The sequence below is a fragment of the Fluviicoccus keumensis genome (genome assembly GCF_004217445.1).
Lineage (GTDB): Bacteria > Pseudomonadota > Gammaproteobacteria > Pseudomonadales > Moraxellaceae > Fluviicoccus > Fluviicoccus keumensis.
In genome coordinates, this window is record NZ_SHKX01000011.1 from 324540 (window position 1) to 369162 (window position 44623).

The window sequence follows — 44623 nt, forward strand, 5'->3', positions numbered from 1 at the left end:
GCCTTGGGCAAGTCCTGTCATCCGGCCGCACTGGATATTCTGGTGCGCAGCTTGAACCGCGACGTGCTCCGTATCAGCGGCCTGACGCTTTCCATTCTGGGCGCCAATGGGGACTTTAAAACCATGGGAATATTGGATGCTCTGCGCAAACGCCTGGAGGAGGACTCCAGACCCGAAGCCCAGCTACGACTGAAAGAGGTCAATTCCGCGATCAAGCAGATCCAGTTAAGGGCGGGGCGTCGGGTGGAGTGCGAATCCTCGCCGGAGGCGGGCGGAACCGACCAGCCCCCTCAAAATGCGAGCCCCGCCGAAGCGGGGCCGGGGTCCGTCAAAACGGACGTCGGGCGGTAACGCCCTTTGCGTGAAGCCAGTCGACTCTGTTGAAACGCTTGCGTGTTTTAACGTTGACTCCTCCAAGGCCCAAACCACACTGTTTACTATAGTCGCCGTATCCGGTCGCGCCATGCCATTCGTCGGAACGGAGCCTATTGCCAGATTCGGGATACACGGCTGGTCAGGCGGCAGAACAGCTCATAGCTGATGGTTCCGGCATGACGCGCCACTTCATCCGCTGACAAGCCTGTGCCCCAAAGCACGGCGCTGTCGCCGGGTTGTACGTTGTCGTCGCCAATGTCGACGGTAATCATGTCCATGCTGACCCGGCCCACCAGCGGGTAGCGCTTGCCGTTGATCAGAACCGGCGTGCCTGAGGGCGCATGCCGGGGATAGCCGTCGCCATAGCCGATGGCGACGACGGCGATGCGTGTGTCTTCAGCCGGAGCCCAGGTAGCGCTGTAGCCGACCGGCTCCCCGGCGCGAATGTCACGCACGGCAATCACGCGGGAAACCAGCGTCATGACCGGCTTCAAGTCAAGCGACTCTGCAGACTCCTCCACAAAAGGCGAGGAACCATACAGCATGATTCCAGGTCGCACCCATTGATGATGCGTTTCCGGCAGTCTCAACACCGCTGCGGAGTTAGCCAGACTCAGCGGTAAAGCGGGTAGGGCGGCCGCGAGTTGCTGCATGACGCGGAACTGCTGTTCGGTCTGTGGGGAGGCGGGATCATCCGCGGCGGCAAAATGGCTGCACACCACAATCCGGGCAACGGCGGGCATGGCTTCCAGTCTGTGATAGACGTCTGGTACTTCATCCGGACGAAACCCCAGACGGTGCATGCCGCTGTCCACCTTGAGCCAGGCGGTCAGGGGAAGTCCCTGCGGGTGCCGCGCCAGCATGTCAACCTGGGCATGCTGATGCACCATGACGTGCATGTTCTTGGCGCGGGCGGTCGCCAGTTCATAGTCGTTGAACACGCCTTCCATCAGTACGATGGGAGTATCGATACCGGCATCGCGCAGCGCCAGCGCCTCTTCCAGGAAAGCAACGCCCAGCGCATCGACATGCGGGGCCAGGAATGCCGCCGTCGTAGTCGCACCATGCCCGTAGGCCTCGGCTTTGACCATGGCCAGCACCCGGGATTGCGGCGCCAGCGCCCGCACGCGGGCAACATTATGCAGCAGGGCTTCACGACTCAGCAGCAACGTGGCGTCACGCATGGTTATTCGTCATCCGCACGATAGTATTCCGGAGCAAGGTCCTTGAAACGGCTCAGGTGGCCGACAAAGGCCAGTCGGGCGGTGCCGATGGGACCGTTACGTTGTTTGGCGATGATGATTTCGGCGGTGCCCTTGTCCTTGGAGTCGGTGTTGTAGACCTCGTCGCGGTAAATGAACATGATCAAGTCCGCGTCCTGTTCGATGGCGCCGGATTCCCGCAGGTCGGACATGACCGGCCGCTTGTTGGGACGCTGTTCCAGGTTCCGGCTCAACTGCGACAGGGCCACGACCGGGCATTGCAGTTCCTTGGCCAGCGCTTTCATGGAGCGTGAAATTTCGCCCACCTCGTTGACGCGGTTGTTTTCCATGCCGGGCACCCGCATCAGCTGCAGGTAGTCAACCATCACCAGGCCCATCTTGCCGCCGTGGTCGCGGGCAACGCGGCGGGCGCGGGCGCGGACTTCGTTCGGGGGCAGGGCTGCGCTGTCATCAATATACAATTTCTTGTCGCTGAGCTGGGTTACCGCCGAGGCCAGGCGAGGCCAGTCATCTTCTTCCAGCTTGCCCGAACGGACGCGGCTCTGATCAACCCCGCCGATGGATGAAAGCATACGCAGCAGCAGCTGCTCGGCGGGCATTTCCATGGAGAACACCACGGCGGGCAGGTCCGAATTGAAGATCACGCTTTCAACCAGATTCATGGCGAAAGTGGTTTTCCCCATACTGGGACGCGCTGCGACAATGATCAGATCGCTTTTCTGCATGCCGAAGGTGCGATTGTCCAGATCGCTGAAACCGGTGGTGAGGCCGGTGATGGGTTCGGTGGAGTGATAAAGCTCGTCGATCTTTTCCAGCGTCTTGGCCAGCAGTGGCTTGATCAGCTGCGGTCCGCTCTTGGCATCGCGGTTCTTCTGTTGTTCGGCGATGGCGAAAATCTTGGTTTCAGCCTGATCCAGGATGGTTGCTGCTGATTGCCCTTTCGGCTGGTAGGCGACGTTGGCGATTTCGCCGCTGGTGGCGATCAGTTGGCGAAGCACGGAAAACTCGCGCACCCGTTCCGAATAGGCTTCGATATTGGCGGTGGTGGCTGGCGCATCCTTCAGGATTTGTCCCAGATAAGACTCGCCGCCGGCCTTTTCCAATAACTGCATGTCTTCCAGCCACTTCATCACCAGGATGGCGTCGCAGGGCTGGTCGTTGTTGATCAGCGTGGCGATGGCGCGGAAGATAAGGCTGTGCCGGGGGGAGTAAAAATCCTTTTCGCTGACGATTTCCGTAACATTATCCCAAGCGCTGGGGTCGGCCATCAGACCGGACAGGATGGCCTGTTCCAGGGTCAGGCTGTGCGGCGGCACCTTCAGGCTGGTGACGACATCGGATTCAGCAGGCAACGATGGAGGCATGGCATACCGGCAGTCAATAAGGCAAAAAGAACAAGCCGCTCACCGTCACGGTGGAAAACTGTGCCGGGTGAAGTCGGTAGGGGGAGTCGGCGAGTATTATTCCCGCTTGGCGCGGTTCACACAAGCAATCGAATGTGTTGTGAAGGTGGCCATTGTCCCAGAATGAAAAAAGGCGTCGAACCGGAGGCTCGACGCCTTTTTTCGCAGCGGTTGCGCGAGATTACTCGGCGACCACCGTGACGCTGACTTCGGCGTTCACATCGCTGTGCAGGTGCAGGGCGACAGTGTATTCACCGGTGTTGCGAATGGCGCCGTTCGGCAGGCGCACTTCGCTCTTGTCAACGGTGACACCGGCAGCGGTAATCGCTTCGGCGATGTCACGGGTGCCCACGGAACCGAACAGCTTGCCTTCATCGCCGGACTTGGCGGCGATGACGACAGCAATTTCGGCCAGCTGGGCGGCGCGAGCCTGGGCGGCTGCCAGGGTTTCGGCTTCCTGACGCTCCAGTTCGGCGCGGCGGGCGTCGAAGGCGGCGATGTTGGCTTCAGTTGCCGGCACAGCCTTGCCCTTCGGGATCAGGAAGTTGCGGCCGTAGCCGGGCTTCACGCTGACGCGGGCTCCGAGGGAACCCAGGTTCTTGACCTTCTCAAGAAGAATAACGTCCATCTCTCACACCCCTTACTGATGGTTGTCGGTGTACGGGAGCAGGGCCAGGTAGCGGGCCTGCTTGATGGCAAGGGCCAGCTGGCGCTGATAACGGGCCTTGGTGCCGGTAATGCGGCTGGGCACGATCTTGCCGTTTTCAGTGACGTACTGCTTGAGGGTTTCGGTGTCTTTGTAGTCGATATAATCAACTTTTTCCGCAGTGAAGCGGCAGAACTTGCGACGACGGTAAAAACGCGCCATGACGATTCTCCTGGAGATTAGCCTTCGCTGTCAGAGGACAGGGATTCTTCGCTGCGGGCAGCCTTGCGGGCGCGCTTTTCTTCGGCGCTCTTGGCCAGCAGGGACTCTTCGGTAATGGCCTTGTCGCGACGGATGATGATGTTACGGATAACAGCATCGTTGTAGCGGAAGGCTTCGCCGAGTTCATCAACGATCTTCTGGTCGCACTCGATGTTCAGCAGAACATAGTGGGCCTTGTGGACCTTGTTGATGGGATAGGCGAGTTGGCGACGGCCCCAATCTTCCAGGCGGTGAATCTGGCCGCCGGATTCTTTCACCGTGTTGGTGTAACGCTCCACCATGGCGGAGACTTGCTCGCTTTGGTCCGGGTGGACCAGCAGCACGATTTCGTAATGACGCATGACAGCTCCTTACGGGTTAACAGCCCAGGCAAATGCAAGGGCAAGGAGTAGTGGCCGTTCCCGCGGGAATGGCCGACGATCCCCGTCGTTAGGACAGGGGTCGCGCATTCTACGCCATCAGGTCTGTAACAGCAATTGAAACCGTATTTAAATCCAGCCGCGCTCGGCAAGTGAAGTAATGTCGCCGTCGCCAACGACCAAGTGATCCAGCACCCGAACATCCACCAGCGCCAGTGCGGATTTGAGCCGTTCGGTGATCTGGCGGTCGGCGACCGAGGGTTCGGCATGGCCGGACGGATGATTGTGCGCGAAAATGACGGCGGCGGCGTGCAGGGCGATGGCGCGCTTGACGACTTCGCGGGGGTGAACTGCGCAGCTGTCCAGCGTGCCCTGAAATAACTCTTCGAATGACAGCAGGCGGTTCTGGGTATCCAGGAACAGGGCGGCAAACACTTCATGACGCTGATGCCGCAACCGGGACCGCAAAAAGCTGCGCACCATGCCGGGGCTGGTCAGCAAGTCGCCGGCGGTCAGGGTTTGCTCCAGATGGCGTCGTCCAAGTTCCAGCGAGGCGATCAGCAGGGCGTATTTGGCCGGTCCGATGCCTTCCTGCGCCATCACGCTGGCGGCATCGGACTCCAGCAGGTTGCGAAGCGAGCCGAACCGCCCGATCAGGTCGCGGCCGATATCCACGGCGGTCTTGCGGGTGGTGCCGGTGCGCAGGAAAACCGCCAGCAATTCGGCGTCAGAGAGAAAGTGCGGGCCGCGGTGCAGCAGTTTTTCCCGCGGACGTTCGTCCGCCGGCCAGTCAGTAATCGACATCATCAAATCCTTTTGGTAAATCCTGTCAGATGGTATCTTTGGCGTTTGGGTTTTTCCGGCCGCCTTGATCCAAATGCTCGCGAATCTTAGCAACAAACGTATTCTTCTGGGTATCAGCGGCGGCATTGCCGCCTATAAAAGCGCCGATCTGGTGCGCCGCCTGCGTGATGCCGGGGCGGAGGTGCGAGTGGTCATGACCGCCGCCGCGCAGCAGTTCATTACCCCTCTCACCCTGCAGGCGCTCTCGGGGCAACCGGTGCATACCGAGCTGCTTGATCCTGAAGCCGAGGCCGGGATGGGGCACATCGAACTGGCCCGATGGGCGGATCTGGTCCTGATCGCGCCCGCCAGCGCAGATGCGATTGCCCGGCTGGCGGCGGGTCAGGCAAACGATCTGCTGACCACGCTCTGGCTGGCGTGTCCGGGTCTCAAGGCTCTTGCGCCCGCCATGAACCAGCAGATGTGGGCCTCCTCGCCAACCCGGGATAATGTAGATGAGTTGAAGGGGCGCGGCGTCGCCGTCTTCGGTCCCGCCTCCGGCAGCCAGGCTTGCGGTGATGTTGGCGCGGGCCGAATGGTCGAAGCCGTGGATCTGGCCCGCGCCTGCGCGGAGCTGTTCACGACCGGCAGCCTGGCTGGCAAGCGGGTGGTGATTACCGCCGGCCCGACCCGGGAGGCGATAGACCCGGTGCGCTATGTCAGCAACCACAGCTCCGGCAAGATGGGTTATGCCCTGGCGCAGGCCTGTATCGAGGCGGGCGCGCGGGTGACCCTGATCAGCGGACCGGTGCATCTGCCCACCCCGGACCGCGTGCATCGTCTCAATGTCAACAGTGCGCTCGACATGCTGGCCGCCTCGGGCAAGGCCGTGGACGCCGGGTGCGATGTTTTCATTGCAACGGCGGCCGTAGCGGATTACCGCCCTGTCAGCGTTGCCGAGCACAAAATCAAGAAGGCCGGTGATGCCATGACCATCGAATTGGTCCGTAATCCGGATATCGTCGCGACCATGGCCGCTCGCGCCGATCGCCCGTTCGTGGTCGGTTTCGCCGCCGAAACGCAAAATGTCGAGGCGTATGCCCTGAGCAAGCTGCGCGACAAGAAGCTGGACATGATTGCCTGCAATGATGTGTCGCGGCAGGATATCGGCTTTCAGAGCGACGATAACGCCATGGTCATATTCTGGAACGGCGGCAGCCGCCGGCTGGACAAGGCGCCAAAGACCTTTATCGCCCGGGAGCTGGTATCCCTCATTTCACAACATTTTTCGCAGTAGGACGCCATGAAGCTCCAAGTCAAGATTCTGAATCCCCGTATCGGCGACGATTTCCCTCTGCCGGCCTTTGCGACTGCCGGTTCAGCCGGGCTGGATCTCCGCGCCTGCCTGGAGCAGCCGGTAACGCTGAATCCCGGCGATACGGTGCTGATCGGCACCGGCCTGGCGATTCATATCGCGGATCCCGGCTATGCCGGGCTGGTGCTTCCCCGGTCCGGGCTGGGACACAAGCACGGGATTGTGCTAGGGAATCTGGTCGGGCTGATAGACTCTGACTATCAGGGCGAATTGATGATTTCATGCTGGAACCGCGGTCAGACCACGTTTACCATCCAGCCGGGAGAGCGTATCGCCCAATATGTGCTGGTGCCGGTCATTCAGGCTGAACTAGAGGTTGTTGACTCTTTTGAGGCCAGTTCACGCGGCGCCGGCGGCTTTGGCCATTCCGGCGCGCATTGAATCCTTCAATAAAAACATGAAATAACGAGGGCATGAAATTGGCCGTAAAACTGAAGTCCATGTACAAGATTGCGGCGCCTTTCATTGGCGGGATACTGGCTATCCAGTTGATTGTTACCGCTGTCACCGTCACGGTAATGTCCAGGCAGCAGACAGAAAGCACCACTGAAAGGGCGGCGGAGTACGAGAAAGCGGCAAAAGGCGTCGTGAATGCCTTCCTTTCCAGCCAGGACCAACTGGTGTCCGGTATCGTCGCGGCTTCACCGGCTGTTCCCAATCTCAATATTCCCGGCGTTCTGGAGGTTCGCGTATTGCCTCCGGGCGGTGATATTCCCACGACGCTGACCTTTACCCAGCAGGATATGTTGCGCCGCGCCGTCGCCCAGCGCGGAAACATTTCTCCCGAGGCCAGTCACCTGCCGGACGGGTCATTAGTCTTTAATCAGGTGCGGCCGTTGAAGGATGGCGGATTCCTGCTGGTCACGACATCCATGAGTGACTTGAAGAAGGCGGTGGAGGCCGTCGCGGGGAAGGGGGGGCTGGTTCTGCGCCAGCAGATCGGCAAGGCGGGCGAGAAGGCGGATATCCTCTCCTTGAGTCCTTCAGGTACAGGAAAGACAGTATCGGTTTCCAACAGCAATTGGGAAATGCAGATATTTCCTCCGGCCGGCCAGACGGATGTCCTTGGATTGGTTCTTGCCTTGCTGGCGTCGGCACTGTTGCTGACCCCGGGGTTGGTCATCGTGATGGTGCGTATCTACGATCGCAAAATCTCTGAAGATATCAACGTCATGCATGCCCTGACCCGGAGCGAGGAACAGACCGGCGCCTTGAATCTGGACGTCATGCAGGAGCTGTGGTCGGTATTGATTGCATCCGCACCGCAAAAATCGACACTCTCCGGCAACATTCGTACCCATGATGTCGCCGGTATCGTGCAGGCTGCCGAACGGATTGATACCGGGGCGACAGTCTCCCTGAACCGTAACGAGGCCCTCCAGGCTGATTCACTGCCCTTGGACGCGCCTGACAGCAGCGAAGATGTTTTTGCTGAGGCAGAAAAGGCAAGCAACGAGCCGGAAGCGCTCGAGTTCAATCTGGCGTCGATTGAAAATGAAGTACTGGCAGCCGACTCTGGCGTGCCCAGCCGGATTTTCCGCGATTACGATATCCGCGGCAACGCTTCCACTGAAATCACTCCGGCCTTGGCTACGCTGATAGGGCAGGCCATCGCGACGGAGGCTCGTGAGCGTGGCGAACAGAAAATTGTCGTCGGCTATGACGCCCGCCTGACCAGCGAAGTGCTGTCACAGGCGCTTATTGAAGGCCTGGTCTCGGCCGGGTGCGATGTAATCAACATTGGCATGGTGCCTTCTCCCGTGCTGTATTACGCAGCCCGCAATATCGGAACCGGCAGCGGGGTGATGGTCACGGCCAGCCATAATCCGGCGATGGACAACGGATTCAAGATCGTGCTTGGCAATCATACCCTGGCGGGGCCTGAAATCAGGTCGCTTCGCGAGCGCATCGTCAAGGCGGATTTTGCCAAGGGCGCCGGTACGGTCATCAAGAGCAGCGTGACGGATCAGTATCTTCAGCAAATCTCGGATGATGTATTGCTGGCCAGAACCTTCAACATTGTGGTGGATGCCGGTAATGGCGTCGCCGGACCGATGGTTGTCAGAATGCTGGAGGATATGGGGTGTACGGTGAGCCCCCTATATTGCGAGCCCGATGGCCATTTTCCCCACCACGACCCCGATCCCTGCAACCCGCACAATCTGGAAGACTTGCTCAGTGATGTTGCGATCAGCGGCGCCGATCTTGGCCTCGCATTCGATGGAGACGGCGACCGCGTCGTGGTGGTCACGAATTCAACCCGCATCATTCCCAGTGACAAGCTCTTGATGCTTTTCGCCCGCGAGGTGCTGGCAACCCAGCCCGGTGCAGACATTATTTTTGATGTCAAATGTACCCGTGATCTTGTCTCGATGATCACCACGCATGGCGGTCGTCCCGTCATGTCGAAAACCGGACATTCCTGGCTCAAGGCTGCGGTTGCTGAAACCGGCGCCCCCCTGGCGGGTGAAATGAGCGGACATTTCATCTTCAATGACCGCTGGCAGGGATTTGATGATGGTCTGTATGCCGCCGCCCGTTTCCTCGAAATTCTGGCCGGCAGTGAAGGCACGGCTGATGATTTGTTCCAGGAGTTCCCTGAACGGGTCGCAACTCCCGAATTGAAAATTCCCCTGTCCGATGATCATCGTGATGAAGTCATGCGCGGTCTGGTTGAACAGGCCGAGTCGATTACGGATGGCACGATCAATAAGACGGACGGCTTGAGGATTGAGTTCGCCCATGGCTGGGGTCTTGTCCGCCCCTCGAATACCGGCTCATATCTGGTGGCGCGGTTTGAGGGGAACGACGAACAGGACCTTGAAGCGGTCAAGACACGTTTCCGGGATATGCTGATTCAGGCCGATCCCATGTTATTGCTACCTTTCTAGAGAGTGAACGAATGGCTTTGTCGAAAGATGCCGCCCTGAATATTGCCAGGGTTCTGACGGAAGCACTTCCGTATATCCAGCGCTTCCATGGGAAGACGGTGGTCGTCAAGTACGGTGGAAACGCCATGACCGATCCCGAGCTGGAGAATTCCTTTGCCCGGGATATCGTATTGTTGAAAACGGTGGGTTTGAACCCCGTCGTGGTTCATGGGGGCGGCCCTCAAATTGGCGACCTGTTGAACCGGATCGGCAAGGAATCCCGTTTCGTGGACGGCATGCGAGTCACTGACAAGGAAACCATGGATGTCGTGGAGATGGTGCTCGGCGGTCTGGTGAACAAATCCATCGTCAATCTGATCAACCAGAATGGCGGCCGGGCCATGGGGTTGACGGGTAAGGACGGCAACCTGATCCGTGCAACCAAGCTGTATATCGAGAAGCCCACTGCCGATGGCGGAACGGAGCAAATTGATATCGGGCAGGTTGGCGAGGTAGCCGGTGTCAAGACGGATGTCCTGGATCTGTTCATGGCCAGTGACTTCATCCCGGTCATTGCGCCGGTCGGTGTGGGCGATGATGGCTCATCCTATAACATCAATGCCGATTTGGTGGCGGGGAAGGTGGCTGAAGCGCTGAAAGCGGAAAAGCTGATTTTGCTGACCAATATTCCCGGTGTTCTGGACAAGGAAAAGCAGATATTAACGGGATTAACCACGCAGGATGTTGATGATCTGATCGCGGACGGCACAATCTATGGCGGCATGATCCCCAAGATTTCTTGTGCGCTGGATGCAGTCAAGGGCGGGGTCGTTAGCGCTCATATCATCGACGGGCGTCTGCCGCATGCTACCTTGATCGAGATTTTTACGGATGAAGGTATAGGCACCCTGATCACGAACCGCAAGAAACAGAAGAAGACATGAAGTAAAAATGGCGTACGCCCGATTCAGTTCGGGTGTCCGCCGGTGTCCGTGTCATATGTTCCATCCTTGCGGCTCTTCTCGATGGCGATCAGACGGTTGATGATCGGGGCAAAGTCATTACTGACTTTATTCTTTTCATCTTCCTGGCTGCTCATCAATTGCATCAGATCCTTGATTTGCGAGTCATACTGAACAATCAGGTCCTTTTGTTTGGCTGTGAGCGACTTGCCTGTCCGTTCGCTTTCAGCACCTTGTTCTACCAGTTCGGAACGCAATCTCTTGAGCCTGATCAGTTGAATGCGGTTGTAACCGATGCTGGTTTCCAGCGTGTCGAGGAGACGGTTACGGGCAGACTCGGCATCGCGTGAAGAGGAATAGAGCTTCATGATCCGCTCATCATCCATTTTCTGGCGCATCTGGGCTTCGCGGCGGGCTTTTTCTTTCAGGTAAATTTCATTGTTGAAGGCGGCGACGCGCCCGGTGACCTGCATGTTGCGATCCAGAATTTCGTATCCGCGCCGGACATGCTCCTCGGTGATTTGATCACTCAGGGTCGGTACGCCTTTTTCGTTGTAATAGCGATACCAGACATTCGATGCCGCTCGGGTCGAGGTAACGGGCGCAGCATAGAGTCCGGCGCTGATCGATAAAATCGACGCAGCCAGACAAAACCGTACAAAATATTGCCCTGCGTAATTCATGAGTGGGTGTCCAGGTACAATTTTCATCATTCTTGTCAGTGCTATTCTAGTCAAATGGATGATCCGATGTCAGCAACTCAACTGTTGGTTTTATTTATTGTTTCCCTGATAGCTAACCTGTTGTCAGCGTTGGCGGGCGGCGGGGCGGGATTGTTGCAGTTGCCGGCGTTACTGATTCTGGGTTTAAGCTTCAGCACTGCCTTGGCAACGCATAAGGTGGCAAGTGTGGCCCTGGGGGTCGGCGCCAGTTTGCGGCATTTGCGCGGTGGCGGCCTGGATTGGAAGTTCGCCCTTTATATTCTGGCTTGCGGCTTGCCGGGTGTCTGGCTGGGGGCCAAATTGATCCTGAGGGTGCCTGAGCAATTAGCCGAGTTGAGCCTGGGAGTGCTCACGCTGATGCTGGGGTTGTATTCGGCCATGCGGCCGGCATTGGGCCATGAGTTCCGTGAAGCGCACCGTGATGGGCGGGGAATGGCTGCCGGAGGCGTGGTATTGGCCTTCATAGGCATGCTGAATGGATCGCTGACATCCGGAACCGGATTGTTTGTGACCTTGTGGCTCATCAAATGGTTCGGCTTGGATTTTACGCGGGCTACCATATATACGCTGATACTTGTCGGGTTGTTCTGGAATGGAATGGGCGCCTTCTTTCTGGGCATGCAGGCTCCGATTGCCTGGGCCTGGCTCCCTCCGCTGATTTTGGGTTCGCTGGCAGGGGGGTACGCAGGAGCACACTGGGCGCTGTTGAAAGGCAATGGTTTTATCAAACGCTCATTCGAAATACTGACGGTGCTGGTCGGGACCCATCTTATCTACAAGTCATTGGCGTAATGCTCGGCGCGGGAAGACAGTAACGCCATCAACTCCGGCAGGCGCAATGGCGGCTCAATGCCATAACCCTGTGCGTTATTACAGCCCGCGCCTGTCAACCACTCAGCGGTTTCATGACTTTCCACTCCCTTTGCCGTCACCTCCCAATGCATGAGTTGGGCCATGGAAATCAAGGCAGACACAATGTCATTGTCTTGACCTTCATTGCCCAGCAGGCATCGATCCAGTTTCAACTCACATATCGGCAAGGTTTTAAGCCAGACCAGAGATGATGAGCCGGATCCAAAATCGTCGACCACCAATCCGATTCCTGATTCTTTCAGACGGGACAAAAAAACCGGAGCCTTGTGCCGGTATTCAAACAATATGGATTCTGATATTTCCAGTTTGAACAATGACCTCTCGATTCGCTCCTCTTCCAGGATGCGCAGGATTTCACTGATGAAACGGTCATTGTTCAGGTTCATCGCCGAGCAATTCATGGTGATGCGTAATATGTGGCCGGCGGCGCTTAGGGTGTGCATGTCCCGGCAAATTTTCCGGGTTACCCAAGTGTCGACCAAATCGACAAATCCGTTGAACTCGGCAATATTGATAAAGTGTTCAGGCGTCAGGATGCCCTTTTCAGGATGCTGCCAACGGATCAACGCCTCTAGGGCGACAATAGCGCCGCTGCCTAGGTTTCGGACCGGCTGGTATTGAAGAAAGAGTTCGGACTGGGTGATTGCCTTTTGCAAGTCATGCTGGATTTTCAGTTCGCGGTGCGACTTGTGCGACAGGTAGTCGCTGTAGAAATTCATGGTGTTCCGGCCGCTGCCCTTGGATTGATAAAGGGCAAAATCGGCATTCTTGATCAGTACATCCTGGCTTTCGCCATCGTAGGGGAACAGGCTGATGCCAATGCTGGTGGTTGTGGTTACCGCTCTGCCGCTAATGGCAATAGGCTCGTGCATCTTGTTGAGAATGCGGGCGGCTATGGATTTTGCTTCCTCAATATTGCCAATCGGAGCTACCAGGCAGAATTCGTCGCCGCCAATCCGTCCAATCAGGTCGTGACCCCGCAAGACGGTGCGCAGGCGCCGCGAAATTATCCGAAGAAGCTCGTCGCCGGCAGCATGACCCATGGAGTCATTTACAGACTTGAAGTTATCCAGATCAATGAACAGTACCGCCAGCTTGCCGGATGATTGACGCGCGTCATGCAATCGCTGGGTAAAGGCATCCAAAAAAGCGTGACGGTTGTAAAGCTGGGTGAGGGTATCGTAATGCGCCAGCTGTTCCAGATGGCCGCGGGAATCGTGCATGCGCTCTATAATGGATTGCGTGTTTTCAAGGTGAACGGCTTGCTCATGAAATTTGCGTTGGGTAATGAAGGCCAGGAACACCACAGTCAAGAGCAGCAAAAACGTTAGGGTAAGGAAAAGCGCAAGCAGTAGCCTGCCGGCGTGCTCGGCATCGGTAAGGCTCGTGAAGGGAGGCATGGAGGGCAGATAGGCGCTGGTGATCATATGCCGGCCAACCGTCAGGATAACGGCGCCAAACACAGCAGTCGCGGCCACTCTGACCAGGCCTGCGGATCCCGGCTTTTGCAGTCTGGCGGTTAAATCGAAAGCAAGCAAAAGCCCGACCAGGAAGAACAACGCCAGGGTGATTAAGAAATGCCTGGAAACAAGAATTCTGTCTTTTGGAATGCCGGTATCACTGGCAAGACCTGCCATCACGGAAAAGGAGAGCGTCAGCGCAAGCAGTGCGGCAGCCAGCAGCGATTGGAGGCCGGAGCGGGTGCCGTATGTACGGTTAATGAGTGTCATGCAGCCCAGCAGGGCAATGAAAATGAGAGTCCATGCGCCGTTGAATCCGGCCCAGCGTATGTTGAGGCCGAGTCTGGCCATCAGTAACGCGCACCAAAGTGCGGCCGCCAGCAACAGTGCGGAAGTTAGTTGCCAATGCCGCTGCTGCCCCGGAAGCTGTGTGCTAATGCGACTGGAGAGGAGGGCGTGGCCGAATAAGCCCAAGAACGCAAAGACGAAGCTTGCAATGATATGCGCTTGTGAAACCTGCCAATCAGTTGACATAAACATTCCTTTGAAAGCCCAGAAGCAACAAGTTCACGCTTTTCGAACAATCATAGCGTAAAGACGATGCCACGAAGCGGGTCTTTGTGTCAGAATCGAACGGAGGGCTAAAGGCAAGGGCATGCGTGGTTGCGTCGTGTATGGAGAACCGGGGTTGAGGCGGAAGTGGTACATGTCCAACCTTGCCAACCGCATGAAGAAAAAACGCTAAGCCGTTGTTAAATAATTTAACCCTTCATGTTTCGCTCGGAGGCGGGTTGTAGCGCCTCGTCGAAAACTATGTTAAAACAAGTATGGCCCCCATTAAAGCAATCCTTGCATCATAACGAGGGGTTACTCTTGGTACTTTCCGATTCCACCCTGGCCTTGTGGCCTCAATTTTAGGAAGGCGGCTCCGATGGAAGAAAATTTTGACGGCTTGAAAGTCATGGTTATTGATGACTCCAAGACCATTCGGCGTACAGCCGAGACGCTCCTGCAGAAAGCAGGTTGTACGGTCATCACGGCGGTAGACGGTTTTGATGCCCTCTCCAAGATTGCCGACTCCAATCCCGATATCATCTTCGTTGATATCATGATGCCCCGGCTCGACGGTTATCAGACATGCGCGCTGATCAAGAATAATTCGGCATTCAAATCCACCCCGGTCATCATGTTGTCCAGTAAGGACGGCCTTTTTGATAAAGCCAAGGGGCGCATTGTCGGCTCGGATGAGTATCTGACCAAGCCTTTCAGCAAGGAAGAGCTGTTTGACGCCATTAAGCAGCATGTCAAGACCTGAGTGGATTGACGTCGAATTTCAGGGGGCAACATGGCTCGAATTCTGATTGTGGATGACTCTCCTACCGAAACCTACAGGTTCAAGGAAATTCTTGAGCGTAATGGTCACGGTGTTCTGGAGGCATCAAATGGGGCTGATGGCGTGGCCATGGCCAAGGCTGAATTGCCTGACTTGGTGCTCATGGATGTGGTGATGCCGGGCATCAATGGATTCCAGGCTACCCGGCAAATCACAAAAGGCGCTGAAACCGCACATATCCCTGTCGTCATTGTGACTACCAAGGATCAGGAAACCGATCGCGTCTGGGGCAAGCGTCAAGGCGCGCGCGATTACCTGACAAAGCCTGTTGACGAAACGCTGCTCATGCAGGTTATTGCCAATCTCATTCCTGGCAAATAAGGTGCGGTCATGGCTGCCAAAGGCTTTATCAAGCTTCTTGAAATAGCGGAAAGATCCAAGCAGAAGGGGCTGGGGCTCCTGGGGCAGGGCGGTGATGCGTGGACCGGTGTGGGCTTCACGCTTGCCGGCCAGCATTTTCTTGCTCCGATTGGGGAAGTGGCGGAAATCCTGAAGGTTCCCCGATATACCATGATCCCGGGTGTTGCCGGTTGGATGAAAGGATTGGCAAATGTTCGTGGCCGGTTGCTTCCGATCATGGATTTGCTGGCCTTTCTTAATCGGCGCTCCACCCTGCAGGGGCAGCGCAAGAGAATCCTCGTGATTGACCACGAGGAAATATTCAGCGGGTTGATTGTGGATGAGGTGCTTGGAATGCAGCACTTTCCCGCAGCGGAATACAAATCTACGGTCAGTGGTGTTTTTCCGGAAATTGCTCCCTATGCAAGGGGAGGGTTTGAGCGGGACGGCAAGGTGTGGTATGTCCTGTTGATGAGCCGGTTGATTGAAGATCCACGCTTCCTAAAGGCATCGGCTGCATAATTTGTAACTTAATGCAGAGCTGTAGAACAAAAAACAGGGTTGGGGGAGAGTAATAGGCTATGAAACTGCAGAAAAATAACTGGCGAGCATCCCTTGATGCCAACAAGGTTAAAGGGGTGTTTAGCGCCAAAAACCTGAAGGCCCTTTTCAGTCGCAACTTTTGGGTCAACTTCTGGAATTCCGTAGCAGACTCACCTGATACCGGGCGGTGGTTGGTTTCTTTCATTTTGGCTTTCGTCTTTACCGCCATTGCCTTCGGCGTGGTGGGTTACCGAAGCGACAAGGGCCGGAATATGATTCAGCACTCCTCGGAAATGCGAGTGCTGTCGCAGGATATTGCCAAGAACGCGGGTGAAGCCGCGACAGGGAACCAACAGGCGTTCGAATCCCTCAACAAGGCATCGAAGGAATTCAATCGTCGCTGGACAGCTTTGAAGAAATTGCATGATCCCGCCAAGCCCGACTCCAAAGCGGTGCAGGCTATTTGGGAACGGATGAATAAAAATAACCAGGCGGTGCTGGCGGGTGAAAAGACCGTCAGTAATCTGCATGATCTTGTCGCCGGTATTGCCGATGCTGTGCCAGAGCTCCAGTCAGAAAACGATGTTTTTGTCGATCGTTTGGTGGCCTTGGGCGCACCGGCAGCCCAAGTGGTTGTCGCCAAGCAGCAGTCAGTATTGGCTGAGCGTATTCTTCGGTCCGTGTCGAGCGTGTTGAACGGTGATGAAAACGCCGTAATGGCCGCTGATGATTTCGGCCGTGACGCTGCCGAGTTCGGTGAAGTGCTCCAGGCGCTGCAAAACGGTTCCCCGGATCGCGGAATTTCCGCTGTTCGTGATCCGGAAGCGCGGCAGTCCCTTGATGCCATTGCCAAGCTTTTCGATACCTCGGTTCAGCAGGGCGCCAATGAAATTCTGGAGTCCTCGCCGGAGTTGTTCCAGGTTCGTGAGGCTTCATCCGCAGTTTTCCGCGATTCTCCGGAATTGCTGACAGCGCTTAACGCCATGACAATTTCGATTGATGATGAATCGAACTCGCTGGCGGCAGCCTTGATTGGCGGTGTTTCGCTTCTGACAACATTGGCTTCGCTGATCATGTTGATCCGCCTTCGCGCACGTCAGGATCGTGAGCGTGCAGAAGGTGAAAAAGCCCTGGAAAAAGACCGCGCCGAGAAGGTTGAACTGGAAAACCAGCGCAACCAGGCGGCTATTTTGCGTCTGCTTGATGAATTGGGCGACTTGGCTGATGGTGACCTCACCGTACAGGCAACAGTGTCTGAAGACTTCACCGGCGCCATCGCCGACTCGATCAACTACTCGATTGACCAGCTGCGCCAGTTGGTGTCGACGATTAACCAGACGGCCGTGCAGGTTTCTTCGGCTGCTCAGGAAACGCAGTCTACGGCTATGCACCTTGCCGAGGCCTCCGAGCATCAGGCTCAGGAAATTGCCGGCGCTTCCGCCGCTGTGAATGAAATGGCGGTTTCAATTGACCAGGTGTCTGCGAACGCCGCCGAATCGGCTGTCGTTGCTGACAGATCCGTGGCCATCGCCCACAAGGGCGCTGATGTGGTGCAACGCAGTATTGAAGGTATGGATACCATTCGTGAGCAGATTCAGGAAACCTCGAAGCGTATTAAGCGCCTGGGTGAATCCTCACAGGAAATCGGCGATATCGTGTCGCTGATTAACGACATTGCTGACCAAACGAACATTCTCGCGCTGAATGCTGCGATTCAGGCGTCCATGGCCGGTGAGGCCGGTCGTGGTTTCGCCGTGGTTGCCGACGAAGTGCAGCGTCTTGCAGAACGTTCTGCTGCCGCAACGAAGCAGATTGAACAACTGGTTAAGACGATTCAATCCGACACCAACGAAGCTGTTATTTCGATGGAACAAACGACATCGGAAGTTGTGCGCGGTGCACGACTGGCTCAAGACGCCGGTGTGGCGCTCGAAGAAATTCAAACTGTGTCGAGAAACCTTGCAGATTTGATTCAGAACATTTCGAACGCTGCGCGTCAGCAGGCAGCCTCCGCAGGCCACATTTCCAACACCATGAACGTCATTCAGGAAATTACAACACAGACCACGGCGGGTACGATTGCTACCGCCCGGTCCATTGGTAATCTCGCGGAAATGGCGGCGGAACTCCGGTTGTCGGTGGCTGGCTTCAAGCTGCCGGAAGCGGCTTAAGGCAACGCTAACAGGAGATGGCCGGCGTGACTCTGACCGAATGGGGAATCAAACCGGCCTTACCCATGTCCGATGAACAGTTCGAACTTTGGCAGGCTCTTGTTGAAGTTCGAATTGGCATTACTGTCACCCCCAGTCGCCGTTCATTTCTTGAAATCAGCCTGTCGACGCGAATGCGTGAGATCGGTCTGGATGATTACGAAACATACTATGAAAGACTGATGTCCGGTCCCGCGAGCAGTCCTGAGTGGATATTGTTGACGGATCGCTTGACGGTACAGGAAACCAGCTTTTTTAGACATCAGAGCTCCTTCAAGCTGGTTGAAGAGCATCTCAAGGAATTGATCAAAGATAACGGCAGGCATTCGATCAATATATGGAGTGCGGGCTGTTCTAGCGGGGAAGAGGCATATTCCCTGGCCATGCTTACAGATAGTCTGGTTGAGGAGCGCGGCCGCAAGGATGTCTTCTACGGAGTGACGGCGACGGATATCAGCCTTCCAACCCTGATCAAAGCTCGGCAGGGTATCTTTGCGGAGCGGCGGGGAGCGACCGTCCCGGAAGGTTTCAGGCTTAAATACATGCATCAAATGCCAAATCACAAAGATTGGCAGATGAATGATGCGATCCGTAAGCGTGTGGCTTTCAGTCAATTGAACCTGATGGATCTTGAGCGTGCGCCGTTTTCAGAAATGGACGTGATATTTTGTCAGAATGTTCTGATTTATTTCAGAAGATTCCGAAAGCGGGATGTTGTGACACAGTTGGCCAATCGATTGGCTAAAGGGGGAATTCTGGTGTTGGGGCTCGGCGAAATCGTCGACTGGAGTCACCCGCAACTGGAACGAATAGATTATCCGGATACACTCGCATTCAAGCGGGTATCCTGAGAACTTGACCGAATAATAAGCATCTGGACCCCACAGGGGGGGTGGTAACGATGAGCAATAATCATAATTTCCTCGCTTTGGATTGGGTTAAGAGTGAAATTGAAGAGACGTTGAAGCAAGCTCAACAGTCACTGGAAGCCCATGTCAATAATGAGAGTGATGCCTCCCAATTACGTTTTTGTCTCGCGTATCTTCATCAGATCTATGGAACCCTGCAAATGGTGGAGTTCCATGGCGCTGCCATGCTGGCAGAAGAAATGGAGAAGCTTTGCCTGGCCTTGGTGAACGGCAAGGTCAAGAACGGAAAGGCAGCGTACGACGCCCTGGTGAAGTCGATGCTGCAACTGCCGGCCTATCTTGAGCGTTTACAGGTCAGCAAACGTGACACGCCGTTTGTCTTGTTACCCGCTATCAATGAATTGCGTCTGGCGCATGATGAAGTCCCGCTTTCCGAGATAGCGTTATTCCAGCCTGATTTTTCCCGTGTTTTCTCGATTACCGCACAGACTGGTGCAACTCCGACGGCGGATGGCCTCAAGAAGTTGCGGCACTTGTTTCAGATCGGTTTGCTCGGTGTGGTTCGTCAGCAGAATCAGACTGAAAGTCTTGAGACGTTGCAGCAGGCTTTGGGGTTGCTTGGGCAGGTCGTCGGCCAAAAGGCTTTGCAGGCCCTGTGGCAAGTGACGCAGGCTATGGTTGAAGGGCTGGCAAACCGGTCAATTCCGTTAACCCCGGCTGTCAAATTGTTGCTGGGGGAAGTCGAGCATGAGTTGCGGAAATTTGCCTCATTTCCCCAGCACAGCCCTTCGCTCGAAATCCTGAAAAATATTCTTTATTACATTGCCAAGAGCCAGGGAACCAGTCCTCGCGTCGCGGCTATTCGTGCCTTGTATCGACTGGATGATGCATTGCCTTCCCAAGAACGGCTTGAGGCTGAGAAAGACAAACTTTCCGGTCCGGATAAGGGAGCGCTCAAGTCCGTTATTGCCGGTCTTGATACCGAATTGGTCGCAATCAAGGATGCCATTGATGACCTGATGTATACCGAAACACCTTCCGTCCATACGCTAGAGCCTTTGCTGCCCAAACTGCGTCAGATGAGCAGTACCCTGATGGTGATGGGCTGGAGCCACCTTCAGAAAATTGTTGATGAGCAACTGTTGCTGATGTCCGGTGCAATTCGCAACGATGAAGTTGCCGAAGGCACTTTGCTTCATCTGGCGGCAGGACTGCTTGAAGTTGAGTCCGGCCTGCAGCAAATGCTGGATGATTCTGCGGTTGGAGAGAACTTCAGAGGCAGTGGGACCGTGGCAGATCAATTGTCGACGGCTCAAGCCGCGGTCTTGCGGGAGTCCCGCACCGCACTCGAGAAATCCAAGGAAGTCATTGTCGAATATATTAGCTCCCAGTGGGATCCGGTTCGTCTGGCCGACCTGCCTGTATTGCTGAAAACCGTTCGTGGCGGTCTGGCGATGCTCGATCTGGTGCGCCCGTCACAGATCCTTGGCAAGCTGACGGATTTTGTTGAGCAGCACCTGCTGCGCGAAGCATACCGACCGAGTTGGTCGGAGATGGATACGATGGCTGATATCGTATCCTCGGTAGAGTACTATCTGGAGCGCATGGCCAATCATCATCAGAACAATGATTTGCTTGAAATGGCAGAAGTTGCTCTGGAGAAACTGGGTTTTGGCCTGGTCCTCGCTGCGCCCGCCGTGCAATTACCCGTTCGACCGTTCAAGGAGGAAAAGGCCGCCCGCGAGCAGGAAATCGAGTTGGCGGAACGAGAGTTGATGGATTCGGGTGATACCGAGAAAACCTTGCTCAATATCCCGGCACTGGTGTTGCCTGAGGATCCGGTTGAAGCGGCAGCGGAGTCACTCCCTGACGAGGCCGAGAACCTTGATCGTACACTGATCAGCATGCCCGTAATCACGGATGACATGCTGTCTGCTACTGTCAACGATCCGGATAAGACACTGATTGCGATGCCGGTTGTCAATGTGCCGTTGCTGGATGAAAGCACCCGAGCGATGGATACGGCTTTAACGGAAGTGCAAATTCCTGCTGTTCGTACCAGTTCGTTGATCTCTGAAGATGACTCACTGACCGATTTCGACAGTACCTTGACTTTTGATGCTGAAGCATTACTCGGGGATATGACCTTTACCCCGCGTAAATCAGTTGAAATCGTGCACGAGGTTGTCGAACAGGCTCAGGTTGCTGTTTCTGATGACTCTCAGGAACGTACACTGATTATGCCTGCTGTAGACGTCGAGCTGCTTGACGAGTCCGCGTCTTACTCCGATACAGCTATGGTCGAGACCATCACCACGACGACGGATGAGCTGGCGGCTGAGGTCGCAGCCGTTACGCCAGAGCCCGTTGAAGCGGCTGTTGTAGATGAAAAGCCAGCAGCGCCGGTTCGCCCGGTGTTTGCTGAAATGCCAGTGGATGATCATGATCAGGATGATGAAATCCGCGAAATTTTTGTCGAAGAAGCAGCCGAGGTCATGGAAACCATCCATGAATTCTTCCCCAAATGGGCGGCTAACTTTGACAACAAGAATGCCTTGACCGAATTCCGCCGTGGATTCCATACCCTTAAGGGTTCGGGGCGGATGGTTGGAGCCAAAGTCGTCGGTGAGTTGGCCTGGTCCATTGAAAACATGCTCAACCGAGTTATCGACAAGACCGCCACGCCAAACGGCGTCATGGTCATGTTGATCGAAAAGGTTCTGGATGCAATTCCGGGGCTCATTGAAAATTATACGGCGCGTGCCTTGCCCGGCATTCATACCGTCCCGCTCATGGATGTGGCTGACCGTTTTGCGAAGGGGCAATCGCCTTCAACGGCCGATGTTGATCAGGCTGTTGCTTGGTCCTTGGGCCACAGTGCTGATGTGGAGGCAACTGTCGCAGCGGCGGTAACCGAGGAGTTAGTCACGCAGGATCTGGAAGAAGAGTCTGTACTGAGCGAAGGTCCCACGGCAGAAACTGTGTCTGAAATCGCGGATACCGATTCTGAAATCGGATCACGGATGGATGACGGTCAGCCAGAAGTTGCTGCTGAAATTCCTGAGGCCGTTATCGATCTGGATGAAACTGTCCGTCTGGAGGTTACAGCGCCGGTTCAAGAGGCCGAAACTGAGCCGGTAGTTGTGGCTGAGCAGGTTCCGATGGCCGCCAAGAAACCGGCCATGCTTGTGCTCAACCACATGCCCGAGGATGATTTTAGCCAGGATGACGAAATCCGCGAGATTTTCATCGAAGAAGCGGAAGAAGTTCTCGAGACAATCAACGAGTTCTTCCCCAAGTGGGCAGCCAATTTCGAAAACAAGAATGCATTGACGGAATTCCGCCGCGGCTTTCATACGCTGAAGGGTTCCGGACGCATGGTTGGCGCCAAGGTGGTAGGGGAGCTCGCCTGGTCGATTGAAAATATGCTCAATCGGGTCATTGATCACACGACTACACCGAACGCAGACATGTCGCTGCTGATCCGGAATGTGATTGATGTCATTCCTGTGCTGGTGCAGAACTTCCAGAACAAGGAAGCGCCGGCATTGAATACGGGTTACATCATGACGGTCGCGGATGAGTTCGCGCACGCCCGTCATCTGGATGCGGAAAGCATCAAGGCGGCCTTTGCCCAAGCCAGAGGCGAAGCGGATACAACAGAACCTGAAGCGCCAACCGAGATTACAGCGGCAGCAGAACCGGCGTTACCGGCTGAGGCTGTTGCAGCTTCGGAGAATGATGATCTGTCGGATGCCTTTGAAGAGTTAGCCACCAGCCTGGAAGAGGTGGAAGCGCCCGAACCGGAGGCGGAAACAGCCGATCCGGTGTTGATGGAAATTTTCGTCAGCGAGGCAAATACCTATCTCGATGACATTCAGGATTTCCTGCAGTCCGTACCACAGGGCAATAAGGTTGCGGTAACGGATGAAGTGTTGCGCGCGCTTCATACCTTGAGAGGCAGCGCCGGCATGGCCGGTGTGGCAACCGTCTCCAGTATTGCCGCGCCGATGGAGACCCTCTTCAAGGACTTCCGTCAGCAAGGGCGTTTGCTGAACCAGACACACCGTGATTTGCTGGCGGAGGCGCATCGTCTTATTACGCTCAGCATCAAGAGCGTGGCGGAAGGCGGCAAGGGGCTGGTGTCCGGTGATACGCAACTGATCGCGATGATTGATCAGGTATCCCGCATCCCGGCAACGGCCGACGAGGATACGGGTGAAGCTGAAGTTTCCTCCAATACCGCCGGTATCGTTGCCGGTTTCATGGATCTCGGCCTTGATCATCTGCTTGATGCTCCTTGGGAGCTGACAGGCTGGCTTGCCGGTGAAGACCGGGATGAGCACATTGAGACTTTGCGCAATGAGTTGCAGCAACTTTACCCCGAGGCGGTCAAGTGTGGCGTTCATCCCTTGGCTGAATTGCTCAAGGCGTTGACAGGGCTTTATGCCTACATCGCCCGTGACGCGGCGACGGTCCTGGCTGATGAAAGCCTGCTGGAAATACTGGGTAATGCTCATGACGAAGTAATCAATATCTTCGATACCTTGGCGGCATGCCAGACAGTTGCTTCGGCAACGGATCTGGTTCGTCGCATCAACGACTGGAGCGGCGCTGCCGCCGAGCCTGCGGCCGTGACGGCTGCGCAGCCCGTTGCCGCCGTGGTAGAAATTGATAATGGCGCCGATCCTGAACTGCTATCGATTTTCCTGGAAGAGGGTGAAGAGGTACTGCAGGCAGCGGATGACGAGTTCCGCAACTGGCTTTCTGATCCGGAAAACAAGCAGGCGCTGCGTGTGCTGCAACGCCATCTTCATACGCTGAAAGGCGGCGCCCGGATGGCGGTTGTTGCAAGCCTCGGCGACCTTGCGCATGAACTGGAATTCCTCTATGAGGGATTGGTGGATGGTCGCTACAACTACAGTCCCGCGTTGGCTGATTTGTGCCAGCGCTGTCATGATCGAATCGCCAACCAGCTTTCAGATCTGCAGGCTAAGGGTCAGTGTGAATTCGCACGCGATTTGGTAGATGTGATCAACCAATACCGCCGGACACCGGTGGATACGGTAATTCTGGATTTTTTCTCTTTAGCGGCAGGTGGCTCGACTAGCAAGGCGCTTGATGCAACTCCGGCGGCGGTAGCCGTTAGTGTTCCGGCTGCCGCTGTTCCTGTCGTTCCGGTATCTGTAGCTCCTGCAAGCGATGCAGGCCAGCCGGATGACGTCACTTCCGGCTTCGATGAGGAAATGCTGGAAATTTTCCTGGAAGAAGCCCAAGAAATCGTTGATGAAACCAACCAGAAGCTGGCGGATTGGAAAGTGTCGCCCGCCGAAACCGAGCCGGTCAAAATCCTGCAGCGTGGCTTGCATACGCTGAAGGGGGGCGCCCGCATGGCGGGTGTGACGGCCTTGGGCGATCTTGCTCACGAAATGGAGAACCTCTACGAAGGTGTTTGCCTGAATCGTTACCAGGGAACGCCGGCAGTCTTCTCCGTACTTCAACGTTGCCATGACCGCATTGCCGAAGCGGTAGAAATGCTGAAGAAGGATGGCAAGTGTCCGGGTGTTTCTGACCTGGTTGCCCAACTGAAGAGTTACCTCTCCAATCCGGCGGCCTTCAGCGATGACGTTCAACAACCGGCTCGCAAAGTTGCACCGCAACCGGCCCTTGCTCCGGTTCCTTCGGCTGCGCCGTCGTTGCCTGAAAGCGTGGCGATGGTGTTCCCTGAAGAAACCGGCATGCCCTCCATGATGGGGAATTTCCGGAATCTCAAGGCCCAGCAAACGGCGCAGGAAATGATCCGCGTTTCATCCGAGTTGATGGAAAAGCTGATTAACCTGGCGGGTGAAGGGTCGATTATCCGCTCACGCGTTGAAATGGGTGTGCACGGTTTCGCCCAGACCGTGGAGGAAATGGGTGCCACGGTGCAGCGTTTGGCGGAACAGCTGCGACGCATGCAAGGCGAGCTTGAATCTCAGATTATCGCCCAGCACACCACGGAAGGCGGCAAGTATGAAGACTTCGACCCTCTGGAAATGGACCAGTATTCCTCGGTGAACCAGCTGTCCAAGTCACTGTACGAATCCGCGTCCGACTTGATGGACATCAAGGGAACCTTGATTGAGAAGGCCCGCGATACCGAAACCCTGTTGCTGCAACAGTCTCGATTGAATACTGAATTGCAGGAAGGGCTAATGAGTTCGCGGATGGTTCCGTTCTCCCGTCTGGTGCCCCGCCTGCAGCGTATTGTTCGCCAGACATCTCAGGAAGTTCATAAGCCTGCCGAGTTGGTGGTCATCAACGCGGAAGGTGAAATGGACAGAACCTTGCTGGAGCGTCTGGTTGCGCCGCTGGAGCACATGCTTCGTAACGCGGTCGACCATGGCATGGAGTCTCCGGAAGATCGTGCCAAGGCCGGCAAGGAAATGATGGGGCGCATCACCCTGACGCTTTCGCGTGAGGGTGGGGAAGTCGTTCTGTCGCTTTCGGATGATGGGCGCGGCATCAATACCGATGCTGTCAAGAAGAAGGCCATTGAACGCGGCCTCCTCAACGCCGATGCCGAAGTCAGCGAACGCGAGCTGCAACAATTCATCTTCCATGCCGGTCTGTCCACCGCGTCGCAAGTCACCCAGGTGTCCGGCCGCGGTGTTGGCATGGATGTGGTGCAAAGCGAAATCAAGCAGCTGGGCGGTGTTATCAACATCAACTCGGTTCGTGGCCAGGGCTCAACCTTCACCCTCCGCCTGCCGTTCACCGTGGCCGTTAGCCGTGCGCTGATGGTTCGTATCGGTGAGGATGTCTACGCTATCCCGCTGTCGCAGATTGAAGGTATTGTGCGCGCCAGCCCGTATGAGCTGGAAACCTACTACGGTCCTGAAGCGCCACCCTTCGAATACGCGAGCGTTTCCTACAAGCTGCATTACTTGGGTGAGTTTGTGCATGGCGTACGCACGCCATCGCTGTTTGGCCAGACACTCCCGCTGCCGATCCTTCTGGTGCGTGGCGGTGATCAGCGAGTGTCCATCCAGGTGGATCAGTTGATTGGCTCACGTGAAATTGTCGTCAAGTCGGTGGGCGCGCAGTTGGCCAGCGTGGCGGGGATCTCCGGCGCCACGATTCTGGGTGACGGCTCGGTGGTTATCATTCTGGACGTGCTGGCCATGCTGCGCGCCGCCGCGATTTCCAAGCCGCTACAGCAAAAGGCCGATGCCGATGTTGTCGAGGCGGTTGTCGAGAAGGCTACGCGTACGGTTATGGTCGTCGACGATTCCGTGACGGTGCGCAAGGTAACCTCGCGTCTGCTGGAACGTCACGGATACGAGGTCGTGCTGGCTAAGGATGGTCTGGATGCAATCACCAAGCTGGAAGATATTCGTCCTGACATCATGCTGCTGGATATCGAAATGCCACGTATGGACGGTTTCGAAGTGGCCTCTCTGGTGCGACACAATCCGAATCTGGAAGGCCTGCCAATTATCATGATCACCTCTAGAACCGGTGAAAAGCATCGCGAGCGTGCTTTCCAGATCGGTGTGAATTGCTACATGGGTAAACCGTTCCAGGAGCAACAACTACTCGATACTATTGGTGAACTATTAACGGCTTCCGTACAGAGGTAATCACCATGGACTCCGGCCGTAATCCGCGTGTGGCAATTATTTCGGATTCGAGTTTGCAGCGGTTGGCGCTGGCTCACGCGGTGAAGGGACATGGTTATGAGCTGGTAATGAATGTCCCGCCGGAGCGGCTTGACGCGAAAACGCTGGCTCAGGTTGTTCCGGACGTATGGCTTGTTGACATGCAGGAAGAAGATGATGACCTTCTTGACAAACTATTGTCCCAGGAGGCTCCGATTCTTTTTGGTGTGGAGACGGCCCCGGTTCAGGGGACCCGTGCCTACCCGCGTTGGGAGCGCCGCGTATTCATCAAATTGCATGAGGTCATTGGCCAGCCCGTTATCAGTGAGAATCTGGATACGCTGGAAAAGGGAACCGTAAAGCAGATCAAGGCGCCGGTTCGGCTAACCTTGCCTGCTGAGATTCTGCAGCGCAAACAGTCAAACAAGCTGGAGTTTGTCTGTGTCCTTGCCGCATCATTGGGTGGTCCTGCCGCCGTCAAGGAATTCCTTGATTATTTGCCGGGGGGACTGCCAGTTGCATTCTTGCTTGCCCAGCATATTGATGTGCGCATGCAGGAGTCGCTGACCCGTGTTCTGGTACGTCATAATCATATTCCTTGCCGGATGGCCGGGCATGGTGAAGCGTTGAAGCACGGGGAGCTTTTGATTGCCCCTGTTGAGTCCGAAATTGATTTCAGTGCGGACGGCCAAGTGATTTCCCGAGACATGCCTTGGGATGGTCCGTACTCACCGTCTATCGACCAGGTGCTGGCAAATATCAGTCGCCGCTTTGGAAAGCGCTCCATTGCCATTATTTTCAGTGGTATGGGGGGAGATGGCTCCATCAGCGGTCCCATGATGGTTGATGCCGGCGGTATTATCTGGGCTCAGGACTCAGAATCGTGCGCCTGCTCCAGCCAGCCGGACTCGATGCGCGCCACCGGGTGCGTGACCTTTAGCGGCAAGCCGCTGGAGCTTGCCCAAAAGTTGGTTAATTATATTAATACAGGTTTGCATACCGCCGCCTGAGGGAACTGCTATGTCACAACTGGGGACCTTGTCGCAAACGACCTTGCTTAGCGCCACCACAGGTAGCTTGCCAGGCTATTTGCTGCCTGTCTGGCAGAAAATGTTGATGGTGCCGTCCACGACGGTGCTGGATTTCGTGCCCGCGAATCACCTGACGCCAATCAAGAAGAAGAAGGACGGTTACCTCGGGACGGTGGAGTGGCAAGAGAAATCCATTCCGGTATTTTCCTTTGAAACCCTGAATAAGGGTTCCAAGGTTCCGGAGCCCCAGACCATTGCCATTTTTCACGCTATCAGTATTGGCGACAAGGTGGCGGAATATGGCATAGCCCTGCAGGCAGCCGCCGAGCAAATCAAGATCAAGATTTCTGAACTTGAAGATATCGAGAAGGCCCAGGTTGGACCCATGGAGTTCATGCAGGTGCGATTCCGTGAGGATCTGGCTTACATCCCTGATCTGGACGCACTTGAGGCGCGGATATTGTCTCTGGTTTGAGTATTGCGCAGAAATAAAAAGAGCCGGTTTTAACCGGCTCTTTTTATTTGGATTGCTTAAAGTTCGGCGTACAGATCGTACTCGTCGGCATCGACAATGGTGACAGTGGCGAAGTCGCCAATTTTCAGTGCGGCGGCGCCGTCACCTTCAATGAACACGTTCCCATCAATTTCGGGGGCATCCGCCATGGAGCGGGCAATGGCTACGCCGGCTTCCAGATCGATGTCATCGATCAGGACCTGCATCCGTTGGCCAATACGCAATTGCAGCCGGGTTGCGGATATCTCCTGCTGAACGGCCATGAAGCGCTGCCACCGTTCTTCCTTGATCTCCTCAGGAACCGGGTCGGGGAGTTCGTTGGCCTTGGCGCCTTCAACCGGCGAATACTTGAAGCAGCCAACCCGATCGAGTTGGGCCTCCTTCAACCAGTCCAGCAACATCTGGAAATCCGCTTCGGTTTCACCAGGGAAACCAACGATGAAGCTCGAGCGCAGTACCAGTGACGGGCATGCCTCACGCCACTTCTTGATGCGGGCCAGCGTATTCTCGCTATGGGCCGGGCGCTTCATGCGCTTCAACACTTCAGGGCTGGCGTGCTGGAAGGGAATATCGAGATAAGGCAGGATTTTTCCCTGAGCCATCAGGGGAATGATGTCGTCTACGTGAGGGTAGGGGTAAACGTAATGCAGGCGAACCCAAACGCCCAGCTCTCCCAGAGCCTCGCACAATTCAAACATGCGGGTCTTTAACGGCCGGCCGTTCCAGAAGTCCAGCTTGTATTTCAGATCGACGCCGTAGGCTGATGTGTCCTGAGAGATCACCAGCAGTTCACGAACACCGGCCTTCACCAGGTTTTCAGCCTCATTCATGACCGAACCGATCGGTCGTGAAACCAGATCGCCGCGCATGGAAGGAATGATGCAGAACGTGCAGCGATGGTTGCAGCCTTCGGAAATCTTCAGGTATGCATAATGACGCGGGGTCAGTTTCAGGCCTTGCGGCGGCATCAGATCGACGTAAGGGTCGTGCTGCGGCGGCAGGTATTGATGCACCGCCGTCATGACTTCTTCATAGGCATGGGGGCCGGTCACTTTCAGCACGCTCGGGTGTGCCTCACGAATCTGGGATTCCTTGACGCCCAAGCAGCCGGTGACAATGACCTTGCCGTTTTCCTTGACGGCCTCGCCAATGGCGTCCAGGGACTCTTGAACGGCGGAGTCAATGAAGCCGCAGGTGTTGACCACAACGATGTCGGCGCCATCGTAATCCGGGGAAATGGTATATCCCTCGGAGCGCAGTTGCGTCAGGATTCGTTCGGAGTCGACCAGGTTCTTGGGGCATCCCAGGGAGACAAACCCGACTTTAGGCTGTTGTTGCGACATCTGGACCTCGGAGGCGACGCGGAAAAGGCGCGGCGATTGTACTCGGTCACGGTAGAGGACGGCCAGCATTAAGCGGAATTATCCTACGGCCATGCTCGGGAATGGTATCAGATGGCCCGCCGATAGGGGTGGTGGCGCGCTCTAAAATGGTGCGTAATTTGCTGGCTAAAGCAGCTGAAGCGTATATCCTGAATCATATTGGTGCATAAACTTCACGTGTTTCGTGAATAGTCAAAACTGGTGCGCATTTTGCAGTAGCTGGTGCAGGCCATCCCCATTTTCAGGCAAAACCAGGACTCCTCCTCGTGGCATACAACGAAGTTTACAAACAAATCCTGGATCACTTGAGTACTGCGGTCGTGATGATGAACGATCGCCTTGAGGTGACCTATTTGAATCCGGCGGCTGAAATGCTGCTGGCGATCAGCCGCAACCGTGCGGTTGGTCACCACCTGCGTGAAGTATTCTTTGATGTGAGCGGTGAGGACGCGATTGCCGTCATTAACGAAACGCTGCGAACTGCCCATCCCTTTACCAAGCGGGAGGCGCATCTGCGGGTGGGTATCCACGAAGTAAGTGTGGATTACACCGTGGCCGCCTTGCTGTCGCCAGGACAGTCGCCATCCGTACTGATCGAACTGCAACAGATAGACCGCCTGCTGCGCATTTCCCGGGAAGAAGCCATTCTGGCCAATCATCAGGCAACGCGCCAACTGGTGCGCGGTGTGGCGCACGAAATAAAGAACCCCTTGGGTGGGATCCGCGGCGCGGCGCAACTTCTGGGCAAGGCCTTGCCGGACAGCAACTTGACAGAATACACCCAGATCATCATCGACGAGGCGGATCGCCTGCGCAATCTGGCGGACCGCATGCTGGGGCCGCGCAAGCTCCCGGACCTGCAGCCGGTCAATATTCACGAGTGCCTGGAGCGAATCCGCTCCCTGGTGCTGGTGGAGGCCGAGGGCGAGGTCAACATTGTCCGCGACTATGATTTGTCCTTGCCCGAATTGCATGCGGATCCGGATCAGTTGATCCAGGCGATCCTGAACATTACCGGTAATGCCTTGCAGGCATTGCGGGAGAATCCGGCCCAGAAGCTGCCGCCGATGATTACCCTGCGGACCCGGGCGCAGCGCCAGTTCACCATCGGCGCTATCCGGCACCGCATAGTCATGCGCATCGACATTATCGACAACGGTCCGGGCATTCCGTCCGGGCTGGTGGAGCGCATCTTTTATCCCATGGTCAGTGGGCGCGCGAGCGGCACCGGGCTTGGGCTGTCGATCGCTCAGGACATCATTCACCAATATCACGGCCTGATCGAATGTGATTCGCAACCGGGCCAAACCGTTTTCAGTATTTACTTGCCTTTGGAGAATGGCCATGACGGCAGATGACAAGGTCTGGATCGTTGACGACGATCGTTCCATCCGCTGGGTGCTGGAGAAAGCCCTGATGCAGGAGGGCTTCCAGGCCACGGCGTTCGAAGACGCCAACCACTTGTTATCCCGCCTGTCCCGGGAAACCCCGCATGCCATTGTGACGGATATTCGTATGCCCGGCATTGACGGCCTGACCCTGCTGGCGAAGATCCGCATGGAGCATCCGGATATTCCGGTGATCGTGATGACTGCCCATTCGGATCTGGATTCGGCGGTTTCTTCCTATCAGGGAGGGGCTTTCGAATACCTGCCGAAGCCTTTCGATGTGGATGAGGCCATCAGCCTGGTGAAGCGGGCGGTGGCGCATCATCACGAGCAGCATCAGGGTGCGCTGCCGGCCTCAACGCCGGCCAAAAGTGTCGATATCATTGGCGAGTCGCCGGCCATGCAGGAGGTCTTTCGGGCCATCGGCCGGTTATCGCAGTCGCATATTACCGTTCTGATCAACGGCGAGTCCGGCACCGGCAAGGAGTTGGTGGCCCACGCCCTGCACCGGCATTCCCCGCGCAGCAGCCGACCGTTCATTGCGCTGAACATGGCGGCCATTCCCAAGGATTTGATGGAGTCGGAACTGTTCGGACACGAGAAGGGGGCCTTCACCGGCGCCACGGCCCTGCGGCAGGGGCGTTTTGAGCAGTCCAATCACGGTACGCTGTTCCTGGACGAAATCGGGGACATGCCGCTGGATACCCAGACCCGGCTGCTGCGGGTTCTGGCCGACGGCGAATTTTATCGCGTCGGCGGCCACGTGCCGGTCAAGGTTGATGTCCGTATTATCGCGGCCACGCACCAGAATCTGGAGCGGCTGGTGGCCGAAGGCAAATTCCGCGAGGACTTGTACCATCGTCTGAACGTCATCCGGATTCATATTCCGCGCTTGCGGGACCGGCGCGAGGACATCGGCATGCTGGCCCAGCATTTCCTGGCCAGAGCCGCGCGCGAATTGAATGTCGAGACCAAGATGCTGCGTCCGGAAACCGCAGCCTTCATGCAGCAACTGCCTTGGCCCGGTAATGTACGGCAACTGGAAAATACCTGTCGGTGGCTGACAGTGATGGCGTCGGGACGAGAGATCCTGACGGCTGATCTGCCGCCCGAACTGCAACAGGTGACATCGCATGAAGTGGTGCGTCCGGTGCAGACTTGGGAACAGGCTTTGGCGGAGTGGGCGCGCAAGTCGTTGGCATCCGGCAGTCGTGAGTTGCTGAATACCGCGTTACCCGCATTTGAGCGGGTCATGATCTCGGCAGCGCTGAACCATACCGGCGGCCGGCGTCGGGATGCGGCCGATGTGCTGGGTTGGGGGCGCAACACCCTGACCCGCAAGATCAAGGAGTTGCGCATGGAAGTGGAAGGGGAGGACGAAGACGAGTAAACGGCCGGAGGCGTTACCGTTTCGCCCTCCGGTCTTTACAGACTCCAGTTCACCCCGATCGTGGCGGCTGATTCCGGTTGGCCTTTCTGGGCGCTTTTTTCATAGCGGCTATAGCCGGCGTTGACCGACAACATGTTGCTGAGTTCCAGGTCAGCGCCGAAATTCACCGCCGATTGATTGGTCTTTACGCCCGCGATGGATTGCTGGTCGCTCCACGTGACGCTCAGCCTCAACGGATCATTGACTTGTACAGCCAGTCCGGCGCTCCAGTAGGTATAGTCATCCGAGGGGGCGTTCGAAGTGGTGTAGTCAATCCAGGTATGGCCGACCCCAGCCTTGAAATCCACCTTTTGCCACCGATAGCGACCATCCAGGGTCAGGCTGAGGTCGCGGCTGCCTGATCCGAGCAGCTGTTTTTCATCACCGTTGTCGAATTTGTAATTCATGCCTGCCAGCGCCAGCACATTGTCGTCGGCTATTGGAAGACGGTAGTCGCCGCCGACAACGATATCGCCTATGCCTTCAAATCGCTCTGACTTGCTGACAGTCCGCGTTCCCAGCAGGCGTCCCAGCGGGCCATAGATATTCAATGTACCGGAAAAATTGACTTCCTTGCCGTAGTACGGGGCTTCGGCATAAAGCTGCAAGTCCCCGACGGATACACTGGGGTTAAGCAGGGCTTCGGCGGTGGTCAGGCTTCCTGAAGGATAGTGCTCACGCGTCAGGCTGCCCCCCAGATCGAAATGCCACTCGGCGCCATCAGCGGCAAAGGCGGCCGTGGACAGCATCAACGGGAGCAGCGCCAGGTGCTTCAGAATGAATTTCATGTGTAGTGTCCTTTTCAGATGATTCAGGGTCTGCTAACGGCGCAAATCAAGCAGTTGCCGACGCATGAGCCGCCGTTCACGCGGTGAGGCGTCCCGAAGGCGCTCCTTGATGTCGGCGCGCTCCGCGGGGGACAGGCTTTCCCAACGGGATTTCAAGGCTTCCCGCTCCTCGGGGGGCAGTGAACGGAACCATTGCCAGCGCCGTTTCAGGACGGCCTGCTGCTCGGGAGGAAGCTTTTTGAACTCCTCGTAGCGTTTCAGCAGTTTTTCCTTTTTGTCAGGCGGCAGGGTCTGCCAGCGCTGGAAGCGTTCGCGGACGGCAGCCTGTTGTTCGGGCGTCATGTGCTTCCACTGTTCGGCGCGTTTGGCCAAGGCGGCCTGGCGCTCCGGGGGCAGGGATTTCCATTGCTGCTGAAAGGGCTTGAGGATATCGCGGCTTTCGGGCGGCAAATTGTTCCAGTCGGTACCATCCGCTAATACCGGGGCGGCGCACAGCAGCGCCAGCAGGAAAATCACGGGCTTATTCATGAGGCTTGGGCTCCGGTTTGGCGGGCGTGGCCGGGGTATTGACGTGCGTGGCGGTATCGAGGTCGGCAGGGTCGAATACATTGCCTTGGTCGTCAGCAAACGCTTCCAGATATTCCAGCAGGGCGGGATCGGGCGGTTCGGCGGCGAGGGCATGACCCGCAGCTGCCAGAAGCAGACCCGCCAGCAAGGCTTCAGCTTTCATCCGGTTCTTCTCCAAGGGTGGCAATCAACTCCATGTCGTCCAGGAACTCCGGGTCAACCGTGGGCGGCTGGTTATGAACGACGGGGGCAGGCGCCGGACGCCAAGGTAATATTGACGGCGGCAGCATCAGCAAGGCGGAAATCCCGGCGGCCAGCGCCAATCCGCCCATAGCCCAGCGACCCCGATACCGGGTGATAACGGGCGCGTGCCGGCCCCGGAGCGCTTCATGGACCCGGCCATCCAGTTCAGCGTCCGGCGCAGCCGCCTGCTGATCCAGCGTTTCGATAACCTTGCGCACCAGCGGATCATCCCGCAGCGGTGAATTCATGGTGTGGCTCCCTGTCCGGCCAATCCGGCGCGCAAGGCGGCGACGGCGCGGGCATAATGGGTTTTGACGCTGCTTTCACTGCAGTCCATGACGGCAGCGGTTGCCGCCGTATCCAGACCTTCCCAGGCGCGAAGCAGGAAGGCCTGTTGCTGGCGTACCGGGAGCGATTCCAGCACGGTCTGCACGCAGCCGATATCCGAAGCCAGCTCCAGCAAGCGGGCCGGGTTGCTATCCACCATTTCCGGGACATTCAGCAGCGGGTTGTCCTCGGGATCATCCTCGGCGGGTCGCAGCCAGACCAGCCATTTCCCACGTCGGGCTTCACGGCGTTTCCAGTCCATGATGCGACTGTGCAGCACGGTATGAAACAACGGCGCCCACTCGCTTTCAGGGCGGTCGGCATAGCGGCTGACCAGCGCCAGCAAGCTATCCTGGACGATATCCAGCGCCGCCTCGCGGTTGCGAGTCGCCAGTTCAGCCATCCGCAGCGCGCGGTGGCTGATATCACGGGCAAAGCGCTCCAAGGCGATTCGGGACATGGCGGCATTGATCGGGGCAGGGGCTGGCGAGGAGTCACCATAAATAAAAGCCGTCGCCGGTTCAAGCCTGTCCATGTCCCGCTCCCGAACGCTTACTTGCCGCCCTGGATGACATGGGTGCTGGTATGCGTCTCGGTCTTGCCGTTGGGGTTGGTGGTCGTCGAGGTCTTGGTGACGGTGTTGCTTTCCGTGCTGACTTCCATTTCACGGGTGCGTGTCTGACCATTCGGACCGGTGAATGTTCCCTCACGGGTAAAGCCGGTGTCGGTCTTGGTCGTGACGGACTGACCGGAGATCGGCTTGCCTTCGAAGGTGGTGCCGGTCATGGTGCGGGTATGCGTGCCTGCCTCCTTGTCATTGACCACTTCGACATTGCGGGTCGCGGTTTCGCCCTTGGCGTTGGTCAGCACGGTTTCACGCTTGAAGCCCTTGTCGGTGGCTTGCTGGTCAGTCTGCCGGCGGATAATGTTCCCGTTGCGGCGTTCGTGCGTGCCTTCGATGTGCAGGTTGTGGCGTTCCGACATGTGCAGTCCCATGCCTTCACGGGCCAGAACCGGGGTAGCGGTGAAAGCGGTGGCGATCAGAGCGAAGGCCAGAGCGGACTTGGTAAAGTTCATGATGTATTCTCCACGGGTTGAATGGGGCACATTCCGTTGAATGTATCTATAACAACGTCGGCGCCCGGAATCGGTTGACACGATTTTCAAAAATATTTGGCAAGGGCCCCGGACCGGGGATTTCACAACATGCATGTAGTGCTTTTCGAGCCGGAAATTCCCGGCAATACCGGCAATATCATTCGTCTGTGCGCCAATACCGGCGCGGAGTTGCATCTGATTGAACCGTTGGGGTTTGTGCTGGAAGACAGCAAGTTGCGTCGCGCAGGGCTGGATTACCATGAGTGGGCGCGGGTGCGGGTGCATGCGGACTGGGAAGCCTTTCTGACGGCCGTAACGCCGGATCGGGTGTTCGCTTTCACCACCAAAACGACGGGCAGCGCCTTTGATGCCCGGTATGAGCCGGGTGATGCTTTGTTGTTCGGGCCCGAAAGTCGGGGGCTGCCGGTGAGTTTGCTGGAAACCTTGCCGGAGAGTCAGCGCGTGCGTTTGCCGATGCGGGCCGGGCGCAGTCTGAACCTGTCGAATGCGGTAGCGGTGGCAGTGTATGAAGCCTGGCGGCAGCAGGGGTTTGCGGGGGTCGGGGAGGTGGTGGGGTGAAGCGGTGTCCCGGCAGGTGGCCGGGACACGATGCAGCGCTTACTGCAACGGCGCGGGCGCGGCGGCCTGCTGCTGTTGCTGGCGCTGGTTTTCGGCGTAGAGGGCGTCGAAATTGACCGGAGCCAGCAGCATTTGCGGGAAGCTGCCGCGGTTCACCACATCCGAGATGGCTTCGCGGACATAGGGGAACAGGATGTTGGGGCAGTAGGCGCCCAGCAGTTGCGACAGTTGCGGCTCGGCCACACCCTGCACCATGAAGATGCCGGCCTGCTTCACTTCGGCCACAAAGGCGGTGGAGCCGGCATTGGTGGCGGTGACGGTAACGGTCATGGTGACTTCGAAATGCGTATCGCCGATGCGCTGGGTTTCGGTGGCCAGATTGACATTGATTTCCGGCTTCCACTCGCCCAGGAACACCTTGGAGCTGGGGACTTCAAATGACAGGTCCTTGACGAAAATGCGTTCGAGGGCGAATTGGCCGCCCTGGTTTTCTTGTTCACTCATGATGGGTTTCCTTGTTTGGAGTTATGGGGTCATTGGGCAAGTAGTGGATCGAGCGCGCCTTGCCGCTCAAGCGCGTACAGATCATCGCAACCGCCAATGTGGCGATCATTGATGAAAATCTGGGGTACGGTGCGCTGACGGGTGATTTCCACCAGTTTCATGCGCTGCTCATGATCGTTGCTGACGTCGATTTCCTGGAATGCCACCCCTTTCTTTTGCAGCAGCATCTTGGCGCGCACGCAGTAGGGACAGATTTTCGTGGTGTAGATGACAACGTGGGCCATGAGCTTCTCCGGACGCTCCGCGCCGATATGGCCGGAGCATTATCAGGGAGTTGGGGATGCCTCAGCGCTTTACAAGCGGCAGTGACAAACTTTTCCAGTTCGACAGGCCGCCTTCCAGCTTGTAGACGTTGTTCAGGCCCTTGGCCTTGAGCTGGCGGGCGGCGGTCCCGGCCACCTGGCCCATGTTGCAGACGATGATCAGCGCCTTGTCGGCGGGCAGCTCACCCAGTTGTTCCATCAGGCGGGCGTAGGGAATGTTGCGGCTGCCGGTAATGTGCCCCAGGCGGAACTCGGCGGGGTCGCGCACATCGACCACAATGGCCTGGTGGTTGTTGACCATCAGCGACAGGCCCTGCGGGCTGACCGAGCGGCCGCCGCGCATCACTTCCACCACAATGTAAGCGACCAGCAGACTGAAGAACGCGCCGGCAAGCACGGCGTTGTGCATCAGGAACTCAAAGAAACGGGACATGAAAACCACCACCGGAAAGGACGCCGGGAGTATACCTCGCAGGCGGAAACGGCTCTACTGGCTTTTGCTCTCGGCAATCAGGCGGTGCATGCTTTCCAGCCGTCGCGGCAGGATCTTCCCGGCCTCGGCGGCGGCGCGCAGGGCGCATCCCGGTTCGCTCTGATGCTGGCAGTTGCGGAAACGGCAATCGCCGTAGAACTCGCGCATCTCGGTAAAACCGCGGCGGATACTGTCTTCATCCAGATGCCACAGGCCGAACTCGCGGATACCCGGGGAATCGATCAGCATGCCGCCTTCCGGCAAATGAAACAGCCGCGAGGTGGTGGTGGTGTGCTGGCCCAGCCCGGAGTTGTCGGAAATGATGTTGACCCGCTGGGCGGCTTCGGGCAGCAGCACGTTGACCAGCGAGCTTTTGCCAACGCCGGACTGTCCGACCAGCGCCACGGTGCGGCCGCTGATTTCGGGCCGCAGTGTGCTGAGATCGCCCAAGGCGCTGACTTCAATATGCGGATAACCCAGGGCGTGATATTCCGCCAGCCGCTCACGCAGGGCATCGGCTTCGGGCCCCTGCATCAGGTCGGACTTGTTCAGCACGATCAGCACCGGAATATCCGAGTGTTCGCAGGCGACGATATAGCGGTCGATCAGCCACGGTGAAACCGTTGGCAGGGGGGCAATCACCAGCAGGATGCGATCGATGTTCGCCGCCACCGGCTTGATGCGCTGGTAGGGATCGGGGCGGGTCAGCAGTGAGCGGCGGGGCAGCAGGGCGGTGACTACTCCGGCCTGGCTGGTGGTGTCGGCCTGCCAGATGACGCGGTCGCCGGTCACCAGCGCCTCCATGTTGCTGCGGATGTGGCAGCGCCACACTTCACCGGCATGCGGCCCTTCCAGCCCTTCGACCTCGGTACGGCTGCCATAGCGGGCGATCACCAGCCCGGTGCCGGGCGGATCGAGATGGGCGTCGTCGTCAGGACCGGCCTGGCTGGCCTTGCTGATGCGTTTTTCCTGCAGTTGCCGGATTCGCTGGGTCTGCTGCTGGCTTAGGTGGCGTTTGCTCATGTATAGTGCAGGATATTCAGGAACTTAACGTGGATGTGCGCAATGGCCATTGATAAAGAAACCAATTTGATCTGGATTGACCTGGAAATGACCGGTCTGAACCCGGATACCGATCGTATCATTGAAATGGCCACCATTGTTACCGATGTCAATCTGAATGTGCTGGCGGAAGGTCCCGTCATCGCCGTGCACCAGAAGGATATCGTGCTGAACGCGATGGACGAATGGAATACGCGTCAGCATGGCCAGTCCGGCCTGACCGAGCGCGTGCGCCGCAGCAAGATCAACGAAGCCGAAGCTGAGGCGATGACCTTGGAATTCCTGCAACGCTTCGTCGATCCGCGCAAGTCGCCGATGTGCGGCAACACCATCTGCCAGGACCGTCGCTTCCTGTACCGCACCATGCCGAAGCTGGAGGCCTTCTTCCACTATCGCAACCTGGATGTCAGCACCCTGAAGGAGCTGGCCCGTCGCTGGCGCCCCGAAATCATGGAAGGGCTGACCAAGCGCAGTTCGCACCAGGCGCTGGAAGACATCCGCGACTCCATTACCGAACTGCGTTACTACCGCGAATACTTCATCCGCCTGAGCTGATCCGGGGAGCAGGGCCATGACCGCCACCGAGCAGCCTGTCGCCGCTAGTTCCCTGAACAGGCGTATTTTGCTGGGCACGGTGGCGGGGTTGGTCCTGGGCTGGCTGCTGATGCTGGCCGGTCCCGACTCGGCGATCACGCAGAAAAGCCTTTATGCCTGCGGGCTGGTCAGCGGTATATTCATTGATTTGCTGAAGATGGTGCTGGCTCCGCTGGTGTTCAGCTCCATCGCTCTGGGTGTTGCCAATCTGCGCGCGCACCGGCGCATGGGCCGGGTCTGGAAGCTGACCCTCGGCTTCATGGCCACCACGACTACCATCGCTACCATTACCGGCCTGCTGGCCGCGAATTTCTTCCATCCCGGTGAAGGCCTGCATCTGTCCCTGTTTCAGGACTCGATCAGCAAATTTGAAGTCACCAGCCTGACGCCGGGTGAGTTCTTCGCGAAGCTGGCGCACGGCATTTTCGTCAATCCGGTGGCGGCGCTGGCGCAGCCGAACATCCTCGCCGTGGTGGTGTTCGCGCTGTTCGTCGGCATTGCCGTGGTGCAGGCGGGCGAGCGTTACCCGACGATTTTGAAGTTACTGGAAGAGTTGTTTGCGCTGTGCATGCACATCGTCGGCTGGATCATGCAGCTGGCTCCGTTCGGCATCATGGCGCTGCTGGCGAAACTGGTGGCGGTTGACAGTCTGGCGGTGCTGGACAGCCTGCTGTTCTTCGCGGCGGTGATTATAGGCACTACCCTGCTGCATGGGGCAGTCACGCTCCCAACCCTGCTCTGGCTGCTGACGCGCCTATCGCCGCTGCAATTCTGGCGCGGCGCGCGACCGGCGCTGCTGACCGCGTTTGCCACTTCCTCCAGTAATGCCACCATTCCGGTGACCTTGCGCTGTCTGGAAACAGACTTGAAAGTGAAGCCGGAAATATCGGGTTTTGTGGTGCCGTTGGGCGCGACGGTGAACATGGACGGTACGGCCCTGTACGAAGCCGCTGCCGCACTGTTCGTGGCCAGTCTGGCGGGGATTTCCCTGAGTCTGGATCAGCAGGTGGTGGTGTGCCTGATGGCGATGCTGGCTTCCATTGGCGCTCCTGGCATTCCCAGCGCGGGCATGGTGACCATGGTGATGGTGTTGCAGTCGGTGGGCCTGCCCGCCGAGGCGGTGGCCATCCTGATTCCGATTGACCGGGTACTGGATACGGTTCGGACGGCGGTGAATGTGGAAGGGGATCTGATTACCAGCCTGGTGGTGGACAAGTGGGCGGGGAAGGACGCCTAGTCCGCATGCCGTTGCAACGCCCACGCCACATGCTCCCGCACCATCGCCGACTCATCTTCCTTTCGCGCTGTCAGCGCCGCCAGCACTTCCGGTAAACGCGGCGCGTTTCCCAGGCCGACGGCGATATTGCGCAGGAAATTTTCATAGCCGGTGCGTCGCAACGGCGAGCCTTCGGTCTTGCGCAAGAACTCTTCCTCGGTCCAGCCAAACAACACCCATAACGGCGAGTTTTCCAATCCATGCCGGGGGCGAAAATCCGCTTCCGCCGACAGCTTGGCGTAACGGTTCCACGGGCAGATCAGCTGGCAGTCGTCGCAACCGAAAATGCGGTTGCCGATCAGCGGCCGCAACTCGACAGGAATGCTGCCCTGGTATTCGATGGTCAGGTAGGAAATACAGCGACGCGCATCCAGCTCGTAAGGGCCGGTAAAGGCCTGCGTCGGGCAGATGTCCAGACAGGCGCGGCAGGAGCCGCAATGCGAACTCACCGCCTCGTCACGCGGCAGCGCCAGCGTGGTGAACAGCTCTCCCAGGAAGAAAAAGGAACCGGCCTGACGGTGAATCAGCATGGTGTTCTTGCCGATCCAGCCCAGCCCGGCCTGTTCGGCCACCGCCCGCTCCAGCACCGGCGCGGAGTCTACAAAGACGCGGTGCCCCGAACCTTCGACCACAGTCTGCAGCCGGTCGGCCAGTTGTTGCAGGCGTTTGCGCAACGTCTTGTGGTAGTCGCGGCCGCGTGCATAGCGGGAAATGACTCCGGTCGCTGGTTCTTGGGGCACATGGCGGTGGCGTGGGGCGTCCACCAGATAATCCAGCCGCACGCTGATGATGCTTTGCACGCCTTCCACCAGCAGTTCCGGCCGCCAGCGTTTTTCGCCATGCGAGGCCATCCATGCCATTTCCCCCTGATAGCCCTTGTCCAGCCACCGTTGCAGATGGTCGCCGTGATCGCCCAGGTCCAGGCCGCTGATGCCCACCTGTCCGAAGCCCAGCTCCGCGCCCCATTGCCGGATCAGCGTCGCCAGGGTGGCGGCGTCAGGCGTGGTCGGGATTTTTTCCATGTCGGACTCAATAGCGGGGGTGAAGCGTGATTATAATCGGAAGATAAAATCGGGAAGCGCTCCATCATGGAAAAACATGTTTACAACTCACGCCAGATCCGTGACATCGAGCAAAAGGCTTTTGCCAGCGGTATAGCTTCCGAGTCACTGATGCAGCGCGCCGGCTCGGCTGTTTTTACCTTGATGCGCCAGCAGTTTTCGCAGGCCCGCAAGATCGTGGTGCTCTGCGGTCCCGGAAACAATGGCGGGGACGGTTATGTGGTCGCGCGTCTGGCCAGGGAAGCAGGCCTGGATGTCTGCGTGCAGTTCAGCGCCCCGCCTAAAACCCAGGACGCCAAGACCATGGCGGCGCTTTGTGAACAGACCGGCGTCGTCATGTCGCCGTGGGATGGATCACTGAAGCCGGCGGAAATTTACGTCGATGCCCTGCTTGGCATCGGTCTGAATGCGCCCGTGACCGGCATGCTGGCCGCCATGGTTTCGGCGCTGAATCATTTGGGACGTCCCGTTGTCGCCATTGACGTTCCGTCCGGCATCAATGCGGACTCCGGAGCCGTCATGGGCATGGCCGTCAGGGCGGCGTTGACGGTGACCTTCATTGGCTACAAACCGGGTTTGCTGACGGGTGAGGGCGCTTCCCATACCGGCAGACTGGTTCTGAAGCACCTGCGGTTGACGCCGCATTTTTATCCGCCTACCGGTGTCGCCGGATACCTGTCGCAGGAAGAGCTGCGGTTTCCACGGCGTCCCCGTAATGCGCACAAGGGCAATTTCGGGCATGTTCTGGTGATTGGCGGCGACGAGGGCATGGGCGGCGCCGTGATGATGGCGGCGGAGGCGGCCCTGAGAGCCGGGGCAGGGCGGGTTTCGGTAGCCACCCATCCGACGCACGTCTCGGCACTGTTGGCCCGATGCCCCGAGGTGATGGTGCGCGGACTGACTCATGCGGAAGACCTTGTGCTGATGATGGAGTCGGCGGACATGATGGTGGTCGGGCCCGGCCTGGGGCGGCTGGCCTGGGGGCAACGTTTGTGGGCGCTGGTTCGGGAGTCCCAAAAACCGATGGTGGTGGATGCGGATGCGCTCTTCTGGCTGGCGCAGGAGCCTTTCAAGCGGGATAACCGGGTATTGACGCCGCATCCCGGCGAGGCGGGCCTGTTGCTGGAATCCTACGCCGCCCGCATCCAGGATATCCGGCCCGAAGCCGCGCAGAGTCTGGTTGAACGATACGGCGGCGTGGTGGTTCTGAAAGGGGCGGGAACCCTGGTGTGCTCCAGCGAGGGGATGTCGTTATGCCCGGCGGGTAACCCCGGGATGGCGACAGCCGGGATGGGCGACATCCTGGCGGGATTGATGGGCGGCTTGTGCGCCCAGTTCGGGATTTCCCTGAAGACAGCGGGGGAAGCGGTGCTGGTGCACGCATTGGCCGGCGATGCGGCCGCGACCGGCGGTCAGCGCGGACTGCTGGCGACGGACTTGTTACCACACATAAGAGAGTTGATGAACCGATGACCGAATTGGTAGTCATGGCCCATGACGAGGCGGCCATGGAATTGGCGGGTCGAAAGCTGGGCGAATCCCTGCCGGACGGGGGCGTGGTTTACCTGCAAGGCACGCTGGGCGCGGGCAAGACCACACTCAGTCGCGGCCTCATACGCGCCCGCGGCCATGCGGGCGCGGTGAAAAGCCCTACCTATACGCTGGTTGAGCCTTACGAGCTCACGGATGGCCCGGTATACCACTTCGACCTTTATCGGCTGCGCGATCCGGAAGAGCTGGAGTTGATGGGAATCCGCGATTATTTCACCCCGGAAGCGTTGCTGCTGGTGGAGTGGCCGGAAAAGGGGGGGGGATTGTTGCCAAACCCGGATATTCAACTGGAGATTGCTGTTGTTCCGGAAGGCCGTCGTCTAACATTCACCGCTTTATCCAACCGTGGACAGGCCGCACTGGCCCGATTTCCTGCATGAGAGCTTTCCGACTGCTGCCGCCCCTGTTGCTGGGGCTTTGCACCCTCCAGGCCATGGCGGCCACCATTACCGGCGTCCGTTCCTGGCGCGCTCCTGACAACACCCGCGTCGTCCTCGACCTCAGCGAACCGGTGCGGTACACGCTCGCCAGCCAGGATGACCGGCAGGTGGTGATCGAGCTGGAAAACACCGAGCTGGGCGTGGCTTTGCCCTTGCTGCCGTCCCATGTCGGCCTGGTGCACGAAATTCTCTTTCAACCCGCCGGTAATCGCAAACGCCTGGTGATCAATCTGTCCGGTAGCGTGCGGCCGCAGGTCTTCGTACTGCCCGCGAACGATAAATACGGTCCCCGCCTGGTGATTGACCTGTTTGACAAGGTTACCCTGGAGCCGACCCAGACGCCCGAGCCCGAAGAGCCGGTGACAGAAAGCGGCGAAAACCGCGGACGGCCGGTGATCGTGGCCATTGATGCCGGGCATGGCGGTGAAGATCCCGGCGCGATCGGCGGAGCGGGCAACCACGAGAAGGATGTCACGCTGGCCATTGCCCGCCGTCTGGCCGAAAACTTCCGCAAGGCCCCCGGCTTTCGCGCCTACCTGACGCGGGACGGAGACTACTTCATCCCGCTGCAGGATCGTCGCAAGATTGCCCGCAACCGCTACAAGGCCGACATATTCATCAGCATCCACGCGGACTCCGCGCCATCGCCGCTGGCGCGCGGCGCGTCGGTTTTCGCCTTGTCCCGCAAGGGGGCCAACACAGCCACCTCGCGTTTCGCCGCCACCCTGGCGGATCATGAAAACAAGGCCGACCAGATCGGCGGTGTGTACATGCCGGAGAGCGGCGACAGCATGCTGGCTTCCGTGCTGGCGGACATGGTGGTGGAAGGATCGTTGTCGCACAGCCTGCAAATGGGCAGTTCGATTCTGGGACGGCTGGATAATCTGGGGTCTCTCCATACCCGTCATGTGGAACAGGCGGGTTTTGCCGTTTTGAAAGAGCCCGGCATGATCTCGGTGCTGGTGGAAACAGGATTCATATCCAATCCGGAAGAAGAGCGCCTGTTGACCAGCATGGATCATCAACAGGATGTGGCGCGCGCGGTCTTTACCGGGGTCAAGAGCTTTCTGGAGAAATATCCCCTGACCGGCTCCTATTTTGCCTGGAACAAGGAAAATCGGTCGCGGAAGGGGCGTCGCAACGCCATCGCTTCCGTGGTTGCCGCCAAGCCGGTGGAGATCACCCCGCCTTCTGCGGAAAAGCTGCTGGACAAGCCCGATGCCATCCAGACCGCCTTGGTGGCCGCTAAACCGCCGGTAAGCGAGCCGGCTCAGGTCAAGGTGACGTCGGATAAGGTTTCTGCCGAGAAACCCGTTTCCACTCCCGCAGACGACAAGGGAGCACCCAAGACCTTGCCGAAAGCCAGCCTGCCGATGTCGCTGGAGGATTTTGCAGGAGGCGTTCCGGACAAGGCTCCGGTGGTCGTTTCCACTGCGCCCGCCACCAAGAAAGTCGAACCCAGACATAAGCCCTCCAAGCCGGAAGCCAAGCCCAAGCAGGCCGAGGTGGTTAAACCGACGCCTGAAATGAAGGCTGAAAAACCGGCGCAATCGCCCAAGGCGGAGATCAAACCCACGGAGACGGCACCCGCCAAAGCGGCTCCGGTCAAGGAGAAGGCCGGCACTGCCAAGCCTGAACCGGAGATCGCCAAGCCAAAGCCGGCTGAC

42 protein-coding genes (1 of these 42 running past the window's edge) are annotated in these 44623 nt (G+C 57.7%); 22 read left to right on the forward strand and 20 right to left on the reverse strand.

Annotated features, from left to right (window positions below; translation table 11 throughout):
* On the forward strand, positions 1-351 hold the 3' portion of the coding sequence (locus tag EV700_RS06780; protein ID WP_130412072.1) for a HEAT repeat domain-containing protein. Its footprint begins 369 nt before the window's first position; only the last 351 of its 720 coding nucleotides appear in the window; its start codon lies off the left edge, out of view; its stop codon occupies positions 349-351.
* A gap of 134 nt (positions 352-485) precedes the next feature.
* Here the strand turns inward: EV700_RS06780 and alr are convergent, their stop codons facing one another.
* From alr to radC, 6 genes are all read right to left on the reverse strand, one after another.
* Complete coding sequence (gene alr / locus EV700_RS06785; RefSeq protein WP_130412074.1) at positions 486-1559, reverse strand: alanine racemase; 1074 nt, start codon at positions 1557-1559, stop codon at positions 486-488.
* 2 nt (positions 1560-1561) lie between these two features.
* The gene (gene dnaB / locus EV700_RS06790) at positions 1562-2962 is read right to left on the reverse strand and encodes a replicative DNA helicase (protein WP_130412076.1); all 1401 of its coding nucleotides are present in this window, start codon (positions 2960-2962) and stop codon (positions 1562-1564) included.
* A gap of 220 nt (positions 2963-3182) precedes the next feature.
* Positions 3183-3629: a 50S ribosomal protein L9 gene (rplI, locus tag EV700_RS06795; protein WP_130412078.1), complete on the reverse strand. Its 447-nt coding sequence runs from the start codon at positions 3627-3629 to the stop codon at positions 3183-3185.
* Between the two features lie 12 nt (positions 3630-3641).
* Positions 3642-3869 carry a 30S ribosomal protein S18 gene (gene rpsR, locus EV700_RS06800; protein WP_130412080.1) on the reverse strand — a complete coding sequence of 76 codons (228 nt, stop codon included), beginning with the start codon at positions 3867-3869 and terminating at the stop codon, positions 3642-3644.
* A 17-nt stretch (positions 3870-3886) separates the two neighbouring features.
* Positions 3887-4270 carry a 30S ribosomal protein S6 gene (rpsF, locus tag EV700_RS06805; protein ID WP_130412082.1) on the reverse strand — a complete coding sequence of 128 codons (384 nt, stop codon included), beginning with the start codon at positions 4268-4270 and terminating at the stop codon, positions 3887-3889.
* Positions 4271-4417: 147 nt separating this feature from the next.
* Entirely contained in the window at positions 4418-5092 is a 675-nt protein-coding gene (radC, locus tag EV700_RS06810) for a RadC family protein (RefSeq protein ID WP_130412084.1), read from the reverse strand.
* A gap of 73 nt (positions 5093-5165) precedes the next feature.
* On the opposite strand from radC, the gene coaBC reads away from it, so the two are divergent.
* From coaBC to argB, 4 genes are read left to right on the forward strand one after another with little or no spacing between them, the layout of a single operon-like run.
* Positions 5166-6368: a bifunctional phosphopantothenoylcysteine decarboxylase/phosphopantothenate--cysteine ligase CoaBC gene (gene coaBC / locus EV700_RS06815; RefSeq protein ID WP_165391361.1), complete on the forward strand. Its 1203-nt coding sequence runs from the start codon at positions 5166-5168 to the stop codon at positions 6366-6368.
* 6 nt (positions 6369-6374) lie between these two features.
* The gene (dut, locus tag EV700_RS06820) at positions 6375-6827 is read left to right on the forward strand and encodes a dUTP diphosphatase (protein ID WP_130412088.1); all 453 of its coding nucleotides are present in this window, start codon (positions 6375-6377) and stop codon (positions 6825-6827) included.
* A 32-nt stretch (positions 6828-6859) separates the two neighbouring features.
* A complete protein-coding gene (locus EV700_RS06825) occupies positions 6860-9337 on the forward strand; it encodes a phosphomannomutase/phosphoglucomutase (RefSeq protein ID WP_130412090.1) in 2478 nt (825 codons plus the stop codon).
* Positions 9338-9348: 11 nt separating this feature from the next.
* On the forward strand, positions 9349-10260 hold the full coding sequence (argB, locus tag EV700_RS06830; protein ID WP_130412092.1) for an acetylglutamate kinase: 912 nt from the start codon (positions 9349-9351) through the stop codon (positions 10258-10260).
* A gap of 23 nt (positions 10261-10283) precedes the next feature.
* Here argB and EV700_RS06835 read toward each other — a convergent pair whose 3' ends face one another.
* Positions 10284-10961 carry a hypothetical protein gene (locus EV700_RS06835; RefSeq protein WP_130412094.1) on the reverse strand — a complete coding sequence of 226 codons (678 nt, stop codon included), beginning with the start codon at positions 10959-10961 and terminating at the stop codon, positions 10284-10286.
* Positions 10962-11027: 66 nt separating this feature from the next.
* Here EV700_RS06835 and EV700_RS06840 point away from each other — a divergent pair, with 66 nt between their 5' ends.
* Positions 11028-11792 (forward strand): sulfite exporter TauE/SafE family protein, encoded by a 765-nt coding sequence (locus tag EV700_RS06840; RefSeq protein ID WP_130412096.1) that lies wholly within the window; start codon positions 11028-11030, stop codon positions 11790-11792.
* Here the strand turns inward: EV700_RS06840 and EV700_RS06845 are convergent.
* On the reverse strand, positions 11774-13867 hold the full coding sequence (locus tag EV700_RS06845) for a putative bifunctional diguanylate cyclase/phosphodiesterase (RefSeq protein ID WP_165391362.1): 2094 nt from the start codon (positions 13865-13867) through the stop codon (positions 11774-11776). The genes EV700_RS06840 and EV700_RS06845 overlap by 19 nt on opposite strands.
* Before the next feature lie 397 nt (positions 13868-14264).
* Between EV700_RS06845 and pilG the strand changes: the two genes are divergently transcribed.
* The 8 genes from pilG to EV700_RS06885 are packed head-to-tail and all read left to right on the forward strand — an operon-like array spanning position 14265 to position 27833.
* Positions 14265-14648: a twitching motility response regulator PilG gene (pilG, locus tag EV700_RS06850; RefSeq protein WP_130412100.1), complete on the forward strand. Its 384-nt coding sequence runs from the start codon at positions 14265-14267 to the stop codon at positions 14646-14648.
* 30 nt (positions 14649-14678) lie between these two features.
* A complete protein-coding gene (gene pilH, locus EV700_RS06855; RefSeq protein WP_130412102.1) occupies positions 14679-15047 on the forward strand; it encodes a twitching motility response regulator PilH in 369 nt (122 codons plus the stop codon).
* 9 nt (positions 15048-15056) lie between these two features.
* Entirely contained in the window at positions 15057-15587 is a 531-nt protein-coding gene (locus tag EV700_RS06860) for a chemotaxis protein CheW (RefSeq protein WP_130412104.1), read from the forward strand.
* Positions 15588-15646: 59 nt separating this feature from the next.
* The gene (locus EV700_RS06865; RefSeq protein WP_278044899.1) at positions 15647-17779 is read left to right on the forward strand and encodes a methyl-accepting chemotaxis protein; all 2133 of its coding nucleotides are present in this window, start codon (positions 15647-15649) and stop codon (positions 17777-17779) included.
* Between the two features lie 26 nt (positions 17780-17805).
* Positions 17806-18669 (forward strand): CheR family methyltransferase, encoded by an 864-nt coding sequence (locus EV700_RS06870; protein WP_207224599.1) that lies wholly within the window; start codon positions 17806-17808, stop codon positions 18667-18669.
* Positions 18670-18719: 50 nt separating this feature from the next.
* Positions 18720-26309 carry an Hpt domain-containing protein gene (locus EV700_RS06875; RefSeq protein WP_130412108.1) on the forward strand — a complete coding sequence of 2530 codons (7590 nt, stop codon included), beginning with the start codon at positions 18720-18722 and terminating at the stop codon, positions 26307-26309.
* A gap of 5 nt (positions 26310-26314) precedes the next feature.
* A complete protein-coding gene (locus EV700_RS06880; RefSeq protein WP_130412110.1) occupies positions 26315-27337 on the forward strand; it encodes a chemotaxis protein CheB in 1023 nt (340 codons plus the stop codon).
* 10 nt (positions 27338-27347) lie between these two features.
* Complete coding sequence (locus EV700_RS06885) at positions 27348-27833, forward strand: chemotaxis protein CheW (RefSeq protein WP_130412112.1); 486 nt, start codon at positions 27348-27350, stop codon at positions 27831-27833.
* Between the two features lie 56 nt (positions 27834-27889).
* Here EV700_RS06885 and rimO read toward each other — a convergent pair whose 3' ends face one another.
* Positions 27890-29215: a 30S ribosomal protein S12 methylthiotransferase RimO gene (gene rimO, locus EV700_RS06890; RefSeq protein WP_130412114.1), complete on the reverse strand. Its 1326-nt coding sequence runs from the start codon at positions 29213-29215 to the stop codon at positions 27890-27892.
* 305 nt (positions 29216-29520) lie between these two features.
* On the opposite strand from rimO, the gene glnL reads away from it, so the two are divergent.
* Positions 29521-30612 carry a nitrogen regulation protein NR(II) gene (gene glnL / locus EV700_RS06895; protein ID WP_207224600.1) on the forward strand — a complete coding sequence of 364 codons (1092 nt, stop codon included), beginning with the start codon at positions 29521-29523 and terminating at the stop codon, positions 30610-30612.
* Positions 30599-32032, forward strand: a complete 1434-nt coding sequence (gene glnG, locus EV700_RS06900) for a nitrogen regulation protein NR(I) (protein WP_130412116.1) — start codon at positions 30599-30601, stop codon at positions 32030-32032. The genes glnL and glnG overlap by 14 nt, the downstream gene beginning before the upstream one ends.
* Before the next feature lie 35 nt (positions 32033-32067).
* Here glnG and EV700_RS06905 read toward each other — a convergent pair whose 3' ends face one another.
* The 6 genes from EV700_RS06905 to EV700_RS06925 are packed head-to-tail and all read right to left on the reverse strand — an operon-like array spanning position 32068 to position 35073.
* Positions 32068-32859, reverse strand: a complete 792-nt coding sequence (locus tag EV700_RS06905; protein WP_130412118.1) for a porin — start codon at positions 32857-32859, stop codon at positions 32068-32070.
* A 33-nt stretch (positions 32860-32892) separates the two neighbouring features.
* Positions 32893-33387, reverse strand: coding sequence for a DUF3106 domain-containing protein (locus tag EV700_RS06910; RefSeq protein ID WP_165391363.1), 495 nt, complete (start codon positions 33385-33387; stop codon positions 32893-32895).
* Entirely contained in the window at positions 33380-33589 is a 210-nt protein-coding gene (locus tag EV700_RS16815; protein ID WP_165391364.1) for a hypothetical protein, read from the reverse strand. The genes EV700_RS06910 and EV700_RS16815 overlap by 8 nt, the downstream gene beginning before the upstream one ends.
* Positions 33579-33917 (reverse strand): hypothetical protein, encoded by a 339-nt coding sequence (locus EV700_RS06915; protein WP_130412122.1) that lies wholly within the window; start codon positions 33915-33917, stop codon positions 33579-33581. The genes EV700_RS16815 and EV700_RS06915 overlap by 11 nt, the downstream gene beginning before the upstream one ends.
* Positions 33914-34531: an RNA polymerase sigma factor gene (locus EV700_RS06920; protein WP_207224601.1), complete on the reverse strand. Its 618-nt coding sequence runs from the start codon at positions 34529-34531 to the stop codon at positions 33914-33916. The genes EV700_RS06915 and EV700_RS06920 overlap by 4 nt, the downstream gene beginning before the upstream one ends.
* 17 nt (positions 34532-34548) lie before the next feature.
* On the reverse strand, positions 34549-35073 hold the full coding sequence (locus EV700_RS06925; RefSeq protein ID WP_130412123.1) for a hypothetical protein: 525 nt from the start codon (positions 35071-35073) through the stop codon (positions 34549-34551).
* Between the two features lie 129 nt (positions 35074-35202).
* Between EV700_RS06925 and EV700_RS06930 the strand changes: the two genes are divergently transcribed.
* Complete coding sequence (locus EV700_RS06930; RefSeq protein WP_130412125.1) at positions 35203-35673, forward strand: tRNA (cytidine(34)-2'-O)-methyltransferase; 471 nt, start codon at positions 35203-35205, stop codon at positions 35671-35673.
* A gap of 39 nt (positions 35674-35712) precedes the next feature.
* Here EV700_RS06930 and secB read toward each other — a convergent pair whose 3' ends face one another.
* The 4 genes from secB to rsgA all read right to left on the reverse strand — a co-directional run bounded on the left by secB (position 35713) and on the right by rsgA (position 37995).
* Positions 35713-36177 (reverse strand): protein-export chaperone SecB, encoded by a 465-nt coding sequence (gene secB / locus EV700_RS06935; RefSeq protein WP_130412127.1) that lies wholly within the window; start codon positions 36175-36177, stop codon positions 35713-35715.
* A 29-nt stretch (positions 36178-36206) separates the two neighbouring features.
* Positions 36207-36461: a glutaredoxin 3 gene (gene grxC / locus EV700_RS06940; RefSeq protein ID WP_130412129.1), complete on the reverse strand. Its 255-nt coding sequence runs from the start codon at positions 36459-36461 to the stop codon at positions 36207-36209.
* A gap of 61 nt (positions 36462-36522) precedes the next feature.
* Complete coding sequence (locus EV700_RS06945; protein WP_130412131.1) at positions 36523-36933, reverse strand: rhodanese-like domain-containing protein; 411 nt, start codon at positions 36931-36933, stop codon at positions 36523-36525.
* 54 nt (positions 36934-36987) lie between these two features.
* A complete protein-coding gene (gene rsgA / locus EV700_RS06950; RefSeq protein WP_130412133.1) occupies positions 36988-37995 on the reverse strand; it encodes a small ribosomal subunit biogenesis GTPase RsgA in 1008 nt (335 codons plus the stop codon).
* 42 nt (positions 37996-38037) lie between these two features.
* Here rsgA and orn point away from each other — a divergent pair, with 42 nt between their 5' ends.
* Together orn and EV700_RS06960 are read left to right on the forward strand one after the other, a co-directional pair.
* Positions 38038-38589, forward strand: coding sequence for an oligoribonuclease (orn, locus tag EV700_RS06955; protein WP_130412135.1), 552 nt, complete (start codon positions 38038-38040; stop codon positions 38587-38589).
* 16 nt (positions 38590-38605) lie between these two features.
* A complete protein-coding gene (locus EV700_RS06960; protein ID WP_130412137.1) occupies positions 38606-39865 on the forward strand; it encodes a dicarboxylate/amino acid:cation symporter in 1260 nt (419 codons plus the stop codon).
* Here the strand turns inward: EV700_RS06960 and queG are convergent.
* Positions 39862-40926: a tRNA epoxyqueuosine(34) reductase QueG gene (gene queG / locus EV700_RS06965; RefSeq protein ID WP_130412139.1), complete on the reverse strand. Its 1065-nt coding sequence runs from the start codon at positions 40924-40926 to the stop codon at positions 39862-39864. The genes EV700_RS06960 and queG overlap by 4 nt on opposite strands.
* Positions 40927-40992: 66 nt before the next feature.
* Between queG and EV700_RS06970 the strand changes: the two genes are divergently transcribed.
* From EV700_RS06970 to EV700_RS06980, 3 genes are all read left to right on the forward strand, one after another.
* Positions 40993-42438, forward strand: a complete 1446-nt coding sequence (locus EV700_RS06970) for an NAD(P)H-hydrate dehydratase (RefSeq protein ID WP_130412141.1) — start codon at positions 40993-40995, stop codon at positions 42436-42438.
* Positions 42435-42896 carry a tRNA (adenosine(37)-N6)-threonylcarbamoyltransferase complex ATPase subunit type 1 TsaE gene (tsaE, locus tag EV700_RS06975; protein ID WP_130412143.1) on the forward strand — a complete coding sequence of 154 codons (462 nt, stop codon included), beginning with the start codon at positions 42435-42437 and terminating at the stop codon, positions 42894-42896. Before EV700_RS06970 ends, tsaE begins: the two co-directional genes overlap by 4 nt.
* Positions 42893-44623: N-acetylmuramoyl-L-alanine amidase (locus tag EV700_RS06980; protein WP_130412145.1), on the forward strand; the 1731-nt coding region annotated here is incomplete at its 3' end. The genes tsaE and EV700_RS06980, both read left to right, overlap by 4 nt.

Bases quoted from the DNA above. Each gene is read 5' to 3' on its own strand.
- rimO (WP_130412114.1), bottom strand. From the start codon at position 29,215: ATGTCGCAACAACAGCCTAAAGTCGGGTTTGTCTCCCTGGGATGCCCC.
- dut (WP_130412088.1), top strand. From the start codon at position 6,375: ATGAAGCTCCAAGTCAAGATTCTGAATCCCCGTATCGGCGACGATTTC.
- pilH (WP_130412102.1), top strand. From the start codon at position 14,679: ATGGCTCGAATTCTGATTGTGGATGACTCTCCTACCGAAACCTACAGG.
- dnaB (WP_130412076.1), bottom strand. From the start codon at position 2,962: ATGCCTCCATCGTTGCCTGCTGAATCCGATGTCGTCACCAGCCTGAAG.
- tsaE (WP_130412143.1), top strand. From the start codon at position 42,435: ATGACCGAATTGGTAGTCATGGCCCATGACGAGGCGGCCATGGAATTG.
- EV700_RS06925 (WP_130412123.1), bottom strand. From the start codon at position 35,073: ATGAACTTTACCAAGTCCGCTCTGGCCTTCGCTCTGATCGCCACCGCT.
- EV700_RS06945 (WP_130412131.1), bottom strand. From the start codon at position 36,933: ATGTCCCGTTTCTTTGAGTTCCTGATGCACAACGCCGTGCTTGCCGGC.
- glnG (WP_130412116.1), top strand. From the start codon at position 30,599: ATGACGGCAGATGACAAGGTCTGGATCGTTGACGACGATCGTTCCATC.
- EV700_RS06905 (WP_130412118.1), bottom strand. From the start codon at position 32,859: ATGAAATTCATTCTGAAGCACCTGGCGCTGCTCCCGTTGATGCTGTCC.
- EV700_RS06825 (WP_130412090.1), top strand. From the start codon at position 6,860: ATGAAATTGGCCGTAAAACTGAAGTCCATGTACAAGATTGCGGCGCCT.
- grxC (WP_130412129.1), bottom strand. From the start codon at position 36,461: ATGGCCCACGTTGTCATCTACACCACGAAAATCTGTCCCTACTGCGTG.
- EV700_RS06835 (WP_130412094.1), bottom strand. From the start codon at position 10,961: ATGAATTACGCAGGGCAATATTTTGTACGGTTTTGTCTGGCTGCGTCG.
- queG (WP_130412139.1), bottom strand. From the start codon at position 40,926: ATGGAAAAAATCCCGACCACGCCTGACGCCGCCACCCTGGCGACGCTG.
- radC (WP_130412084.1), bottom strand. From the start codon at position 5,092: ATGTCGATTACTGACTGGCCGGCGGACGAACGTCCGCGGGAAAAACTG.
- EV700_RS06960 (WP_130412137.1), top strand. From the start codon at position 38,606: ATGACCGCCACCGAGCAGCCTGTCGCCGCTAGTTCCCTGAACAGGCGT.
- rsgA (WP_130412133.1), bottom strand. From the start codon at position 37,995: ATGAGCAAACGCCACCTAAGCCAGCAGCAGACCCAGCGAATCCGGCAA.
- orn (WP_130412135.1), top strand. From the start codon at position 38,038: ATGGCCATTGATAAAGAAACCAATTTGATCTGGATTGACCTGGAAATG.
- coaBC (WP_165391361.1), top strand. From the start codon at position 5,166: ATGCTCGCGAATCTTAGCAACAAACGTATTCTTCTGGGTATCAGCGGC.
- secB (WP_130412127.1), bottom strand. From the start codon at position 36,177: ATGAGTGAACAAGAAAACCAGGGCGGCCAATTCGCCCTCGAACGCATT.
- EV700_RS06930 (WP_130412125.1), top strand. From the start codon at position 35,203: ATGCATGTAGTGCTTTTCGAGCCGGAAATTCCCGGCAATACCGGCAAT.
- EV700_RS06860 (WP_130412104.1), top strand. From the start codon at position 15,057: ATGGCTGCCAAAGGCTTTATCAAGCTTCTTGAAATAGCGGAAAGATCC.
- EV700_RS06970 (WP_130412141.1), top strand. From the start codon at position 40,993: ATGGAAAAACATGTTTACAACTCACGCCAGATCCGTGACATCGAGCAA.
- EV700_RS06840 (WP_130412096.1), top strand. From the start codon at position 11,028: ATGTCAGCAACTCAACTGTTGGTTTTATTTATTGTTTCCCTGATAGCT.
- EV700_RS06880 (WP_130412110.1), top strand. From the start codon at position 26,315: ATGGACTCCGGCCGTAATCCGCGTGTGGCAATTATTTCGGATTCGAGT.
- EV700_RS06845 (WP_165391362.1), bottom strand. From the start codon at position 13,867: ATGTCAACTGATTGGCAGGTTTCACAAGCGCATATCATTGCAAGCTTC.
- rplI (WP_130412078.1), bottom strand. From the start codon at position 3,629: ATGGACGTTATTCTTCTTGAGAAGGTCAAGAACCTGGGTTCCCTCGGA.
- pilG (WP_130412100.1), top strand. From the start codon at position 14,265: ATGGAAGAAAATTTTGACGGCTTGAAAGTCATGGTTATTGATGACTCC.
- EV700_RS06915 (WP_130412122.1), bottom strand. From the start codon at position 33,917: ATGAATTCACCGCTGCGGGATGATCCGCTGGTGCGCAAGGTTATCGAA.
- EV700_RS16815 (WP_165391364.1), bottom strand. From the start codon at position 33,589: ATGAAAGCTGAAGCCTTGCTGGCGGGTCTGCTTCTGGCAGCTGCGGGT.
- EV700_RS06875 (WP_130412108.1), top strand. From the start codon at position 18,720: ATGAGCAATAATCATAATTTCCTCGCTTTGGATTGGGTTAAGAGTGAA.
- EV700_RS06910 (WP_165391363.1), bottom strand. From the start codon at position 33,387: ATGAATAAGCCCGTGATTTTCCTGCTGGCGCTGCTGTGCGCCGCCCCG.
- alr (WP_130412074.1), bottom strand. From the start codon at position 1,559: ATGCGTGACGCCACGTTGCTGCTGAGTCGTGAAGCCCTGCTGCATAAT.
- EV700_RS06920 (WP_207224601.1), bottom strand. From the start codon at position 34,531: ATGGACAGGCTTGAACCGGCGACGGCTTTTATTTATGGTGACTCCTCG.
- rpsR (WP_130412080.1), bottom strand. From the start codon at position 3,869: ATGGCGCGTTTTTACCGTCGTCGCAAGTTCTGCCGCTTCACTGCGGAA.
- EV700_RS06885 (WP_130412112.1), top strand. From the start codon at position 27,348: ATGTCACAACTGGGGACCTTGTCGCAAACGACCTTGCTTAGCGCCACC.
- rpsF (WP_130412082.1), bottom strand. From the start codon at position 4,270: ATGCGTCATTACGAAATCGTGCTGCTGGTCCACCCGGACCAAAGCGAG.
- argB (WP_130412092.1), top strand. From the start codon at position 9,349: ATGGCTTTGTCGAAAGATGCCGCCCTGAATATTGCCAGGGTTCTGACG.
- EV700_RS06865 (WP_278044899.1), top strand. From the start codon at position 15,647: ATGAAACTGCAGAAAAATAACTGGCGAGCATCCCTTGATGCCAACAAG.